53 protein-coding genes, 1 tRNA gene and 2 pseudogenes (2 of these 56 only partly in view) are annotated in these 56,016 nt (G+C 70.5%); 26 read left to right on the top strand and 30 right to left on the bottom strand.

The window, feature by feature from the left end:
* On the bottom strand, positions 1–260 hold the 5' end (the start) of the coding sequence (locus ABZ396_RS08810) for an SMI1/KNR4 family protein (RefSeq protein ID WP_358924784.1). It extends 757 nt beyond the left edge of the window; only the first 260 of its 1,017 coding nucleotides appear in the window; its start codon is at positions 258–260; its stop codon lies off the left edge, out of view.
* 298 nt (positions 261–558) lie between these two features.
* Here ABZ396_RS08810 and ABZ396_RS08805 point away from each other — a divergent pair, with 298 nt between their 5' ends.
* Complete coding sequence (locus tag ABZ396_RS08805) at positions 559–1,098, top strand: YwqJ-related putative deaminase (RefSeq protein ID WP_358924782.1); 540 nt, start codon at positions 559–561, stop codon at positions 1,096–1,098.
* Positions 1,099–1,266: 168 nt separating this feature from the next.
* The gene (locus ABZ396_RS08800; RefSeq protein ID WP_358924780.1) at positions 1,267–1,764 is read left to right on the top strand and encodes an SUKH-3 domain-containing protein; all 498 of its coding nucleotides are present in this window, start codon (positions 1,267–1,269) and stop codon (positions 1,762–1,764) included.
* A gap of 70 nt (positions 1,765–1,834) precedes the next feature.
* Here ABZ396_RS08800 and ABZ396_RS08795 read toward each other — a convergent pair whose 3' ends face one another.
* Complete coding sequence (locus tag ABZ396_RS08795; RefSeq protein WP_358924779.1) at positions 1,835–3,142, bottom strand: histidine kinase; 1,308 nt, start codon at positions 3,140–3,142, stop codon at positions 1,835–1,837.
* Between the two features lie 166 nt (positions 3,143–3,308).
* Here ABZ396_RS08795 and ABZ396_RS08790 point away from each other — a divergent pair.
* The 7 genes and pseudogenes from ABZ396_RS08790 to ABZ396_RS08760 all read left to right on the top strand — a co-directional run bounded on the left by ABZ396_RS08790 (position 3,309) and on the right by ABZ396_RS08760 (position 9,026).
* A pseudogene (locus tag ABZ396_RS08790) lies at positions 3,309–4,168 on the top strand (hypothetical protein).
* Between the two features lie 22 nt (positions 4,169–4,190).
* Positions 4,191–4,265 (top strand) — tRNA-Gln (locus tag ABZ396_RS08785).
* 121 nt (positions 4,266–4,386) lie between these two features.
* Positions 4,387–5,835 (top strand): bifunctional UDP-N-acetylglucosamine diphosphorylase/glucosamine-1-phosphate N-acetyltransferase GlmU, encoded by a 1,449-nt coding sequence (glmU, locus tag ABZ396_RS08780; protein ID WP_358924778.1) that lies wholly within the window; start codon positions 4,387–4,389, stop codon positions 5,833–5,835.
* 145 nt (positions 5,836–5,980) lie between these two features.
* On the top strand, positions 5,981–6,961 hold the full coding sequence (locus ABZ396_RS08775; protein WP_358924777.1) for a ribose-phosphate diphosphokinase: 981 nt from the start codon (positions 5,981–5,983) through the stop codon (positions 6,959–6,961).
* A gap of 221 nt (positions 6,962–7,182) precedes the next feature.
* Positions 7,183–7,782 carry a 50S ribosomal protein L25/general stress protein Ctc gene (locus ABZ396_RS08770; protein ID WP_358924776.1) on the top strand — a complete coding sequence of 200 codons (600 nt, stop codon included), beginning with the start codon at positions 7,183–7,185 and terminating at the stop codon, positions 7,780–7,782.
* Between the two features lie 74 nt (positions 7,783–7,856).
* Entirely contained in the window at positions 7,857–8,474 is a 618-nt protein-coding gene (gene pth, locus ABZ396_RS08765) for an aminoacyl-tRNA hydrolase (protein ID WP_358924775.1), read from the top strand.
* Between the two features lie 42 nt (positions 8,475–8,516).
* Positions 8,517–9,026 carry a hypothetical protein gene (locus tag ABZ396_RS08760; protein WP_358924774.1) on the top strand — a complete coding sequence of 170 codons (510 nt, stop codon included), beginning with the start codon at positions 8,517–8,519 and terminating at the stop codon, positions 9,024–9,026.
* A gap of 78 nt (positions 9,027–9,104) precedes the next feature.
* Here ABZ396_RS08760 and ppc read toward each other — a convergent pair whose 3' ends face one another.
* Entirely contained in the window at positions 9,105–11,837 is a 2,733-nt protein-coding gene (gene ppc, locus ABZ396_RS08755; RefSeq protein WP_358924773.1) for a phosphoenolpyruvate carboxylase, read from the bottom strand.
* 308 nt (positions 11,838–12,145) lie between these two features.
* Between ppc and ABZ396_RS08750 the strand changes: the two genes are divergently transcribed.
* Positions 12,146–13,156 (top strand): fatty acid desaturase, encoded by a 1,011-nt coding sequence (locus tag ABZ396_RS08750; RefSeq protein ID WP_358924772.1) that lies wholly within the window; start codon positions 12,146–12,148, stop codon positions 13,154–13,156.
* Entirely contained in the window at positions 13,153–13,827 is a 675-nt protein-coding gene (locus ABZ396_RS08745) for a TetR/AcrR family transcriptional regulator (protein ID WP_358924770.1), read from the top strand. The genes ABZ396_RS08750 and ABZ396_RS08745 overlap by 4 nt, the downstream gene beginning before the upstream one ends.
* Positions 13,828–13,891: 64 nt before the next feature.
* Here ABZ396_RS08745 and ABZ396_RS08740 read toward each other — a convergent pair whose 3' ends face one another.
* The 3 genes from ABZ396_RS08740 to ABZ396_RS08730 form a co-directional block, all read right to left on the bottom strand.
* The gene (locus tag ABZ396_RS08740) at positions 13,892–14,065 is read right to left on the bottom strand and encodes a CsbD family protein (protein ID WP_358924769.1); all 174 of its coding nucleotides are present in this window, start codon (positions 14,063–14,065) and stop codon (positions 13,892–13,894) included.
* A 78-nt stretch (positions 14,066–14,143) separates the two neighbouring features.
* A complete protein-coding gene (locus ABZ396_RS08735) occupies positions 14,144–14,506 on the bottom strand; it encodes a VOC family protein (protein WP_358924767.1) in 363 nt (120 codons plus the stop codon).
* Positions 14,506–15,321: a trans-aconitate 2-methyltransferase gene (locus ABZ396_RS08730; RefSeq protein WP_358924765.1), complete on the bottom strand. Its 816-nt coding sequence runs from the start codon at positions 15,319–15,321 to the stop codon at positions 14,506–14,508. The genes ABZ396_RS08735 and ABZ396_RS08730 overlap by 1 nt, the downstream gene beginning before the upstream one ends.
* A gap of 89 nt (positions 15,322–15,410) precedes the next feature.
* Between ABZ396_RS08730 and tamR the strand changes: the two genes are divergently transcribed.
* Positions 15,411–15,908 carry a MarR family transcriptional regulator TamR gene (gene tamR, locus ABZ396_RS08725; protein ID WP_358924763.1) on the top strand — a complete coding sequence of 166 codons (498 nt, stop codon included), beginning with the start codon at positions 15,411–15,413 and terminating at the stop codon, positions 15,906–15,908.
* 50 nt (positions 15,909–15,958) lie between these two features.
* Here the strand turns inward: tamR and ABZ396_RS08720 are convergent, their stop codons facing one another.
* On the bottom strand, positions 15,959–16,732 hold the full coding sequence (locus ABZ396_RS08720) for a response regulator transcription factor (protein WP_358924761.1): 774 nt from the start codon (positions 16,730–16,732) through the stop codon (positions 15,959–15,961).
* Between the two features lie 272 nt (positions 16,733–17,004).
* On the opposite strand from ABZ396_RS08720, the gene ABZ396_RS08715 reads away from it, so the two are divergent.
* Positions 17,005–17,451: an N-acetyltransferase gene (locus tag ABZ396_RS08715; RefSeq protein ID WP_358924760.1), complete on the top strand. Its 447-nt coding sequence runs from the start codon at positions 17,005–17,007 to the stop codon at positions 17,449–17,451.
* Positions 17,452–17,454: 3 nt separating this feature from the next.
* Here the strand turns inward: ABZ396_RS08715 and galK are convergent, their stop codons facing one another.
* From galK to galT, 3 genes are read right to left on the bottom strand one after another with little or no spacing between them, the layout of a single operon-like run.
* Positions 17,455–18,612 (bottom strand): galactokinase, encoded by a 1,158-nt coding sequence (gene galK, locus ABZ396_RS08710; protein WP_358924758.1) that lies wholly within the window; start codon positions 18,610–18,612, stop codon positions 17,455–17,457.
* Positions 18,612–19,574 (bottom strand): UDP-glucose 4-epimerase GalE, encoded by a 963-nt coding sequence (gene galE, locus ABZ396_RS08705; protein WP_358924756.1) that lies wholly within the window; start codon positions 19,572–19,574, stop codon positions 18,612–18,614. Before galE ends, galK begins: the two co-directional genes overlap by 1 nt.
* Positions 19,574–20,632: a galactose-1-phosphate uridylyltransferase gene (gene galT / locus ABZ396_RS08700; RefSeq protein ID WP_358924755.1), complete on the bottom strand. Its 1,059-nt coding sequence runs from the start codon at positions 20,630–20,632 to the stop codon at positions 19,574–19,576. Before galT ends, galE begins: the two co-directional genes overlap by 1 nt.
* Positions 20,633–20,745: 113 nt before the next feature.
* Between galT and ABZ396_RS08695 the strand changes: the two genes are divergently transcribed.
* Positions 20,746–22,458 carry a sodium:solute symporter family protein gene (locus ABZ396_RS08695; RefSeq protein ID WP_358924792.1) on the top strand — a complete coding sequence of 571 codons (1,713 nt, stop codon included), beginning with the start codon at positions 20,746–20,748 and terminating at the stop codon, positions 22,456–22,458.
* Positions 22,459–22,485: 27 nt separating this feature from the next.
* Positions 22,486–22,812 carry a hypothetical protein gene (locus tag ABZ396_RS08690; RefSeq protein WP_358924753.1) on the top strand — a complete coding sequence of 109 codons (327 nt, stop codon included), beginning with the start codon at positions 22,486–22,488 and terminating at the stop codon, positions 22,810–22,812.
* Positions 22,813–22,898: 86 nt separating this feature from the next.
* Here ABZ396_RS08690 and ABZ396_RS08685 read toward each other — a convergent pair whose 3' ends face one another.
* The 4 genes from ABZ396_RS08685 to ABZ396_RS08670 all read right to left on the bottom strand — a co-directional run bounded on the left by ABZ396_RS08685 (position 22,899) and on the right by ABZ396_RS08670 (position 28,446).
* Positions 22,899–23,588 (bottom strand): LuxR C-terminal-related transcriptional regulator, encoded by a 690-nt coding sequence (locus ABZ396_RS08685; protein WP_358924751.1) that lies wholly within the window; start codon positions 23,586–23,588, stop codon positions 22,899–22,901.
* Positions 23,589–23,879: 291 nt separating this feature from the next.
* The gene (locus ABZ396_RS08680) at positions 23,880–25,640 is read right to left on the bottom strand and encodes a PQQ-binding-like beta-propeller repeat protein (RefSeq protein WP_358924749.1); all 1,761 of its coding nucleotides are present in this window, start codon (positions 25,638–25,640) and stop codon (positions 23,880–23,882) included.
* A 208-nt stretch (positions 25,641–25,848) separates the two neighbouring features.
* Positions 25,849–27,684, bottom strand: coding sequence for a PQQ-binding-like beta-propeller repeat protein (locus ABZ396_RS08675; protein ID WP_358924747.1), 1,836 nt, complete (start codon positions 27,682–27,684; stop codon positions 25,849–25,851).
* Positions 27,685–27,966: 282 nt separating this feature from the next.
* A complete protein-coding gene (locus ABZ396_RS08670; protein WP_358924745.1) occupies positions 27,967–28,446 on the bottom strand; it encodes a MarR family winged helix-turn-helix transcriptional regulator in 480 nt (159 codons plus the stop codon).
* Positions 28,447–28,549: 103 nt separating this feature from the next.
* On the opposite strand from ABZ396_RS08670, the gene ABZ396_RS08665 reads away from it, so the two are divergent.
* Positions 28,550–28,933: a hypothetical protein gene (locus ABZ396_RS08665; RefSeq protein WP_358924743.1), complete on the top strand. Its 384-nt coding sequence runs from the start codon at positions 28,550–28,552 to the stop codon at positions 28,931–28,933.
* 106 nt (positions 28,934–29,039) lie between these two features.
* Here ABZ396_RS08665 and ABZ396_RS08660 read toward each other — a convergent pair whose 3' ends face one another.
* From ABZ396_RS08660 to rsmI, 9 genes are all read right to left on the bottom strand, one after another.
* Positions 29,040–30,842: an ABC-F family ATP-binding cassette domain-containing protein gene (locus ABZ396_RS08660; RefSeq protein WP_358924741.1), complete on the bottom strand. Its 1,803-nt coding sequence runs from the start codon at positions 30,840–30,842 to the stop codon at positions 29,040–29,042.
* A 69-nt stretch (positions 30,843–30,911) separates the two neighbouring features.
* Entirely contained in the window at positions 30,912–31,298 is a 387-nt protein-coding gene (locus ABZ396_RS08655; RefSeq protein WP_358924790.1) for a peptidoglycan recognition family protein, read from the bottom strand.
* Between the two features lie 20 nt (positions 31,299–31,318).
* A complete protein-coding gene (locus ABZ396_RS08650; RefSeq protein ID WP_358924739.1) occupies positions 31,319–31,729 on the bottom strand; it encodes a transposase in 411 nt (136 codons plus the stop codon).
* A 104-nt stretch (positions 31,730–31,833) separates the two neighbouring features.
* Complete coding sequence (locus tag ABZ396_RS08645) at positions 31,834–32,763, bottom strand: 4-(cytidine 5'-diphospho)-2-C-methyl-D-erythritol kinase (protein ID WP_358924737.1); 930 nt, start codon at positions 32,761–32,763, stop codon at positions 31,834–31,836.
* The gene (rsmA, locus tag ABZ396_RS08640; RefSeq protein WP_358924735.1) at positions 32,760–33,689 is read right to left on the bottom strand and encodes a 16S rRNA (adenine(1518)-N(6)/adenine(1519)-N(6))-dimethyltransferase RsmA; all 930 of its coding nucleotides are present in this window, start codon (positions 33,687–33,689) and stop codon (positions 32,760–32,762) included. The genes ABZ396_RS08645 and rsmA overlap by 4 nt, the downstream gene beginning before the upstream one ends.
* A 38-nt stretch (positions 33,690–33,727) precedes the next feature.
* Complete coding sequence (locus tag ABZ396_RS08635; protein WP_358924788.1) at positions 33,728–35,116, bottom strand: ubiquitin-like domain-containing protein; 1,389 nt, start codon at positions 35,114–35,116, stop codon at positions 33,728–33,730.
* A 246-nt stretch (positions 35,117–35,362) separates the two neighbouring features.
* Entirely contained in the window at positions 35,363–36,277 is a 915-nt protein-coding gene (locus ABZ396_RS08630) for a TatD family hydrolase (protein WP_358924734.1), read from the bottom strand.
* Between the two features lie 47 nt (positions 36,278–36,324).
* Positions 36,325–36,771: a hypothetical protein gene (locus tag ABZ396_RS08625; protein ID WP_358924732.1), complete on the bottom strand. Its 447-nt coding sequence runs from the start codon at positions 36,769–36,771 to the stop codon at positions 36,325–36,327.
* Positions 36,772–37,190: 419 nt separating this feature from the next.
* A complete protein-coding gene (gene rsmI, locus ABZ396_RS08620) occupies positions 37,191–38,039 on the bottom strand; it encodes a 16S rRNA (cytidine(1402)-2'-O)-methyltransferase (protein WP_358924730.1) in 849 nt (282 codons plus the stop codon).
* A 128-nt stretch (positions 38,040–38,167) separates the two neighbouring features.
* Here rsmI and ABZ396_RS08615 point away from each other — a divergent pair, with 128 nt between their 5' ends.
* The 3 genes from ABZ396_RS08615 (at position 38,168) to ABZ396_RS08605 (ending at position 43,494) form a co-directional block, all read left to right on the top strand.
* A complete protein-coding gene (locus ABZ396_RS08615) occupies positions 38,168–39,958 on the top strand; it encodes a phospholipid carrier-dependent glycosyltransferase (RefSeq protein ID WP_358924728.1) in 1,791 nt (596 codons plus the stop codon).
* Between the two features lie 145 nt (positions 39,959–40,103).
* A complete protein-coding gene (locus tag ABZ396_RS08610) occupies positions 40,104–41,720 on the top strand; it encodes a penicillin-binding transpeptidase domain-containing protein (RefSeq protein ID WP_358924727.1) in 1,617 nt (538 codons plus the stop codon).
* 103 nt (positions 41,721–41,823) lie between these two features.
* Positions 41,824–43,494 (top strand): penicillin-binding transpeptidase domain-containing protein, encoded by a 1,671-nt coding sequence (locus tag ABZ396_RS08605; RefSeq protein ID WP_358924725.1) that lies wholly within the window; start codon positions 41,824–41,826, stop codon positions 43,492–43,494.
* A gap of 10 nt (positions 43,495–43,504) precedes the next feature.
* On the opposite strand, the gene ABZ396_RS08600 is transcribed toward ABZ396_RS08605, so the two are convergent.
* Positions 43,505–43,852, bottom strand: coding sequence for an SsgA family sporulation/cell division regulator (locus tag ABZ396_RS08600; protein WP_358924723.1), 348 nt, complete (start codon positions 43,850–43,852; stop codon positions 43,505–43,507).
* 181 nt (positions 43,853–44,033) lie between these two features.
* Here ABZ396_RS08600 and ABZ396_RS08595 point away from each other — a divergent pair, with 181 nt between their 5' ends.
* From ABZ396_RS08595 to ABZ396_RS08570, 6 genes are all read left to right on the top strand, one after another.
* Positions 44,034–45,071 carry an energy-coupling factor ABC transporter permease gene (locus tag ABZ396_RS08595; protein ID WP_358924721.1) on the top strand — a complete coding sequence of 346 codons (1,038 nt, stop codon included), beginning with the start codon at positions 44,034–44,036 and terminating at the stop codon, positions 45,069–45,071.
* A 1-nt stretch (position 45,072) separates the two neighbouring features.
* On the top strand, positions 45,073–45,834 hold the full coding sequence (gene cbiQ, locus ABZ396_RS08590) for a cobalt ECF transporter T component CbiQ (RefSeq protein WP_358924719.1): 762 nt from the start codon (positions 45,073–45,075) through the stop codon (positions 45,832–45,834).
* Positions 45,822–46,595, top strand: a complete 774-nt coding sequence (locus ABZ396_RS08585; RefSeq protein WP_358924718.1) for an ABC transporter ATP-binding protein — start codon at positions 45,822–45,824, stop codon at positions 46,593–46,595. Before cbiQ ends, ABZ396_RS08585 begins: the two co-directional genes overlap by 13 nt.
* A 53-nt stretch (positions 46,596–46,648) precedes the next feature.
* Entirely contained in the window at positions 46,649–47,110 is a 462-nt protein-coding gene (locus ABZ396_RS08580; RefSeq protein ID WP_358924716.1) for a MarR family transcriptional regulator, read from the top strand.
* A 168-nt stretch (positions 47,111–47,278) separates the two neighbouring features.
* A complete protein-coding gene (locus tag ABZ396_RS08575) occupies positions 47,279–47,725 on the top strand; it encodes an organic hydroperoxide resistance protein (RefSeq protein WP_358924714.1) in 447 nt (148 codons plus the stop codon).
* Positions 47,726–47,850: 125 nt separating this feature from the next.
* Positions 47,851–49,011 (top strand): serine hydrolase domain-containing protein, encoded by a 1,161-nt coding sequence (locus tag ABZ396_RS08570; RefSeq protein ID WP_358924786.1) that lies wholly within the window; start codon positions 47,851–47,853, stop codon positions 49,009–49,011.
* Positions 49,012–49,169: 158 nt separating this feature from the next.
* Here ABZ396_RS08570 and ABZ396_RS08565 read toward each other — a convergent pair whose 3' ends face one another.
* From ABZ396_RS08565 to ABZ396_RS08540, 6 genes and pseudogenes are all read right to left on the bottom strand, one after another.
* On the bottom strand, positions 49,170–49,445 hold the full coding sequence (locus tag ABZ396_RS08565; protein ID WP_358924713.1) for a DUF1876 domain-containing protein: 276 nt from the start codon (positions 49,443–49,445) through the stop codon (positions 49,170–49,172).
* Positions 49,446–49,525: 80 nt separating this feature from the next.
* On the bottom strand, positions 49,526–50,407 hold the full coding sequence (locus tag ABZ396_RS08560) for an NAD(P)-dependent oxidoreductase (RefSeq protein ID WP_359184151.1): 882 nt from the start codon (positions 50,405–50,407) through the stop codon (positions 49,526–49,528).
* Between the two features lie 147 nt (positions 50,408–50,554).
* Positions 50,555–53,305: an alkaline phosphatase family protein gene (locus tag ABZ396_RS08555; protein WP_358926484.1), complete on the bottom strand. Its 2,751-nt coding sequence runs from the start codon at positions 53,303–53,305 to the stop codon at positions 50,555–50,557.
* 4 nt (positions 53,306–53,309) lie between these two features.
* Positions 53,310–54,668, bottom strand: a complete 1,359-nt coding sequence (locus ABZ396_RS08550; RefSeq protein WP_358926485.1) for an ABC transporter permease — start codon at positions 54,666–54,668, stop codon at positions 53,310–53,312.
* A complete protein-coding gene (locus ABZ396_RS08545; RefSeq protein WP_358926486.1) occupies positions 54,665–55,606 on the bottom strand; it encodes an ABC transporter ATP-binding protein in 942 nt (313 codons plus the stop codon). The genes ABZ396_RS08550 and ABZ396_RS08545 overlap by 4 nt, the downstream gene beginning before the upstream one ends.
* Positions 55,607–55,808: 202 nt before the next feature.
* A pseudogene (locus ABZ396_RS08540) lies at positions 55,809–55,992 on the bottom strand (hypothetical protein); the annotation flags it as partial.
* Between ABZ396_RS08540 and ABZ396_RS08535 the strand changes: the two are divergent.
* Positions 55,937–56,016, top strand: partial view of a hypothetical protein gene (locus ABZ396_RS08535; protein ID WP_358926487.1) — the beginning only. Its footprint extends 433 nt past the window's final position; only the first 80 of its 513 coding nucleotides appear in the window; the start codon lies at positions 55,937–55,939; the stop codon falls past the right edge of the window. The pseudogene ABZ396_RS08540 and the gene ABZ396_RS08535 overlap by 56 nt on opposite strands.

The following is a 56,016-nucleotide window of genomic DNA, read 5'->3' as shown; positions in this document are numbered from 1 at the left end:
GCCGACACATAGTCCGTCAGCCGCAACTCGTCGACGCCGAAACCCTCCGGCGGATCCGCGATCTCCGCCGCCGCGCGCGCATAGGGCGAGAACTCAGGGTAACCACGCTCGTCGACACGTACCCCTCTCGGGTGACGTGCCGACCGGACCGGATCCGGGAAGTGCACGACCTGCCCGGCATAGGCCGCGTTCGGCGGCGCGGCTTCTCCCCCGGCCTGGCGGCTGGGCGGTGCCCCCAGCCCGAGCCGACCTGTCGTCATGACGGTTGCCCCCCTGCGGCACTCAGTACGAACCGCAACCACACCCCAAAGGCGTGCCATGGCCCGTATCCGGCTGTCTCTCCCACGTCGCAGACGCGTCGACCGCGCCCATCGCGGTGCCGACAGCCTATGCGGTACGCGAACCCCGGTCACCGGCCCTCCGCTTCCGTGACCAGCCGTCACCCTGCCGTGACAGCCTGCCCAAACCCGGGCGTGTCGCACCGCTCCAGCTTCCGCACCAGCCACGGGATTTGGCAGTCTGTGACTTTCGGGGGATGCCCGGGAGGGGAAGACGATCATGAACGCCACACAGACGGGACCGCACACCGCCATGTCCGGCGCCGCCCACGGCGCCACCAGCGGCGACCCCCGCATCGGCTGGAGCAGCACCGAAATATCTCCCGCTCCCACCCTCCGGCACCGCCGCGACGGGATCCTGCCCACCGTCGCCGCCGCCCTCTCCGTCCGCGGCGCCACACTCACCGGCACCGCCGCCCGCGGCGACCAGCCGCCCCCGCTGCACCCGCTGGTCCAGGAGTTCCTCGACACCCTCCCCAGCGGGCAACGCGACCGCTTCACCGGCCGCTGCGCCGAAGCCATCCTCATCTCGCGGCACATCAGCGCCGCCGACAGCGCCCGCAGCAAACGCGCCGCCCGCAAACCCATGACCAACGGTGAAGCCCGAAAAGCCCTCAAGCAGGCCAAACTCACCGCCCGCCGCATACGCGAGGACGGCGACCCCCTGCACGGCAGCTTCGCCGCCCCCTGCCGGGCCTGCGCCGCCCTCACCGCCCACTTCGGCGTCCGCATCGTCGACCCCACCGCCACCGACGACTGACGCGCACCCCGACCCCCGCACCACCCTCCGCAGCACGCGGCACGCGGCACGCAACACACCACAGCCGCACCCGCACCGCCACCGCCACCGCCACCGGCACCCGCACCCGCACCCGCACCCGCACCCGCACCCGCACCCGCACCCGCACCACACACGAACGAAGGGCAGATGCACCCCGACCGCACCTCCACCACCCGCTTCTCCGTGCCCGTCGACGCAGCCCTGCGCGCCGCCGGCTGGCAACCCGGACGCTGGGACATAAGACAGGCCGAGGTCTGGGCCGACGCCCTCCGCGCGCACACCTCACCCGCCGGACACCGGCACACCGTCTTCCCCGCGGCCGTAGAGGCCTGGGCCGAATTCGGCGGCCTGCACGTCAACCCCACCGGACCCGGCCGCCAGATCGCCCCCGCCACCCTCCACCTCGACCCCCTCCACGGCCTCCACCTCGCCCGCACCCTCGGCGACCTCGGCCGCGCCCTCGACACCGAGGTCTGCCCCCTGGGCGAGGAGACCGAGACCCGCTCCCTCCTGGCCATCGACACCGAAGGCCGCGTCTACACCCTCGACCACACGGGCGACTGGTACGTAGGCCCCGACATCGACCACGCCCTCACCACCCTCATCGCAGGCGTAGAACCCCAGCGCCTCACCGCCCAGGCCTGACCGAAACCCACACCCCCAGGCCCCGCACCCAGGCACCCACACCCCCCAGGCACCCACACCCAGCAACCGCTCACGCCGCCGGAATCACCGCCGACACGCGAAACCCGCCCGCGTCCGTCGGCCCCGACACAAACACCCCGCCCAGCCCCAGCACCCGCTCACGCATCCCCACCAGACCGTTCCCACCCGACGGCAAGCCCGCCGACGCCGCCGACGCCGGCTCCGGCGGTGGCTCGTTCTCCACCTGCATCGCGATCTCCGCCACCCGATGCGCCAGCCGCACATACGTCTTGGCGCCCGCCGCATGCTTGTGGACGTTCGTCAACGCCTCCTGCACCACCCGGTACGCCGTCTGCTCCACCTCCACCGCATACGACCGCACATCCCCCTCCACCGACAGATCCACCACCATCCCCGCCGCCGCCGACTGCCCGATCAACTCCTCCAGCTCCGACAGATACGGCCCCTCCTCCTCGGCCACCCGCGAAGCCGCCGCCGCGGCCGCCACCCTCACCGCGGCCAACGGCACGGACGCCGACCCCGTACGACGCCGAACGCCGTCCCCGGAGCGCAGCACCCCCAGCATCTCCCGCAGCTCCGTCAACGCCTGGCGCCCCATGTCCCCCACCAGCGCCGCGTTCCTCACCGCCTTCTCCGGATCCTTCCGCGCCACCGCCTGCAACGCCGCCGCATGCACCACCATCAGGCTCACCCGATGCGCGACCACGTCATGCATCTCCCGCGCGATCCGCGTCCGCTCCTCACCGCGCGCCCACTCGGCACGCTCCTCCGCCCGCTCCGCCAGCAGCTGAAGCTCCCGCTCCAGGCTGTCCGCCCGCTCCCGCAGGCTCTCCATCAGCCGCCGCCGCGCACCCACGTACAAGCCCAGCAGCACCGGGGGCGCGGTCAGCCCGAGCGAGGTCGCCAGCGCAGCGAACGGAACGAACCAGTTCCCCAGCGTCAGATCCCCGCGCGCCATGCCCTGCCGCACCCGCACGAACGTCACGATCAACGTCCCCACCAGCGTCATCCCCGACAACGCCACGATGATTCGCCGCGGCACCTCGGCCGCGGCGAGGGTGTACAGGCCGACGATGCCCATCAGGAAGCCCATCTGGGCGGGCGTGATCGCGATCGACACGAGTACGACGGCGATCGGCCACTTTCTCCGCAGCAACAGCACCGAACCGGCCAGCAGACCGAACACGATCCCGGCCGACGCCGGAACCCCCGCGTCCCGCGCGAACGGGATCCCCTCGGCGCCGCACTCCAGCGCCGACACCAGGGCGAGCGCCCCGTCCATAACCGCACTACGCCACCGCGACCACCACCACGGCCCTGCCAAGGCCCTCGTGCGGTCTGCCCCCGTCGTGGTCATGCGTCCAGCCTACGGGCGCGGGGGTGGGCTTTTCCGGTGAGTTTCGTCTACTGACCCACACCACCGTCCGTAACCGAACAACACCGAAACCCACCGGTATCCCTCGAACTGCTGAACCATGCCCGTTCGACCGCGGAACCGACCATTCCACCCGGACGGTATGCCCATGGCACAGCCACACGGCAAATACCAGGACTTCGACGGGCTGCGGGAGCAGGCGGTGGCATTACGGCGGACGGGACTCAGCCGACGCCAGATCCGCGACCGACTGCACATCGACAACAACGACATCCTCAACCGTCTCCTGGAGGGCGAGCACCCCCGGAGTGGACGAAGCGCCCGAACGCGAAGGACGACCGGAGGGACAGGGCACGGGAGCTACGGCTCAAGGGGTGGACGTACGACCAGATCCAGGTGGAACTGGGGTGCTCGAAGAGCTCGATCTCACTGTGGGTCCGGGATCTGCCGACGCCGGAGCGCAAACGCATGCCCGAGGAGGCTTCGGTGATCGCCAGGCGAGGCTGGGAGGCCACCCTGCAACGCCGTGAGAAGGAACGCCGGCACACCAAGGCGACCGCTGAACAGGCAGTCGGCGAGCTGTCCGACCGTGAGGTGTTTCTGGCAGGGGTGGTCCTCTACTGGGCAGAGGGCGCCAAGGACAAGTCGTACAACCGTCGCGAGAGACTGCAGTTCATCAACAGCGACCCGAACGTGATCAGCTTCTACCTACGCTGGCTGAGCATGCTCGGCGTGGAGCGAGAGCGTCTGCGCTTCCGGGTGAGCATCCACGAGTCTGCCAACGTGTCGGCCGCCGAAGAGTTCTGGGCCGGTCTGGCGGGCGTGAAGCCTTCAGAATTCCAGAAGGTCACTCTCAAGAAGCACAACCCGACGACAAGCCGCAAGAACACCTCGGAGGCGTATCGAGGCTGCCTGACCGTCTATCTCCTCAAGAGCGCCGACTTGTATCGTCGCGTGGAAGGCACCTGGTACGGCATAGTAGGAGGCGCCATTCGACGGCCTGACTAAATGTCCGGTTTAGTCGATATAGTCCCCCGTGGTGTAATTGGCAGCACTGTGGCTTTTGGTGCCATCTGTCCGGGTTCGAGTCCTGGCGGGGGAGCCACACCGATTCGGGCCCTGACCGGTGAACCCCCTCAGGGCCCGCTCCCATCTCCCCCACGAAACGCCCCGGTATCCTGCGGATGTCACCCCCCACTCATCCCAAAAAGCCGAAGGGCAACTCCGTGAGCGCCATTCGCCCGGCAGCCGTCGTCGTTCTCGCAGCGGGTGAGGGCACCCGTATGAAGTCGGCCACACCCAAGGTCCTGCACGAGATCTGTGGCCGTTCCCTGGTGGGCCATGTGCTCGCCGCCTCCCGGGAGTTGGACCCCGAGAACCTGGTCGTCGTCGTCGGGCACGCCCGTGAGCAGGTCAGCGCGCATCTCGGTGAGGTCGACCCCACCGTCCGTACGGCCGTGCAGGAGCAGCAGAACGGCACCGGGCACGCCGTGCGGATGGCGCTGGAGGAGTTGGGCGGCGCGGTCGACGGGACCGTCGTGGTCGTGTGCGGGGACACCCCGCTGCTCACCGGTGGGACCCTCGCACGGCTTGCCGAGACGCATCACGCCGACGGCAACGCCGTGACCGTGCTGACCGCCGAGGTCCCGGACGCGGCCGGTTACGGCCGTATCGTGCGCGACGGCGCGTCCGGCGCCGTCACGGCCATCGTCGAGCACAAGGACGCCTCCGACTCGCAGCGGGCGATCCGGGAGATCAACTCGGGTGTGTTCGCGTTCGACGGGCAGTTGCTCGCGGACGCGCTGGGGAAGGTGCGGACGGACAACAGTCAGGGCGAGGAGTACCTGACGGATGTGCTGGGGATCCTGCGTGGGGCCGGGCACCGGGTCGGTGCGTCGGTGGCCGCCGATCACCGGGAGATCGCCGGGATCAACAACCGGGTGCAGCTGGCGGAGGCCCGCCGGATCCTCAACGACCGCTTGCTGGAGCGGGCGATGCTGGAGGGTGTGACGGTGGTGGATCCGGCGACCACGTGGGTCGACGTGACGGTCACCTTCGAGCGGGATGTCGTCGTCCACCCGGGGACGCAGTTGCAGGGGGCCACGCATCTCGGTGAGGGTGCCGAGGTCGGGCCGAACTGCCGGCTGAAGGACACCCGGGTCGGCGCCGGGGCGCGCCTGGACAACACGGTGTCCGATTCGGCTCGTGTCGGTGCGAACGCGACGGTGGGACCGTATGCCTATCTGCGGCCGGGGACGCGGCTGGGGGCGAAGGGCAAGATCGGCACGTATGTGGAGACCAAGAACGCCTCCATCGGGGAGGGGACCAAGGTCCCGCATCTGTCCTATGTCGGCGACGCGACGATCGGTGAGTACACGAACATCGGTGCGGCGAGTGTGTTCGTGAACTACGACGGCGAGAACAAGCACCACACGACGGTGGGGTCGCACTGCAAGACGGGTTCGGACAACATGTTTGTGGCGCCTGTCACGGTCGGGGACGGTGCGTACACCGCTGCCGGGTCTGTGATCACGAAGGATGTTCCGCCCGGTTCGCTGGCTGTGGCCCGGGGTCAGCAGCGGAATATCGAGGGCTGGGTGGCCCGGAAGCGTCCGGGGAGTGCGGCGGCGAAGGCCGCGGAGGCGGCTTCCCGGCAGGGCGTGAGCGAGGACTGACCGGAAACGGGTGCGCCGAAGACGTCGTACCGTGATAAGTGCACACCCGCACCTAACCAGCTGTTTCGGCCTCCGGCGCCCGGCGCAGAGGTCGCTGGACATCCAGCCAGCTGTACGGCTGAGACACCTCTGAGGAGACAGTGCTGTGACCGGGATCAAGACGACCGGCGAGAAGAAGTTGATGTTCTTCTCCGGGCGCGCCCACCCCGAGCTTGCCGAGGAGGTCGCCCACGAGCTGGGTGTCGGGGTTGTCCCGACGAAGGCCTTCGACTTCGCGAACGGTGAGATCTACGTCCGTTACCAGGAGTCGGCGCGTGGTGCTGACTGCTTCGTGATCCAGAGCCACACGGCTCCGATCAATCAGTGGATCATGGAGCAGTTGATCATGATCGACGCGCTGAAGCGCGCGTCGGCGCGTTCCATCACGGTGATTGTGCCGTTCTACGGTTACGCGCGGCAGGACAAGAAGCACCGGGGTCGTGAACCCATTTCGGCGCGGCTGATCGCCGATCTGATGAAGACGGCGGGTGCGGACCGGATTCTGACCATGGATCTGCACACGGACCAGATCCAGGGGTTCTTCGACGGTCCGGTGGATCATCTGTTCGCGCTGCCGATGCTGGCTGACTACGTGGGGCGGAAGGTGGACCGGAACAAGCTGACGGTGGTGTCTCCGGACGCCGGTCGGGTGCGGGTGGCGGACCGCTGGTGCGACCGACTCGGTGCGCCGTTGGCCATCGTGCACAAGCGCCGGGACAAGGACGTGGCGAACCAGGTGACCGTCCATGAGGTCGTGGGTGAGGTCAAGGGCCGGGTGTGTGTGCTGGTCGACGACATGATCGACACGGGTGGCACGATCTGTGCGGCGGCGGACGCGTTGTTCGCGCATGGTGCGGAGGACGTGATCGTGACGGCGACGCACGGTGTGCTGTCGGGTCCGGCGGCGGATCGGTTGAAGAACTCTCGGGTGAGTGAGTTCGTGCTGACGAACACGCTGCCGACGCCGGGCGAGCTGAGCCGGGATCTGGACAAGATCACGGTGTTGTCGGTCGCGCCGACGATCGCGAGTGCGGTGCGTGAGGTATTCGAGGACGGTTCGGTGACGAGTCTCTTCGACGAGCAGTGAGCGGCGCACCATAAGGATCATGCAGTGAGGTTTCTGCACAGCCGCTGAAGATCCTTTTGGTGCGGCCTCCCCCTCCGAGTAGACTGCTCAAGTTGCTCGGCGAGGGAGGCCGTGCCTGTCCAGTGCAGGTGCCGGCGCTCCGTTATCGACGCGCTCTTCGTAGCAGGCCGTTCGTGGCCGGGTGACCACGTCCGTATCTACCTCTACGAGGAGTGATCACCATGTCCGAGGTGAAGATCGCCGCGCAGTCGCGCACCGAGTTCGGCAAGGGTGCCGCGCGCCGTATCCGTCGCGAGAGCAAGGTCCCCGGTGTCCTGTACGGCCACGGTTCGGACCCGATCCACCTGACCCTGCCGGGCCACGAGCTGCTGCTGGCGCTGCGCACGCCGAACGTCCTGATCTCCCTGGACATCGACGGCAAGTCCAACGAGCTGGCGATCCCGAAGTCCGTGGTGCGCGACCCGATCAAGGGCTTCCTGGAGCACGTCGACCTGCTGCTGGTCACGCGCGGCGAGAAGGTCACGGTCGAGATCCCGGTGCACACCGAGGGCGAGCTGGCCCCGGGCGGCAACCTGCTGGAGCACGTGCTGAACGCGCTGCCGGTCGAGGCCGAGGCCACCCACATCCCCGAGTCCGTCACCGTCTCCGTGGAGGGCCTGGAGGCCGGCGCCTCCATCCTCGCCAAGGACATCCCCCTGCCGTCCGGCACGACCCTGGCCGTCGAGGACGACACGGTCGTCCTGCAGGTCCTGGCCGCGCAGGCCGAGGAGGCCGCGGAGGGTGAAGAGGGCGAGGCGGCCGACGAAGTCGCCGAGGCCTGATCCTCACCTTCGTTTCATCGTTCGTCAGCCGCTGCTTCCTCCCGGGAGCGGCGGCTGGCGCGTATCAAGGAGACATGGACGTGACGACCCCCGCAGGCGCCTCCCCTGCCAACGCCCCCTGGCTGATCGTCGGCCTCGGCAACCCCGGACCGGAGTACGCGATGAACCGGCACAACGTCGGTTTCATGGTCGTGGAGCTGCTCGCCGGGCGGATCGGGGGGAAGTTCAAGCGGGCCGGCAAGGCGCAGGCGCAGGTCGTGGAGGGGCGGATCGGGGCGCCGGGTCCGGCGAGCCGGCGGGTGATCCTGGCCAAGCCGATGTCGTTCATGAACCTGTCCGGGGGCCCGGTGAACGCGCTGCGCGACTTCTACAAGGTGCCGGTGGCGAACATCGTCGCGATCCACGACGAACTGGACATCGACTACGGCGTCCTGCGTCTCAAGCTCGGCGGCGGCGACAACGGCCACAACGGGCTGAAGTCGATGACGAAGGCCATGGGCGCCGACTACCACCGGGTGCGGTTCGGGATCGGGCGTCCTCCGGGCCGTATGCAGGTCGCGGACTTCGTGTTGAAGGACTTCTCCTCCGCCGAGCGCAAGGAACTGGACTACTTCGTGGACCGGGCCGCCGACGCCGTGGAGGCGCTGGTCACCGAGGGGCTGGAGCGGGCGCAAAGCACGTACAACTCCTGACTTGTCCCACACGGCAGTTGACCGGCCGTGGGGACATGGCCAATGATCCCGGCCATGCCTGCTGCCTCGGTCACCTCCTCCCGTACGCCTCCGGATGCCGCGCTGCGGTTCGGCCGGGTCGTGTCGATGGGCGCGGTCGCCGTGCTGATCCTGGTCGCCGGAGTGTGGGGCTCCTGGGGCACGGCGCAGCACGTGATGCTGACGAAGGGCAAGGAGCGGGGCACGGTCGAGGTGACCGCGTGCGGTGCGGACACCTGCACGGGAGCGTTCACCCCGGTCTCGTCCGGTGCGTCTGCGCGCTCCCGTGTGGTCATCGACAAGTCGGTCGCGGTGCGCAAGGGCCGGTCGTACGACGTGATCGTGAGGCCCGGCACCGATGCCGTGGTCCGGTCCGGTCCGGCCGGGGTCCTGCTGGCCTGGGTGCCGCTGGGCGGCGCGCTGCTGCTGGCGTCGGTGGTGGTGGCCGGGGGGCTCCGGCTGACGCGGGTGGCGTGGTTGCTGGGCGGTTCGGGGGTCGCGCTGCTGACGGCGGCCTTCTTGGCGTTGCAGTGAGCGCATATGGGTGAGCGCATATGGCTGTGCCCCCGGGGTGTACGACCCCGGGGGCACCGCCGTGTGCGGTGGTGACGGTCAGCCGGTGTTGCGCAGGCCGGCCGCCACGCCGTTGACGGTCAGGAGCAGGGCGCGGGCAAGGAGCGGGTCGGGTTCGGCGCCCGCGGCGGCCGCGTCGCGCTGGCGCTTGAGCAGGGTGACCTGGAGGTAGGAGATCGGGTCCAGGTAGGCGTCGCGGATACCGAAGGTCTGCTTGAGCACCGGGGTGGCGTCCAGCAGTTCGCTCTCACCCGTCACACGCAGCACCTCGGCGACGGTCAGTTCGTGCTCGGCGCGGATGGTGTCGAAGACGTGCTTGAGCTCGTCGGGGACGAGGGTGTCGACGTAGTGCTGGGCGATCCGCAGGTCGGTCTTGGCCAGGGTCATCTCGACGTTGGAGATGAAGTTGCGGAAGAAGTGCCACTGCTGGTGCATCTCGTCCAGCACGGTGTCCAGACCGGCCTCGCGCAGGGCCTTCAGCCCGGAGCCGACGCCGAACCAGCCGGGGACGATCTGCCGGGACTGGGTCCAGCCGAACACCCAGGGGATGGCGCGCAGGCCGTCCAGGCCTGCGCCGGAGTCCGGGCGCCGGGAGGGACGTGAACCCAGGTGCAGGTCGGCGAGCTGGTCCACCGGGGTGGAGGCGAAGAAGTAGGCGGGCAGGTCGGGGTCCTCGACCAGGCGCCGGTAGGCGGAGTGGGCGGCGTCGGAGACCACGTCCATCGCCGCGTCCCAGCGGGCCAGGGCCTCCCCGGACTGGCGGGGCGCGGTGTGCAGCGCGGAGGCCTGCAGGGTCGCGGCGACCGTGAGTTCCAGGTTCTCGCGGGCGAGGGAGGGGATGAGGTACTTGTCGGAGATGACCTCGCCCTGTTCGGTGACCTTGATCTCGCCTTCCAGGGTGCCCCAGGGCTGGGCGAGGATGGCGTCGTGGGAGGGGCCGCCGCCGCGGCCGACGGTGCCGCCGCGGCCGTGGAAGAGGCGCAGGCGTACGCCGTAGCGGTGGGCGACGTCGCGCAGCCGGCGCTGGGCGCGGTGGATCTCCCACTGGCTGGTGGTGATGCCGCCGAACTTGGAGGAGTCGGAGTAGCCGAGCATGACCTCCTGGACGTCTCCGCGCAGCGCGACCAGGCGCCGGTAGGAGGGGTCGGAGAGCATGTCCTCCAGGATGGTGTCGGCGGCCTTGAGCTCGTCGGTGGTCTCCAGGAGCGGGACGATGCCGATCTTCGCCCAGCCGGCGTGCAGATCGACCAGCCCGGCCTCGCGGGCGAGGACCGCGGCGGCGAAGACGTCATCGGCGCCCTGGCACATGGAGATGATGTACGACTCGACGACCTCGGGCCCGAAGATCTCCAGAGCCTTCTTCACCGTCTGGAAGACACCGAGGGTCTTCTCCCCGGCCGCGTCGACGGGCGCCGGGGTGGGCGCGAGCGGCCTGCGGGAGCGGAGTTCCCTGGCGAGGAGCTTGGCTCGGTACTCGCGGGGCATGTCGGCGTAGCGCCAGGACTCCTCGCCGAGGCGGTCGAAGAGCTGGCCGAGGGCGTGGTGATGGGCGTCGGCGTGCTCGCGGACGTCCATGGTGGCGAGCTGGAGGCCGAACGCGGCCAGGGTGCGGATCGTACGGGCCAGACGGCCGTCGGCGAACAGGCCGCCGCGGTGCTCGCGCAGGGAGGCCTGGATCAGCCGCAGGTCGCTGAGGAGTTCGGCGGTGCCGAGGTAGTCACGGCCGGGCTGGTGCGGGGTGCCGGTGGCGAGGCGCCGCTTGGTGTTGACCAGCTTCTGCCGGATGCAGGTGGCCTTGAGTCGGTAGGGCTCCTCGGCGTTCAGGCGCTTGTAGCGGGGGCTGATCTCCGGGAGCCGTTCCAGATCGGCGCGAAGGGATTCCAGCAGTTCCTCCGTCGCACCCGTGTAGCGGATGGAGTTGGAGAGGAAGCCGCGGAGTTCGTCGATCGTCTCCAGGGCGTCGTTGATGCCGTGCTCGTGCTGGAGGATGAGCACGTCCCAGGTCACCTGGGGGGTGACATTGGGGTTTCCGTCGCGGTCGCCGCCGATCCAGGTGCCGAAGGTCAGGGGCCGGGTGTCGTCGGGGAGCTTCACCCCGACCCGCTCCAGCTCCGCCGTCAGGTCCTCCAGGACGTCACCCACCGCCTCGGCGTGCAGCTCGTCCAGGTAGTAGATGGCGTTGCGGGCCTCGTCGGCCGGCTCCGGGCGCACCACCCGGAGCTCGTCGGTCTGCCAGACCAGGTCGATGTTCTCGGCGAGCCGGATGTCGTGGCGCCGCCGGTCGGACTCGATGACGGGGGTGTCCAGGAGCGCGGCGATACGCCGGAGCTTGTTCAGGACCGAGCGGCGCGCCGCCTCGGTGGGGTGCGCCGTGAACACCGGGCGGACGTTGAGGTTCTGGACGGTCTGGCGCAGGTGGTCGGGGTCGGCGTCCTTGAGCCGGTCCGCGGTGCGGGCGAGGAGGCCGCCCTCGGCGGCGCGGCGGGCGCGCAGCTCCCGGCCGCGGTGGACCTGCTCGGTGATGTTGGCGAGGTGGAAGTAGGTGGAGAAGGCCCGGACCAGCTTGGCGGCGGTCTCCAGTTCGGTGCCGCGCAGCAGTTCGGCGGCGGCCTCGCCGTCCTCGCGGGTGAGGCGGCGGACCCTCTCGACGAGTTCCAGCAGCTCGGGGCCCTCCTGCCGGACGAGGGTCTCACCGAGAAGGTCACCCAGCCGGCGGATGTCGGCACGCAGCTCACTGCTGGTCGTGGTGGTCTGGTCGTCGGCACTGCTCACAGGTGCGGCTCCTTGCAGTGTTGAAGCTCGTCTGGAGGGGACCCGTCCATCGGCCGGGCGGCAGGCGGGGCCTGTCCGCATACGGGCCGGACATCCGGGAAGGAAACAGAGCGGACCGCGCTGTCCGACCGACTCCAAGGATAGGTGGCCATGAGGACGCGCAGGCTCTCGGGCTCTTGCCGCGGGACGTCTCGCTGCCATACTTACGTCGCCGTAGGTTACGGAACCGTAGGGAAGAACCCTTATCGTCCCGTGCGGTCGCCGCGGAACGGCACCTGTCTCAACCCTCGACCCCCCAGGGGACGCGCATGACCTCGTCTAGTTCCGATGTGATCGAAGACGCCCACCAGCCGGCCGACGCAGCGATTCCGTCCGCCACGCTGGGCGGCGAGAAGAAGGGGTCGATCGAGCAGATCGCCCTGCTGCTGTTCATCGTCGTGCCGTTCCTCGCGCTGCTGGCGGCGGTGCCGCTGGCATGGGGCTGGGGCGTGAGCTGGCTCGACCTGGGCCTGATGGTGTTCTTCTACTACCTGGGCTGCCACGGCGTGACGATCGGTTTCCACCGTTACTTCACCCATGGCTCGTTCAAGGCGAAGCGGCCGCTCAGGATCGCGCTGGCGATCGCGGGTTCGATGGCGGTGGAGGGGCCCCTGGTGCGCTGGGTGGCCGACCACCGCAAGCACCACAAGTTCTCCGACGCGGAGGGCGACCCGCACTCGCCGTGGCGGTTCGGCGAGACCATGCCGGCGCTGATGAAGGGCCTGTGGTGGGCGCACATCGGCTGGCTGTTCGACGAGGAGCAGACTCCGCAGGACAAGTACGCGCCGGATCTGATCAAGGACCCGGCGATCAGGACGATCTCCCGGCAGTTCGTCTACTGGACGGTGCTGTCGCTGGCGCTGCCGCCGCTGATCGGCGGTCTGGTGACGATGTCCTGGTGGGGTGCGTTCACCGCGTTGTTCTGGGGTTCACTCGTCCGGGTCGCGCTGCTGCACCACGTGACCTGGTCGATCAACTCGATCTGCCACGCGGTGGGCAAGCGGCCGTTCAGGTCGCGGGACAGGTCGGGCAACGTGTGGTGGCTGGCGATCCTGTCCTGCGGCGAGTCCTGGCACAACCTGCACCACGCCGACCCCACCTCGGCGCGGCACGGGGTGGAGCGGGGCCAGCTGGACTCGTCGGCGCGGATCATCCGCTGGTGCGAGCAGCTGGGCTGGGCGTACGACGTGCGGTGGCCGTCACGCTCGCGTATCGATTCGCGCCGTAACAGCGGGGAAGACGGCTCCCAGCGAGGGGCGGAGACCGTCGAGGCGGCATGATTGACGCCGTGGCGACCGACTCCAGCACTCCCAGTCCCGACAAGCCGCGGCGGGCACGTCGCACCCGTATGACCGGTGCGGAGCGCCGCCAGCAGCTGTTGGAGATCGGTCGCACCCTCTTCGCGGCGAAGGGTTTCGAGGGCACCTCGGTGGAGGAGATCGCGGCGAAGGCCGGGGTCTCCAAACCGGTGGTGTACGAGCACTTCGGCGGCAAGGAGGGGCTGTACGCGGTGGTGGTCGACCGCGAGATGCGGCGCCTGCTGGACATGGTGACCAGCTCCCTGACGGCGGGCCATCCGCGAGAGCTGTGCGAGCAGGCCGCGTTCGCCCTGCTCGACTACATCGAGGAGTACACGGACGGGTTCCGGATCCTGGTCCGTGACTCCCCCATCCCGCAGTCCACGGGTTCCTTCGCGTCCCTCATCTCGGACATCGCCACCCAGGTGGAGGACATCCTGGGCCGCGAGTTCAAGAGCCGCGGCTTCGACCCGAAGCTGGCGCCGCTGTACGCACAGGCGCTGGTCGGCATGGTCGCGCTGACCGGCCAGTGGTGGCTGGACGTGCGCCGCCCGAAGAAGGCGGAGGTCGCCGCGCACCTGGTCAACCTGGCCTGGCACGGCCTGGACGGCCTGGAGCAGAAGCCGCGGCTGATAGGGCACCGCAAGGCGTGAGAGCGCCCGTCGGTGCTTGAACTGCTCCCAGATACTGAAGATGCCTCCAGTACTGAAGATGTCATCAGTGCTTGAAGATGTCCTTGGCCTTCTCCTTCGCCTGGCGGGCGTCGCCCTTGGACTGTTCGAGGCGTCCTTCCGCCTCCATCGGCACATCGCGTACCGCGCGCCCGCCGACCTGCTTGGCTTTGCCCTTGATCTGTTCCTTCTTGGCCTTGGCCTTCTGCTCTCGTGCCACCGTCGATCACTCCTGACGGGTTCGTAGTCGGTTGCTGCCCCACCGGGTAACCGTGACCGGGCCGGCGCAAACGGCGGCTCAGCGCAGCGGTTCCAGGAACTCCAGGCGGTTGCCGACGGGGTCCTCGCAGTAGAAGCGGCGGTGGCCGGGGAGGTCCTGGTCCCAGGTGACGGGCGTGCCGTGGGCGGTGAGCCGGGCCGCGTACGCCTCGATGCCCGTCACCCGCAGGCCCGGGTGGGCCTTCTTCGCCGGCCGGAAGGCCTCCTCGGTCCCCAGGTGCAGCCGCACCTCGCCCGCCTGGAACCAGCAGCCGCCGCGTGCCGCGAGCGCGGGCGGTTTGGGGATCTCCGTCATGCCGAGGGTGTCCGCGTAGAACGCCCGCAGCCGGTCCTCGGAGCCGGGCGGGGCGGCGAGCTGCACGTGGTCGAGGGCGGCGAGCATCAGCCTTCCTCCTTGCGGGCGACGGCGAAGACGCGCCGGAACGGGAACGGGGTGCCGTGCGGGCCGGCCGGGTACGCCTCGCGCAGTGCGGCCCGGTATTCGGCGAGGAAGGCGTCGCGGGCGTCGGGATCGTCGGCGAGGGCGGTGAGGACGGGGCGCAGTCCGGTGCCCTTCACCCAGTCGAGGACCGGGTCCTCACCGGTCAGCAGATGGATGTACGTCGTCTCCCAGACGTCGGCGGCACAGCCGAGTCCGGTCAGCCGCTCCAGGTAGGCCTCGGGCGTGTGGACGGCGTCGTCGTGGCGGAGGGTCCCGGCGAGGCGGTCCCGCCAGCGGGCGGAGTGGGCGAGGGTGCGCATCAGCCGGTGGCTGGGGGCGGTGAAGTTGCCGGGGACCTGGAAGGCGAAGGTGCCGCCGGGGGCGAGGGCGGCGATCCAGTCGGCGAAGCGCCCGGCGTGCCCGGGGACCCACTGGAGCGTGGCATTGCTGACGATCAGGTCGTACGGCCGCTCGGGCGCCCAGGTGCGGACGTCGGCGTGGGCGAAGTCCAGGCGGCCACCGCCGGCCGTGGGCCCCCCGTACTCCACGAGCGCCTTGTCGAGCATCTCGGGCGAGTTGTCGTAGCCGGTGATGTGCGCGGTGGGCCAGCGTTCGGCGAGCAGCGCGGTCATGTTGCCGGGTCCGCAGCCGAGGTCGGCGACGGCCGGGGGCTCCCCGCGGAGTGCGGGGATCCGTGCGAGCAGGTCGGTGAAGGGGCGGGCGCGGTGGCCGGCGTGACGGAGGTACTGGGCGGGGTCCCAGGCGGGAGTCGTCATGTTCTCCACCTTCCCCGCCTCGATATCTCGATGTCAAGAAGCTCGACATCAAGAGACTTCATGTCGACAGAACCACTACACTGATCGCCATGGAGGACGAGGTCGATCGGCTGGTGGCTGCCTGGCGCCGGGAGCGCCCGGACCTCGACGTGGAGCCGCTCGAGGTGCTCAGCCGGGTGAGCCGGCTGGCCCGGCACCTGGACCGGGCGCGTCGGCTGGCCTTCGCGGAGCACAGCCTGGAGCCCTGGGAGTTCGACGTGCTGACCGCGCTCCGGCGCGCGGGGACGCCGTACCAGCTCTCCCCCGGCCAGCTGCTGACCCAGACCCTGGTCACCTCGGGGACGATGACCAACCGGATCGACCGGCTGGCCAAGAAGGGCCTGGTGGAGCGGCTGCCGGACCCGAGCGACCGGCGGGGTGTGCTGGTGCGGCTGACCCATGAGGGCCAGGACCGCGCGGACCAGGCCCTGGCCGGACTCCTCGACCAGGAACGGGCCATCCTCGCCGAACTCTCCCGCGCCCAGCGCGTCGAACTGGCCGGCCTGCTGCGCCAGTTGACCGCCCCGTTCGACAACATCCCCGGCTGAGCGTCCTGCCGGGGCGGACCCTGCCGGGGACGCGGGCTCACCGGCGTCGGTCAGGCACTGCTGCTTTCCTCCGGCAGGATCCGCCCGGCGGCCCCCAGGTCCACCGGCCCGACCCCGGCCCGGCGGGCGAGCGCTACGGCGGCAAGGGTGGAGTGGACGCCGAGCTTGCCGAGCACGTTCTGCATATGGGTGCGGACGGTGTGCGGGGACAGGAACAGGCGCTCGGCGACCGCCTTGCGCCCCAGGCCCGCCACCATGCACCGGAGCACTTCCCGCTCCCTCGGCGTGAGGGACTCCACCAGCCGTTCGCTCTCGGTGCGGTGCTTGCGCGCTGCCGTCAGCTCCCGCAGGACCCCGGTCAGCAGGGCGGGCTGCAGATGGGTCTCGTCGCGCAGCACCCCCCGGATGACGTTCAGCAGCCGGGACAGCGAGCAGTCCTTGGCGACCCAGCCGCAGGCGCCGGCCTGCAAAGCCAGAGCCGCGCGCCGCGGGTCGTCCTTCTCGGCGAGGACGACGACACGGACGGCGGGCTGGGCCGAACGGACCCCGGCGACCAGGGATATCCCGTCGACCAGACCCTCCTCGTTGCCCTCCCGCACCGGTACGGCCGGGCGGCCGCCGGGCAGTTGGCCGCCCAGGTCGGCATCGACGAGCAGCACGTCGTAGCGGCGGCCCTCGGCGACCGCGCGGTCCAGGCAGCGCAGCGCCGCCGGACCACTGCCGGCCGCGGACACGTCGACGTCGGGCTCGGCGGCCAGTGCGGCGGCGAGCGACTCGGCGAAGATACGGTGGTCATCGACGACCAGAACTCGGATACGAACCACGAAACCCCCTTCCCCAGGCTCTTCACGAGCAGGGGATACCCCAAGGTGCTCAGAACGACGGATCACGCGGGCACGGCACCCCGGGGAGGACGGAACCGCACGGCCGCCGCCGTGCCTGAACTGCTACCCCCACCGCGGGTGTCGTACCCGACTTGTCTCGCCCCCTGAGCAGCACCGGCCCCCACCGGTGCTGCTCATCAGGGTACGGAAGGGGGGCGGCAGCGGAAGGCAATTTGCAGAACTGCTCGTCCTACGCGTTTATGGTGTGCCGCATGTTTCGTATTGAGGCGGAAGTCGACAAGGAACGGCGTGAACTGCTCCACGTGCGGCTGCGGGACACCAACATGGCGGCCTCCCCCGTCCTCGCGGCCCTGCGCGGCACCCCCGGCGAACGCCAAGTACCGCTGCACGTCTGGGCGATGGACGGCGGTTCGGGCGAACTGGCGGGCGGCCTGGTGGGGCACACCTGGGCTGCCTGGCTGCACGTCACCTACCTGTGGGTGGACGCCCGCCATCGCGGCGCGGGCCTGGGCGGCCGGCTGCTGTCCGCGGCGGAGCGCATCGCCGGCAAGGACCGCGCCTGCACAGCAGCCCGTCTGGAGACCTGGGACTTCCAGGCGCCGGAGTTCTACCGGAAGCAGGGTTACGAGGTGGTGTGCGTGATCCCCGACTATCCGCCGGGGATCACGGAGTACACACTGACGAAGCGGCTGGGCTGAGCCTCAGCCCTCTTGGCGGGCTCCCGCCGACGGCACCGCCTCGAACGTCCGGGGCGCGGTGAAACCGGCCGCCGCGAAGGCCTCTTCGACGGCCTTGGTGATCGTGTCGACGTCGGACGCCTCCGCGAGGACGATCGCCGAGCCGCCGAAGCCGCCGCCGGTCATCCGGGCGCCCAGGGCGCCGGTGGCGAGGGCGGTGTCGACGACCAGGTCCAGCTCCGGGCAGGAGATGCGGAAGTCGTCGCGCAGCGAGGCGTGGCCCTCGGTGAGGACCGGGCCGATGGCGCGGGTGTCGCCGGCCTTCAGAAGGGCGACGACGCGTTCGACGCGGTGGTCCTCGGTGACCACGTGGCGGACCAGGCGGCGCACCTCCTCCTCGTCGCCCAGGCGGTCCAGTGCCGCGTCGAGCTCCTCGTAGGCGATGTCCCGCAGCGCGTCCACGCCCAGCAGGGCCGCGCCCTTCTCGCAGCCGGCGCGGCGCTTGCCGTACTCGCCGCCGCTGTGGGCGTGCTTGACCTGGGTGTCGACGACCAGCAGGCGCATGCCCTCGGCCGCGAGGTCGAAGGGGATCTGCTTCTGCGAGAGGTCGCGGGTGTCCAGGAACAGGGCGTGCCCCGCCTCGCAGCACGCGGACGCCGTCTGGTCCATGATGCCGGTGGGCGCCCCGACGTAGACGTTCTCCGCGCGCTGGCACAGGCGGGCCAGCTGCCAGCGCGCGAGGCCGAGTCCGTGGAGGTCGTTGAGGGCGAGGGCGATCACCACCTCCAGGGCCGCGGAGGAGGAAAGGCCGGCGCCCGTGGGGACCGTGGAGGACAGGTGCACGTCGGCGCCGGTGACCGGGTGCCCGGCCTCGCGCAGCGCCCAGACCACGCCCGCCGGGTACGCCGTCCACTCGCGGTCGGTGCCGGGTTCCAGGGCGTCGACGGAGAGCTCGACGACCCCGCCCTCGATGTCCGAGGAGTGCAGGCGCAGCACGCCGTCGGTGCGGCGGGACACCGCGGCCGTCGTCTGGTGCGGCAGCGCGAACGGCATCACGAAGCCGTCGTTGTAGTCGGTGTGCTCACCGATCAGGTTGACCCGGCCCGGCGCCGCCCAGACGCCGTCGGGAGCCGTGCCGTACAGCTCCTCGAAGGCGTCTCTGACCTGCTGTGCTGCCCCCACTACTGCTCCCTTGCGATGTGCTGTGCGAACTCCCAGGCGTCCGCGACGATCCCCGCGAGGTCCGCGCGGGTCGGGTTCCAGCCCAGCTTCTCGCGGGCGGTGGCCGCCGAGGCGACCAGGACGGCCGGGTCGCCGCCCCGGCGCGGGGCCACGACCTCGGGGATCGGGTGGCCGGTGACCTGCCGGACGGTCTCGATGACCTCGCGGACCGAGAACCCCTCGCCGTTGCCCAGGTTGCAGATCAGGTGCTCGCCGGGCCGCGCGGCGGTCAGGGCCAGCAGATGGGCGTCGGCCAGGTCGGCGACGTGGATGTAGTCGCGGACGCAGGTGCCGTCGGGCGTCGGGTAGTCGTCGCCGAAGACGGAGATGGCCTCGCGGCGGCCCTGGGCGACCTGGAGGACCAGCGGGATCAGGTGCGACTCGGGGGCGTGGCGCTCGCCCTGCGCGCCGTAGGCGCCGGCCACGTTGAAGTAGCGCAGGGAGACCGCGCCCAGGCCGTGGGCGGCGGCCTCGCCGGTGATCATGTGGTCGACGGCGAGCTTGGTGGCGCCGTACGGGCTGGTGGGCTTCGTCGGGGCGGTCTCGAGGATCGGGACCTGCTCCGGCTCGCCGTAGGTGGCCGCCGTGGAGGAGAACACGAGCTTGCGCACGCCGGCCTCGCGCATCGCGGCGAGCAGCGCCATGGTGCCGCCGACGTTGTTGTCCCAGTACTTCTCGGGCTTCACGACCGACTCGCCGACCTGGGAGAACGCGGCGAAGTGCAGCACCGCCTCGTAGGAGGCGTCGAGCCACTTCGCGGCGTCGCGGATGTCGCCCTCGACGAAGGCCGCGCCCGCCGGGACGGCCTCACGGAAGCCCGTGGAGAGGTTGTCGAGGACGGTGACCTCGTGGCCCGCCTCCAGCAGGTGCTGGGCCACCACACTGCCGATGTATCCCGCCCCGCCCGTCACCAGGTACTTCATCAACTCGCTACCTCTCGCAGTCGCTCGGCCGCGCGCTCCGGCGGCACGTCGTTGATGAACACACTCATGCCGGACTCGGAACCCGCGAGAAACTTCAGCTTGCCGGACGTTCGGCGGATGGTGAAAAGCTCGAGGTGGAGCGCGAAGTCGTCGCGCGTGACACCGTCGAACTCCTCCAGCGTCCCGAACGGCGCCTGGTGCCAGGCGGCGATGTAGGGCGTGGGAGGTTCCCCCTCGCCGAAGATACGGTCGAAGCGCCTCAAGAGTTCCAGATAGACCTGGGGGAACTCCGAGCGGGCCGCCTCGTCGAGACCGAGCAGGTCGGGGACGCGGCGCTTCGGGTACAGGTGGACCTCGTAGGGCCAGTGCGCCGCGTACGGCACGAAGGCGACCCAGTGTTCACCCTCAAGGACGACCCGCTCGTCGGCGAGCTCACGCTCCAGGACGGCGCCGAAGAGGTTCTCTCCGCCGGTCGCTTCCTTATGAGTTGCAAGTGAACGCAGCATCAGGGCGGTGCGCGGGGTGGTGAAGGGGTAGGCGTAGATCTGGCCGTGCGGGTGCCCGAGCGTCACGCCGATCTCCTCGCCGCGGTTCTCGAAGCAGAACACCTGCTGGACGGAGGGGAGATGGGACAGTTCCGAGGTCCGGTCGGTCCACGCGTCGAGGACCAGGCGGGCCTGTTCCTCGGTGAGGGAGGCGAAGGACGCGTCGTGGTCCGAGGTGAAGCAGACCACCTCACAGCGCCCGGAGTCGCCGGCCAGCGAAGGGAAGCGATTCTCGAAGACCACCACGTCGTACGACGAGTCCGGGATCTCGCTCAGCCGGTCGCCCGTGGTCGGGCACAGCGGGCACTGGTCGGCCGGCGGGTGGTAGGTGCGGCCCTGCCGGTGCGAGGCGATGGCCACCTGGTCGCCGAGCAGCGGGTCACGGCGGATCTCGGAGGTGGTGTGCGTCCGCCCCAGCGGCCGGCGGTCCACCGCGTCCCGCACGGTGTCGTCGCGCAGGTCGTAGTAGATGAGCTCACGACCGTCGGCCAGCCGGGTCGAGGTCTTCTTCACTGCGGACTCCCGTTGATCGAGTCAGCCAACCATCCAACAGAACCGAACACACCAAAACACAACTCACCACGTCAGTCAACATCACAATCAATCAAGGTGAGACAACGAAAGTGTTGAATTACTGGGTCCAAAACCCCTCTTATGCTCCCGCATCCCCCACATACCTCGCGCAGGGGCTGCGGCTGCCCACCAACGGCCTCGACTACGCGATCCTCGCGATCTACTTCGTCGTCGTCCTGGGCATCGGCTTCGCCGCCCGCCGCTCGGTGAAGACGAGCCTCGACTTCTTCCTCTCCGGACGCTCGCTGCCCGCCTGGATCACCGGGCTCGCGTTCATCTCGGCGAACCTGGCCGCCACCGAGATCCTCGGCATGGCCGCCAACAGCGCCCAGTACGGCGCGTACACCGTCCACTGGTACTGGATCGGCGCCATCCCGGCCATGGTCTTCCTCGGCCTGGTGATGATGCCCTTCTACTACGGCAGCAAGGTCCGCTCGGTCCCCGAGATGCTGCTGCTGCGCTTCGACAGAGGCGCACACCTGCTGAGTTCGATCCTGTTCGCCTTCGCCGCCATCCTCATCGCGGGTGTCAACCTGTACGCCCTCGCGATCGTCGTGGAGGCGCTGCTGGGCTGGCCGCAGTGGGTGGCGATCGTGGTGGCGGGCGCGTTCGTGCTGGCGTACATCACCCTCGGCGGCCTCTCCTCGGCCATCTACAACGAGGTGCTCCAGTTCTTTGTGATCCTGGCCGCCCTCATCCCGCTGTCCGTGCTCGGCCTGAAGAAGGTCGGCGGCTGGAACGGCCTGGTCGACAAGCTCACCGCCACCCACGGCCACAACTTCACCACCGCCTGGGGCGGCACCGGCATCGGCTCCGTCAACCCGCTCGGCGCCAACTGGCTGACCATCGTCCTCGGCCTCGGCTTCGTCCTCTCCTTCGGCTACTGGACGACGAACTTCGCCGAGGTCCAGCGCGCCCTGTCGGCGAAGAACCTCTCCGCCGCCCAGCGCACCCCGCTCATCGCCGCCTATCCGAAGATCTTCATCGTCTTCCTGGTGATGATCCCGGGCCTGGTCGCCGCCGCGCTGGTGCCGAACATCGGCACCTCCGGATCCGACCTCCAGTACAACGACGCGATCCCGTACCTGATGTCCCAGTTGCTGCCCAACGGCGTCCTCGGCATCGCGGTCACCGGTCTGCTCGCCGCGTTCATGGCAGGCATGGCCGCCAATGTGTCGTCCTTCAACACCGTCTTCACGACGGACATCTGGGCGAAGTACGTGGTGCGCGGCCGCGAGGACGCCTACTACGTGCGCTTCGGACGCCTCATCACGGCGATCGGCGTGTGCGCCTCCGTCGGTACGGCGTTCCTGGCGTCGTCGTTCTCGAACATCATGAGCTACCTCCAGACGCTGTTCTCCTTCTTCAACGTGCCGATGTTCGTCGTCTTCATCGTCGGTATGTTCTGGAAGCGCGCCTCGGCGAAATCCGGCTTCTGGGGGCTCCTCGCGGGGACGGTGACCGCCATGGTCAACTACTTCGTCCTCTACAAGAAGGACATCATCAGCATCCCCTCCGACCAGGGCGCCAACTTCGTCTCCGCGCTCGCCGGCTTCGTCGCCGGCGCGGTGGTGATGGTGATCGTGTCTCTGTTCACCGCGCCCAAGCCGGAGGCGGAACTCGCCGGCCTCGTCTACGGCACCCGCTCCCCCGGTATGACCGAGGCACCCGCGCCCGGCGACGAGGCCTGGTACCGGCGGCCCGCGCTGCTGGGCTGGGGTGCGGTGGTCCTCGCCGCCCTCTGCTACATCCCGTTCTCGTTCTGACCCCGGTCCCGGGAGAATGGAGACACCATGACCGACAACTCCGGGCAGTCCGGGTTCCACTACTCCGAGCAGGACGTCCACCGGGAAGTCACCGAGCTGGAGAGCAAGTCCACGACCGCCGCCCGCATCTTCGATCTGCGGCGCATCATCGGCGGCCTGTTCGTCCTGTACGGGATCATCATCACGATCACCGGGATCACGGACTCCCAGGCCGAGATCGACAAGGCACAGGGGATCAACATCAACCTGTGGACGGGGATCGGGATGTTGTTGCTGGGGGTGTTCTTCCTGGTGTGGTTGTGGCTGCGGCCCACGCCGCCGCCGGTACCTCCCGTGGAGGAGGCCGAGGAGTAACCGCTGGTTGTGTTTCCGCTGCGGGGGCGTGGGGGCTGAGCGCGCACACGCGGCGACAGCCGCGGACCGACACAGCCCCGCGCCCCTCAGGGGGTTTCGCGGCCGCCGCTGAGTGGTCCCGCCCTGTCCAGCAGGCCCGTGCGGGCAGCCAGCGCCGCCGCCTCCAGCCTCGACCCCACCCCCAGTTTCATCAGCACCCTCTGCACATGGGTGCGCGCCGTGCTCGGGGCGATGCCCATGCCCGCCGCGATCAGGCGGGTGTCCTCGCCGTCCGCCACCCGGACCAGGACCTCCACCTCCCTAGGGGTGAGCATCTGGAGGAGGCGCTGGCCCTCGTCGTCGGGCTGGGCGGCGGGGTTGAGCAGTTCACCGAACGCGCCCTGCAGCAGGGCCGGGGCCACGGCCGCCTCCCCGGCCCGCGCCTTCATGATCGCCCGCTCGACGCCCTCTATCCGCTCGTCGTGCCGAACGTACCCGCAGGCGCCCGCGGCGAAGGCCGCCGCGATGCCCCGCGGGGACGGCACCGGGCCCAGCACCACGACGGCGACCTGCGGGCGCTCCCGCTTGATCTTCACCACCGGGTCGAAGATCCCCGGCTCGGCGGGGGCTGCCGTACCCAGCAGGCACACCTCGGGCGCGCGGGTGATCACCAGCTCCGCCGCGCCCGCCGCCGGCGCGGCCGCCGCCAGCACCCGGTGGCCACGCAGTTTCAGCGCCGAGGCCAGCGCCTCGGCGAGCAGCCGGTGGTCGTCGACCACCATGAGCCGCACTCCCATAGAGCAACCCCCAGTCCCCCCAATGGATGCCCCACTATGGATGCCCACTGGTCCGCGTGGACAGAGGGCCCCCCGGCACCTCGTCCTTCATGCCCCCGGAAGCTACACGCTTGTTCGACGTTGCGCTGCCCCTACTGATGAGAAGTGCCCCGGATCGGAGGAATCTCTGGCTTTTCTCGTATTCGCAGGTGAAGAGCGGGTGTGGTGCGGTACGCGCCCGGTCCCGCCCCTGACCAGGGACGGGACCGGACTGCGAGCCGGGTGATACCGGCGCCTGCGCTTGACGAACCGTCAGCCGCCCGCACCGAACGCGGTGACCAGGTACTCCTTGCCCGACGACGAGGAACTCGCGGCGTGGGCGTACACAGCGGACAGATACAGGCGCCCCTGGGAGTAGCGGACCTCCGCGTACTCCGGCGACATACTGGTCTCCACGGCCTTCACCGCCGCGGTCACCGGGTTCTCCAGCAGCCTGGTCTCCTCGAACGAGCCGCCGTCGACACTGACGACCTGACCGCCCTTGTCGTACGGCGGGTTCTTGTACGCGAGCACATCCGGACCGTCCATGCGCAGCGGTGTGATCGTGTAACCGTCGCCGGCGTCGGCACGCTGGCCGGTCTGCTTGCCGGTGGCCAGGTCGAAGGCGACGATCTCGTTGGTCTTCGTGTGGTCCCCGCTACCGTCGTGCTCCTCGGTCGCCAGGTACAGCCGGTCGTTGCCGACCACCACTCCCCGGCACTTCTCCAGCTCGTAGATGCCGTCGCAGCGGGCCGCGTACGAGCTGCCCGGCGTGGAGATACGGGTGCGCAGCCGCCCGGTTTTGTTGTCGATGGAGAAGACGTCCGAGAAGCCGCTGCCGTCGCCCGCGCTGTCGTTGACGTCGGCGGCCACCACCAGCGGGTCGGTCGACACGACGCTGGCGTAGTCGATGCCCGAGGTCATCTCGTACTCGGAGACCACCTTGCCGGAGACCGGGTCGATGGTCTGGATGTGCAGCTGAGCGGTGCCGCCGCTGCCGCACCTGCGGACCGCGACCAGCTTGGCGCCGCCGCCGTAACCGGCGTCGTAGCAGGTGTCGGTGGGCTTCGGCCGCCAGCGGACCTTGCCGGAGGCGAGGTCGAAGGCGGCGCCACCGCTGGTGCCGCCGACCGCGACCGTCTGCTGGGCGACCGTCACATTGTTGAAGTTGACCGGTACGTCACCGGACTTGACCGTCTGCGTCCACAGTTTTTTACCGGCGGTCAGGTCGATCGCGGCGACCTGGGTGCAGCCCGCCGTGGAGCCCTTGGGCGGCATTCTCGGCTGGAAGACGACCGCCGTCCTGCCGTCCGCGTTGACCTGCCCGGTGGCGTAGCAGACCGGGCCGGGCAACGGGACCGTCCACAGCTTGGCGCCCGAGCCGGGGTCGTAGCCGACGATCCGGGCGACGCCGGTCTTCGCGTACACCTTCTCGGTGAGCCAGGAACCGGCGGTGACCGTCGTGTCGTTCGTCGGGGGCAGCGGGACCTGGAAGAGAACCCTGGAGGTCGGGTCCGCGGGCACCTTCTCGCTGCCCTTGCCGCCGCTGCCGCCGGCGCTGGAGCCTGCGGTGTCGTCCTTCTTGCCGTCGGAGCCGGAGGACTTGGCGTACCAGATGCCACCGCCGACGATCAGCGCGATCGCGACGACCGCGGCGACGATGATGAGCAGCGTGGAGTTGTTCCTGCCGGGGGCGGGGCCGGGGCTGGAAGCGGGACCGCCTGGCGGGCCCGGCTGGCCGCCCGGGTAGCCGTAACCGGGTTGCTGGGCGTAGGGGTTGGCGGCGGCGGGGGGCTGCTGGGTGTACGGGTTCGCGGCCGGGGCCGGGGGCTGGGCGGGATAGCCGTAGCCGGGCTGGGGTGGCTGGTGCGGGTAGCCGTAACCGGGCTGCGCGGCCGGGGGCTGCCGCGGGTAGCCGTAACCCGGCTGCGGGGCCGGGGGTCCTGGCGGCTGCGGCGGGCCGGCGGGGGCGCCGAGACCGGGCTGGTTCGGGGGCTGGTTGGGCGGTGGCGGAGGCGGAGGCGGCTGGGTCATGACGGGGTACCTCTGGGGGACGGCGCGTGAGCGGCTGGGTTCCGGTTCGGCGCATGAGCGGCTGGGTTCCGGTTCGGCGCATGAGCGGCTGGGTTCCGGTTCGGCGCGTGAGACTGCTGGCGGCCGGGCGTGAGACTGCTGGCGGCCGGGCGGGAGACGGCTGGGCGGCCGGGCGGGAGACGGCTGGGCGGCGCGGTGCGGGTCCCGCTCAGTTGCCGAAGGCCATCATCAGCTTCTCCTTCGCGTCGTCGCTGCCGGACAGCCGTGTGGAGGAGAGGTAGAAGCGCCCGTCGACCCAGTCGACCGCGCCGTCGTAGAAGCCGCCCTCGATGTCGGCGGTGTGCTGCGGGTTCTGCAGCACCCTGGTGGTGGGGTGGGCGGAGCCGGTGGTCGGGATCGACACGACCTGGCCGCCCTTGTCGTACGACGGCCGTACGTACGCGACGAGTTTGCCGCCCTCGGCCTTGACCGGGTACATCGACTCGTCCGTCGGGGACTTCGTACGCCACTTCGCCTTGCCGTCGGCGAGGTTGATCGCCACGATCTCGTTGGTGCCGCCGTTGGTGTCCGTCGGCAGGTAGAGGGTGTCCGCGTCGACGGCGACGCCCTGGCAGCCCTGGAGGTCACGGGCGAGGATCGCCCAGCCGCACTCGGGGGCGAACTTCTCGTCGACCTTCACCTCGGAACGGAACGTGCCCTTGGCGTCCAGGATCGAGATGTTCCAGGCCTTCTTCTCCTCGTTGGTCAGATAGACCACGAGCGGGTCGACGGAGTAGGTCCGCTTGACCGACCAGCCCTTCTTGACCGGCTGGGTCCACCTGACGTTACCGGTGGCCGGGTCGAGTTCCGAGATCTCGTCGTGCTCGTTGCCGCCGCCGACACCGCAGGAGGCCACCTCGATCAGCCGGTTCGTGCCGCCCGCGAACGCCGTCGGGAAGCAGGACGCGCCGTACTTCTTCTTGTCGTACAGCTTGTCGCCGCTGCCTAGGTCGTACGCCGTACCCGACTGGGAACGGCCAACCACCAGCGTCTTTCCGCTGATCGTCAGCTCGATGCTGATCGCGCTGTCGAACAGGCCGCCGTCGGCGACGGTCGCGGTCCAGCCCTTGCGGCCCGTGTCGAGATCGACCTCCTGCAACTGGTTGCACTTGGCCCGGTCGCTGGTGCCGTTCATGTACGCCACGACGACCTTGCCGTCGCCCGACCGGTCCGGGGTGACCGCGCAGATCTTCTGCGGGAAGGTGATCGGGTCCCAGGCCGGGTCGCCGTTGCCGACGTCGTAGGCGAAGACCTGCTTGTACGCCGCCTTCACCGCCGTCTTCCCGGTGATCCACATGCCGGGCGCGTCGGCGCCGGACGCGGGGGCGTCGGGCGCCGACTTGTACCAGAGCACCTTGGCCTCGCCGGACTTGCGGCCCTGGTTGAGGTTCTCCGGGTCGGCACCGCCGTCGCCGCTGCCGTCACCCGGGTTGGCCGGGGCGCCGGTGCCGGAGGCCTTGGGGTCGTCGGACTGCTGGGCGACCGGCTTCTTGCCGTCGTCCCCGCCGCTGGTCACGGCGTACACGGTGCCCCCGACGACCAGCAGCCCCGCCACGGCCGCCGCGGTGATCAGCGCGGGCTTCCCCTTGAACGGCCCGCCGCCCCCGCCGCCGGGCGGCGGAGTGACGCCGGGTGCGCCCGGGTACTGCGGCGGCTGCTGCTGATAGCCGTAGCCGTAACCGGGCTGCGGGGCCTGGGGCTGCTGCGGATACCCGTACGGACCCGCGGCGGCGTACGGGCCGGCCGGCTGGGCGTAGGGGCCGGGCTGCTGCGGATAGCCGTAGCCCGGCTGCGGAGGTTGGGGCGGCGGGGGCTGATGGGGCGGCTGGGCGGGGCGCGGAGGCATGCCGGGGGCGCCAGGAGCGCCAGGGGGCGTGCCCTGGGGCGCGCCGAAACCTCCCTGCGCTGCCGGCTGTTGTGGGGCGCCGAAGCCACCGCCCGGCTGTGGCTGGTCCTGTGGTGCTCCGAAGCCGCCCTGCGGCGGCTGGTTCGGCGGCTGAGTCATCAGCGCTCTTCCCCCGTTCACTGATTTTTAGCCACCCCGAGACCCGTCACGGGCTCAGGGCGTTCTCAGACTGCTCTCAGACGGACCTTTCTATCATTCGGCACCGACAGGCCACGGGCCCACATCTGCCGCTGTTCCCAAGGGAGAACCGCCCCGTGATGCCGCCGTTACGGGCCTCCACGGGCCCTTCACGGGGCGCACGCAAGGGGGTTGTGCGCGGGGGTGCGGTGGGCAGGGTGCGGTGGGCGGGGTGCGGGTGGACGGGGGCGTGTGGGGCGGCCCTCAGTGCTCGCGTTCCTCCGCCACCGCCGCCTCGTACGCGCGCAGGATCTCGACGAACAGGCCCCTCTGCGCCGGAGTCAGCGGGGTGAGCACACGGCGCCAGGCGGCGGCGCCGGGGGCCAGCCAGCCTGCGATCGCCTCGTGCTGGTCGGGAACGATGGCCACGATCCGGCGCCGCCGGTCGGAGGCGTCCTCACGACGGTCCAGGACGCCCTTCCCGCTCAGTTCCCCCACCATCAGGCTGACCGTGGTGGGCGCCACTTCCAGACGCGCGGCCAGTTCGTTGACGGTCATGGGTCCGTCGAGCAGCAGACAGGCCAGCAAGGAGAGATGACGGGGCGCCAGCGAAAGCGACTCCAGCGCCTCGGGAACGGGGATGCGCTTCACCCGGCTCACCATCCGGGGCATGAGCAACAGCAACTCGCGCACCGCGGCGTCCACATCATCCGCCCCGGCCTCGTGCCGCGCGGAACCGGCCATCACGCACCCCTCAGCATTTACCTTTGATGGCAAAGGTGTTTTGCTGTCAAAGGTACTAGGAACCGACCTGCCCGAAGTCGCGGGCACGAACGGAGATTCCACCATGCCCCACTTCACCGTGCACATCAGCGAGACGGCCCTCGACGGGAAAGCCGAGGAGGGCCTGATCCGCGGCCTCACGGACGCGGTCGGCTCCGTCTACGGCGAGCCGTTCGCCCCGCTTGTCTCGGTCGACCTCATCGGCATCCCCGCGCACCGGCACGGCACGGGCGGGGTCGTGACCGACCGTATCGCCCCGAACATCACGCTCACCCTGCGCGAGGCGGCCTACCGGCATCCGCAGGTGCCGGACGCACCCGCGCGCCTGATCGCGGCGATCACCGACGCCGTGGCCGGCGTCCTCGGCGAGCAGGTCCGCGAGCAGACGGCGGTCGGCCTGCTGTCCGTACCCGAGGGACGATCGGGCATGGGCGGCCGGGTCGCCTGAACCGGGGTCCACGCGCCCGTTGAGAGGGGGCACCCCCGTCCACCGCGCGCACGCCCCGTCCGCGCGCCCCTTCATCACGGCGCACGCCACCCCGGTGCGCGCCTCGCTACGCGTCCTCCGCCAGCTCCAGCCAGCGCATCTCCAGTTCCTCGCGCTCCCCGGCCAAGTCGCGTAGCTGGGCGTCGAGTTCGGCCACCTTGGCGAAGTCCGTGGCGTTCGCGGCGATCTGGTCGTGCAGCTTGGTCTCCTTCTCGGAGAGGCGGTCCAGCTGACGTTCGATCTTCTGGAGCTCCTTCTTGGCCGCGCGCTGGTCGGCGGCGCTCCGCTCGGCCGTGGGGGCCTTGGGGGCCACGGCGGTGGCGGCGGCCGCCTCCTCCATGCGCTGCCGCCGCTCCAGGTACTCGTCGATACCGCGCGGCAGCATCCGCAGGGTGGCGTCGCCGAGGAGGGCGAAGACGCGGTCCGTGGTGCGCTCCACGAAGAACCGGTCGTGGGAGATGACGATCATCGAACCGGGCCAGCCGTCGAGGACGTCCTCCAACTGGGTGAGGGTCTCGATGTCGAGGTCGTTGGTGGGCTCGTCGAGGAAGAGGACGTTGGGCTCGTCCATGAGCAGCCGGAGGAGCTGGAGTCGGCGGCGCTCACCGCCGGAGAGGTCGCCGACCGGCGTCCACTGCTTCTCCTTGTTGAAGCCGAACGTCTCGCACAGCTGCCCGGCGGTCATCTCGCGCCCCTTGCCGAGATCGACGCGCTCGCGCACCCGCTGGACGGCCTCCAGGACCCGCAGGTCCGGGTCGAGTTCGGCGACCTCCTGGGAGAGGTAGGCGAGCTTGACGGTCCTGCCGACGGCGACCCGGCCACCCGCCGGCTGCGCCTCGCCCTCGGTGCGCGCGGCCTCGGCCATGGCGCGCAGCAGCGAGGTCTTGCCGGCGCCGTTGACACCGACCAGGCCGATACGGTCGCCGGGCCCGAGCTGCCAGGTGACGTGCTTGAGCAGCACCTTGGGACCGGCCTGGACGGTCACGTCCTCCAGGTCGAAGACGGTCTTGCCGAGCCGCGAGGAAGCGAACTTCATCAGCTCGCTGGTGTCGCGCGGCGGCGGCACGTCGGCGATCAGCTCGTTGGCGGCCTCGACCCGGAAGCGCGGCTTGGACGTCCGCGCGGGCGCCCCGCGCCGCAGCCAGGCCAGTTCCTTGCGGACGAGGTTCTGCCGCTTGGTCTCCTCGGTGGCCGCGATCCGCTCGCGTTCCGCGCGGGCGAAGACGTAGTCGGTGTAGCCGCCCTCGTACTCGTAGACGGCGCCGCGCTGCACGTCCCACATGCGGGTGCAGACCTGGTCGAGGAACCAGCGGTCGTGGGTGACGCACACCAGCGCGGAGCGGCGCTCCCGCAGATGCCGGGCGAGCCAGGCGATGCCCTCGACGTCGAGGTGGTTGGTGGGCTCGTCGAGGACGAGCAGGTCCTGCTCCTCGATGAGCAGCTTGGCGAGCGCGATACGGCGGCGCTCACCGCCGGACAGCGGTCCGATGACGGTGTCCAGGCCCTTGGGGAACCCGGGCAGGTCCAGGCCGCCGAAGAGGCCGGTGAGGACGTCCCTGACCTTCGCGTTGCCCGCCCACTCGTGGTCGGCCATGTCGCCGATGACCTCGTGCCGGACGGTGGCGGCCGGGTCGAGGGAGTCGTGCTGGGTGAGGACTCCGAGGCGCAGTCCGCCGGAGTGCGTGACGCGCCCGGTGTCGGCCTCCTCCAGCTTGGCGAGCATCCGGATGAGGGTGGTCTTGCCGTCGCCGTTGCGGCCGACCACGCCGATGCGGTCGCCCTCCGACACGCCGAGCGAGACGCCGTCCAGCAGGGCACGGGTGCCGTAGACCTTGCTGACGTTCTCGACATTGACCAGGTTGACGGCCATTTCACTCCTGCGCAGGGGGACGGTCAGCCTCCCAGCGTAATGCGCGCCGGGAGGCCGCCTTGCCGGGAGCTACTTTCCGCCCGCCTGCGCGCGTACCTCGTCGAGGAGGTCGTACATCGTCTGGCCCGGGCAGTCGGTCTGCAGCCAGTCGCGGTGGCCGGAGACGCTGGTGACGTCCTTGGTGACGCCGTTGACCGGGTTGACGAAGGTGACCTTCGCCTGCGCGTCGAGGCCCTTGAACCGGGCGACCACCTTGATCAGCCGGGTCAGGGAGGTCTTGGCCGCGTCGGTGGGGCCCTGGTCGACGAGGGTGCCGATGAGGGCGATACCGAGGTTGCCGGAGTTGTAGCCGGAGGTGTGGAAGGCGGTGACCATGTCGCCGGCCGTGTCGAAGGCGGGGATGCCGTCGTCGCCGGAGTAGCGGCCCTCGTAGACGTTGCCGGCCTCGTCGATCAGGAATTGACATCCTCCCCCTGTTAATTGCAGAGGGAAATTCCAACCCAGGTGGGTTGAGGTTCACGGGCGCTCGAACGGCCGGTGGCCGTTGTCACCCCTCCGGCACCGACTGTGCGCCGGGGGCGGGGGATCCCGCCCTGTCCTGCCGCGACGTTGATGCTTGCGTTCTCATCCGTGTTGCAGGTGAACCCGCAGGACACACAGACGAAGTCGGCTTGGCTCTTGCGCGACTTCTTCTCGATCCACCCGCAGGCGGAGCACCGCAGACTCGTATAGGGCGCGGGAACATCCTCGACCCGACCGGGGGCCTTGTCCTCGGTACGCCGGCGCAGCAGGCCCCAGCCCTGGGCGAGGATGCCCCGGTTGAGCCCGGCCTTCTGACGGACGTTCCTGCCGGGCTGCTCCACCGTTCCCTTCGCGGAACGGGTCATGTTCTTGATGCTCAGCTTCTCGAACCGATTCACCCCGGCCCTGAGGGACCCCGACCCGGCACTCTGCGTGAAAGGGCGAGGGTCGGGAGCGCGGTGCAAGCGGTTTACGCGAGGCGTGAGTCGGTCGGCGTGTCCGCGGGGCGCTGCACCCGTGCCCCCGGCGCTGGTGCCGTCGCCGTGCGCACCGTGCGGCAGGTGCCGGAGGCGAGGAGCGCCTCGGACACCTTCTCCGCCGACGCGGTGTCGCGGACCAGGAACGCCGTCGTGGGTCCGGAGCCGGAGACCAGCGCGGCGAGGGCGCCGGCCGCGCGTCCCGCGTCGAGCGTGTCCGCGAGTTCCGGGAAGAGGGAGAGCGCGGCGGGCTGGAGGTCGTTGGAGACGGCGGCGGCGAGTGCGTCCGGGTCGCCCTTGGCGAGCGCGTCGAGGAGGGCGCGGGAGGCGATGGGCTCGGGGATGTCGAGGCCCTCGGCGAGCCGGTCGAACTCGCCGAAGACGGACGGGGTGGACAGCCCGCGCCCGGCCATAGCGAACACCCAGTGGAATGTGCCGCCGACTTCCAGGGCGGTGAGCCGTTCGCCGCGCCCGGTGCCGAGGGCGGCACCGCCGGCCAGGCTGAAGGGCACGTCGCTGCCCAGGTCGGCGCAGATGGCGAGGAGTTCGGCGCGCGAGGCGCCCGCGCGCCAGAGCTCGTTGCAGGCGAGCAGCGCACCCGCCCCGTCCGCGCTCCCCCCGGCCATGCCGCCGGCGACCGGGATGTCCTTGGTGATGTGGATGTGTACGGCAGGGTCGATGCCCCGGCGCTCGGCGAGCGCGAGCGCGGCGCGCGCGGCGAGGTTGGTGCGGTCCAGCGGCACCTGGTCGGCGTCCGGGCCCTCGCAGGTGACGCTCAGCTCGTCCGCGGGCGTGACGGTGACCTCGTCGTACAGACCGACGGCGAGGAAGACGTTGGCGAGGTCGTGGAACCCGTCGGGGCGGGCGGCGCCCACCGCGAGCTGGACGTTGACTTTGGCGGGAACGCGTACCGTGACGCTCACTTTCCGGACTCCTCTGTCGGGGATGCGGCCCGCCGCACAGCCGCCGTCTGCTGCTGTGTCCCGCGCGGGGACGCGGCCTCGGCGATCCGTGCGAACTCCTCCACCGTCAGCGACTCACCGCGCGCCTGCGGCGAGACCCCGGCGGCGACGAGGGCCGCCTCGGCGGCAGCCGCGGACCCGGCCCATCCGGCGAGCGCCGCCCGCAGGGTCTTGCGCCGCTGCGCGAACGCCGCGTCGACGACCGCGAAGACCGCGCTCTTCGACGCGGTCGTCTTCAGCGGCTCCGCGCGCCGGACGAGGGAGACGAGCCCGCTGTCGACGTTCGGCGCGGGCCAGAAGACGTTGCGCCCGATGGCGCCGGCGCGCTTCACCTCGGCGTACCAGTTGGCCTTGACGGACGGCACGCCGTACACCTTCGAGCCGGGCGGGGCGGCGAGCCGGTCGGCGACCTCGGACTGCACCATCACCAGCGTCCGTTCGATGCTCGGGAAGGTGTCGAGCATATGGAGGAGGACGGGGACGGCGACGTTGTAGGGGAGATTCGCGACGAGCGCGGTGGGCGGGGGCCCGGGCAGTTCGGTGACGTGCATCGCGTCGGAGTGGACCAGCGCGAACCGGTCCGCGCGCGCCGGCATGCGCGCCGTGACCGTGGCGGGCAGCGCGCCCGCCAGGACGTCGTCGATCTCGACGGCGGTGACCCGGTCGGCGGCCTCAAGGAGCGCGAGGGTGAGGGATCCGAGCCCCGGGCCGACCTCGACGACGACGTCGTCCGGGCGGACCTCGGCGGTGCGGACGATACGGCGGACCGTGTTGGCGTCGATCACGAAGTTCTGGCCGCGCTGCTTGGTGGGGCGTACACCGAGCGCCGCCGCGAGTTCACGGATGTCGGCCGGGCCGAGGAGGGCGTCGGGGATGGGGCTGCTCACGGGACTAGGGTACGGGCCGCCCGGATCCCTCCCGCCCGTCACCCGTGCAGCCGTGCCCCGCAGTGTGGCCAGGGGGTGGATCCGCGTTTCGTGTAGAGCTTCTTCGCACGGTACGTCTGCTCCTCGGCCGACGCGTCCTGCGGGCGCCCGCTGCCGCCGAGGCTGTGCCAGGTGCGGGTGTCGAACTGGTACAGGCCGCCGTACGTCCCGGAGGGGTCCACCGCGCCCGGGCGGCCGCCGGACTCGCAGACGGCGAGGCCGTGCCAGTTCAGGCCGTCGGCGCCCTTCACGGAGTCCGGGTGCGGCTTGGTGCCCACCTGCACGAGCTGCGCGCGCGGCTCGCGGACCACCTCGGAGCGCTGGCGGCGCGGCTTCTGCCGGACCCCGTTGACGGTCCGCAGGTAGTAGGTGACCCGGCGCAGCCCGGGCCGCCCGGCCCGCTCCACCACCTCGGTGCCCTTGAACACCGTGGGGTCCGCCGTCCGCCGCACCTCGAACGGGATGGTCTCCTCGCGCACCTCTTTGCCGTCCGTGACACGCAGCACGGTCACCGTCTGCCCGTCGCGCGGGAAGCCGGCCTGCGGCACGGAGGTGGTGTCCTGGCCGTGGAGGGTGACCCCGGCCTCCTCGACGGCCTCGCGGACGGTCGCGGCATTGGTGCGGATGGTGCGGGTCCGGCCGTCCGCCAGGATCGTGACCGTGCGCTCGGTGCGTACGTCGAGCGCGAGCCCGGCGCGTCCGATGCTCTGGGAGCGCGAGGCCGACAGGTACGCGCCCTCGGCACGCACCCCCAGCTGGGTGAGCGCTCCCTCGACGGTGTGCGCCGTCGTCCACACCTCGCGCCGCTGGCCGTCCAGGGTGAGCCGTACGGGGCGGCCGTAGCGCACCGCGACCTCGTCACCGCTGGCCAGTGCCGCGTCGGGGGCGGGTGCCACCACGTCGTGCGCTCCCACCCGCACGCCTTCTTCGGCCAGCAGTTCGGTCACGTCGTCCGCGAACGTGTGCAGGACGCGCGGCCTGCCGTCGACGGTCAGCTCGATCGCCTTGTCCTTGGCGAGGAACGCGGTGGTGCCGCCGGCGAGAAACGCGACGACCAGCGCCTGCGGAAGCAGACGGCGTACGGCGGATTCCGGGCGCCGGGCGTATCGCGCCTTCCGCCGGCGCGTGGCACGCCGCCCGACCACCACGGCCCGCACTTCCGACTCACGCGCCCCGCTCTCCGGCACACGCCCGCTCTGTCGCGGAAGCACCGGCTCACTCGGCTCAGCCGCATACGTCCGCGCCTGCGTCTGCCCCGTCGGCGAGACCCGCGCCCCCGTCTGCGCCGAGACCTCGTACGCGGGCCGGTACGTGTCACCGCCGTAGGCCACGCCGTATCCCTGCGTCTCGGCGTCATGCACGCCGGGCACCGGGCGCGCGCCGCGCACGCCTCGCTCCCCGTGCGCGCCGCCCCCGCCGCGCGCTTCCGGCGCGCCGTAGGGGTCGTACGCCTCAAACGTCTCGTTCTGCGAAGTGCTCACGCCGACACGCTCCAGAGGGCCAGGGGGCCGGATCGGGCCCCCAGAACCTAGCGGAGCGTCGGTCACTCTCCAAAGTGGCACGACTACGCACGGTCGCGACGAGGCCCAAGGCGCCCGGGTGAGCGTTATGCGCCAGTTATGATCGATGTACTCTCAGTAACCGAAGGCGCGGGCCGTGTTCGCGCCCAGGGCCCTCGCCAGCGCGTCCTCGTCGACACCTCGCACGGCGGCCATCGCACGCACCGTGACCGGAATGAGATACGGGGCGTTGGGCCGTCCGCGGTACGGCGCCGGGGTCAGGAAGGGCGCGTCGGTCTCCACGAGGACCAGTTCCAGCGGGGCGACGGCGAGCGCGTCCCGCAGGTTCTGGGCGTTCTTGAAGGTGACGTTGCCGGCGAAGGACACGAAGTAGCCCTCGCGGGCGCACTCCTCGGCCATCTCGGCGTCCCCGGAGTAGCAGTGGAACACCGTCCGCTGGGGGGCGCCTTCCTCCTTGAGGACGCGCAGCACGTCCGCGTGGGCGTCGCGGTCGTGGATGACGAGGGTCTTGCCGTGCCGCTTGGCGATCTCGATGTGGGCGCGGAAGGAACGCTCCTGGGCCGCCTTGCCCTCGGGACCGGTGCGGAAGTAGTCGAGGCCGGTCTCGCCGACGCCCTTCACCTGGGGCAGCCCGGCGAGCCGGTCGATCTCGGCGAGGGCCTCGTCCAGGGCGGCGTCCCCGCCCGCCGTGCGGGCACCTTGCCGGGACCACCCGTCGGGGTCGCCGTGGACGATGCGCGGGGCCTCGTTCGGGTGCAGGGCGACCGTCGCGTGGACGTTCGTGTGCGCGGCCGCCGTCTCGGCCGCCCAGCGCGAGCCCTTGAGGTCGCAGCCGACCTGGACGACGGTCGTCACTCCCACCGAGGCGGCCTTCGCGAGGCCCTCCTCGACCGTGCCGGACTGCATGTCGAGGTGGGTGTGGGAGTCGGCGACCGGGACCCGGAGGGGTTCCGGGAGCGGCGGCGCCGCGTTCTTGTCGGCCGCGGCGGGGGCGTTCGCGGAGACGTTCGCGGAGACGTTCGAAGACATGCCCCGATCCTACGAAAGGAGCACGCTCCGCCGGACCGGCGCCCGGGTCAGGTCGCCCTGCGCTGGAAGGGATGAAGGAGATCGGACAGGTGCCAGTGGTGGACCGCCCTGACCGCCTTGACCTGCGCGGAGGCCTCCGCCGCCGCCGCGGGTCCAGTCTCGGTCTCCTCGGCCGCCTCGGCCCGACCGCCCTGCACCGGCCGCCGGGACGACTGCTGCGCCGCGCTGTGCACCGACGAGACCTGCCCCGCCCGCATGATCCGCAGGACATGGCCGTCGCAGTTCTGGCACGAGGGCCGGCTCAGCGGGGAGGGGACGATCTGACCGTTCGCCACATACATGACGAACTCGTGGTTGTCCGCGTCCGTGTGGTGCTCTATCTCGTACGACTGCTCCCAGCCGTGCCCGCATCGCATGCAGGCGAAGGCATACGACTCGTGAACGACGGCTGTGGCCGCACCGCGGAGTCCGGTCTGCCCTGCGATCTCACTCATGCCAGCTCCTCTTGTCCGCCGGACAAGCACCCCCGGCTCTCGGGATTCCCCCCGGAATCCCATGGGGGTGAGGGACGGTTGCGTCCCCGCTGACCAGTGGACGCCTTCACCGGCGCGAGCGCGACGGACCTGCCGAGTGTTGGATGCGATTTGGATTCTGCTTGCCAAATCGGCCTCGTGGCATAGGGCTGGGCTTTGCGTTTCCCGCCCTGGCTTTACCCTCCCGTGGGGCGCGCGCTCAGGAGATACGCGCCCTGCTCAGAGGACACCTTTCCGCAGGTCAGGGGGCGCACGCTGAGGAGAGACGCGGCGCACTCAAAGAGCGGAGTGCGCCCACGTCCGAACGCCCCCCCACGAGCGCTCCCACGCCCGCGGGCGACCGCACAAGAGCGACCACGACGGCGCCGACTCGATCGGCCTCACCCATCAGCACGCTTGGCCGCGACCACCGCGTCGAAGACGACGCGCTTGGGAATCCCCGCCGCCACCGCCACCGCCGCGATCGCCTCCTTGCGGCGCTCACCGGCCTCCTCGCGCACCCGCACCCGCCGCACGAGTTCCTCCGCGTCGAGTTCCTCGGGCCCGCGCTCGGGGGCGCCCTCGACGACGACGGTGATCTCGCCGCGCACCCCGTCGGCGGCCCACACCGCGAGCTCGGCCAGCGGACCGCGCCGTACCTCCTCGTACGTCTTGGTCAGCTCGCGGCAGACGGCGGCCCGCCGCTCGGCGCCGAAGACCTCTGCCATGGCGGCGAGGGTGTCGTCGAGGCGGTGCGGGGCCTCGAAGTAGACGAGGGTGCGGCGTTCGCCGGCGGCCTCCTGGAGCCGGGAGCGCCGTTCGCCCGCCTTGCGCGGCAGGAACCCCTCGAAGCAGAACCGGTCGACGGGCAGCCCGGACAGCGCGAGCGCGGTGAGCACCGCGGACGGCCCCGGGACCGCGGTGACGCGGATCTCCTTCTCCACGGCGGCCGCGACCAGCCGGTAGCCGGGGTCGGAGACGGAGGGCATCCCGGCGTCGGTCACGAGCAGCACGCGCGCGCCGCCGACGAGTTCCTCGACCAGTTCGGGCGTGCGGGCGGCCTCGTTGCCCTCGAAGTACGACACCACGCGTCCCTTGGGCGTCACACCGAGCGCCTGCGTGAGCCACCGCAGCCGCCGCGTGTCCTCGGCCGCGATCACATCGGCGCCGGTCAGCTCCGCCGCGAGCCGGGGCGGCGCGTCCGCGACGTCGCCGATGGGGGTGCCTGCGAGGACAAGGGTTCCAGTCACGCGTCCATCCTCGCAGCAGCCACCGACAGCGCCGTCCCCCGGGAACCGTGGCCGCCCGATCGCAAAGGAACCCACCACTAAGCCCCATTGGACGGGACTCACACAGAACGGTTCCCTACGATGGCGCGGTGACCAGTACCGCGTCCTCCACGGACACCCGGCAGGGCCAGGCAGAGCTCGACGAGCGGCCCACGTGGCAGCAGCGGCTGCGCCGGTTCGGCTACATGCCGAGCCCGGCGCACACGGCGCACCCCACCGGCGGCAGAAGTGCCGCGGGCGCCGGCGCGCACGCCGATGTCGTCGACCGCCTGGTCCCGCCGTACGCCGAGCCGAGTTCCCGGCTGTGGCACGCCCTGGGCGTGCCCCCGGCGCTCGCCGAACGGATCAGGCGCTGGTCCGGCTGGGGAGGCCCGCTCCTTGTGACGCTGATGGCGGGCGTGCTGCGGTTCTGGAACCTGGGCAGCCCGAAGGCGGTGATATTCGACGAGACGTACTACGCGAAGGACGCGTGGGCGCTCGTCCACCACGGTTTCGAGGTGAACTGGGACAAGAACGCCAACGATCTGATCCTGCATGCGAACGGCCATGTCTCGATCCCGACGGACGCGGCGTACGTCGTGCACCCGCCGGTCGGCAAGTACGTCATCGGGCTCGGGGAGCTGATCTTCGGCTTCAACCCGTTCGGCTGGCGCTTCATGACGGCACTGCTGGGCACGCTGAGCGTACTGCTGCTGTGCCGGATCGGACGCCGGATGTTCCGTTCCACCTTCCTGGGCTGCCTGGCGGGCGGCCTGATGGCGGTGGACGGACTGCACTTCGTGATGAGCCGCACCTCGCTGCTCGACGGCGTGCTGATGTTCTTCGTACTGGCCGCGTTCGGCTGCCTGGTCATCGACCGGGACAGGTCACGGGAGAGACTCGCGGCCGCGCTGCCTCCGGACGCGGACGGCTGGATCCGCCCCGACGCGCGCGTGGCCGACGCTTTCCGGTTCGGCCGGCGCCCCTGGCGCTGGGCAGCGGGCGTGCTGCTGGGCCTGGCGATCGGCACCAAGTGGAACGGCCTCTACATCCTGGCCGCCTTCTGTCTCATGGCGCTGTTGTGGGACGTCGGCGCCCGCAAGGTGGCCGGTGCCCTGCACCCGTACAAGGCGGTCCTGAAGTACGACACGGGGATCACCTTCCTGGCGACGGTCCCGGTGGCGATCGCCGTCTACCTGATGTCCTGGACGGGCTGGATCCTGTCGCCGACCGACGGCAGCGGCGGCTACTTCCGCAACTGGGCGGCCACCGCCGGCAAGGGCGGCGACTGGGCGTTCCTGCCGGACTGGCTGCGCAGCCTGTGGCACTACGAGCACGAGGTGTACCTGTTCCACGTCGGCCTGTCGTCGCCGCACACCTACATGTCCAACCCGTGGTCCTGGCTCGTGCTGGGCCGCCCGGTGTCGTACTTCTACGAGTCGCCCTCCCCGGGTGCGGACGGCTGCCCGTCGAACGCCGGGGAGAAGTGCGCGCGTGAGGTGCTGGCGATCGGCACACCGCTGCTGTGGTGGGCGGCCTGCTTCGCGATCCTGTACGTCCTGTGGCGGTGGGCCTTCCGCCGTGACTGGCGGGCGGGTGCCATCGCGTGTGGCATCGCGGCCGGTTACCTGCCCTGGTTCATGTACCAGGAGCGCACGATCTTCCTCTTCTACGCGGTCGTCTTCGTGCCGTTCCTGTGTCTGGCGGTGGCGATGATGATCGGCGCGATCATCGGTCCGCCGGGCTCCAGCGACACCCGCCGGCTGGTCGGCGCGTCGGGTGCCGGCGTACTAGTCCTGCTGATCGCCTGGAACTTCATCTACTTCTGGCCCCTGTACACCGGTACGGCGATTCCGATCGATTCATGGCGTTCACGTATGTGGCTTGATACCTGGGTGTGAGTCACATCTCTGACTTCCGTTCAGGCAACAATTGGCCAACATCCGCCACAGGCGCCCCCGCAACCGCCTACAGTTACGCGTCACAAGTAGCTTTTGAACGCGTTCACAAAATGCGGCGAAAGCGCACGGGGAGGGGATTCGCGCCATGCGCAAGGGGGTCAAGGCGGCCATTGTCGGCAGCGTCTGCACCGTGATGGTGGGCGGAGCCGGATACGGCGCCTACAACGTGCTGTCGGCGGTGCGAGGCGACGGCGGCAGCGCACCGGCCGTACGGACCGGGCCGCCCACCACGGACGAGATCAAGGACACCACGCGGAATTTCTTCGCGGCCTGGGAGAAGGGCGAGTCGGTGACCGCGGCGTCGTACACGAACAACTCCGCCGACGCCGAACCGGTGCTCACCTCCTTCAGCGCCACCGCGCACATCAAGGACGTGCACATCACGCCCGGCAAGGCGACCGGCGCCACCGTGCCGTTCAGCGTGAAGGGGACGGTGTCCTACGACGGGAAGTCGAAGACGCTCGCCTACCGGAGCACGTTGAGGATCGTGCGCGGGCAGACCACACATCGCGCGCTCGTCGACTGGCAGCCGTCCGTGGTCCATCCGCGGCTCAGACGCGGCGACACCCTGGCCACCGGCGAGGCGGCGAGCCCGCCGATCGAGGCCGTCGACCGGAGCGGCACCGTCCTCAGCACGGACAAGTACCCGTCCCTGGGCCCGATCATGGACGAGCTGCGCAGCCGCTACGGCGACCGCGCGGGCGGCACCCCGGGCGTGGAACTGGTGGTCCACCACGCGTCCGCGGAGTCAGCCGACACCACCCTGCTGACTCTCGCGGAGGGTAAGGCCGGCAAGCTGCGCACGACGCTCGACGCGCGCGTGCAGGCCGCCGCCGAGTCGGCGGTGACGAAGTACGCCGAGTCGTCGGTGGTGGCCGTCAAGCCCAGCACCGGCGAGGTGCTCGCGGTCGCCAACCACCGTGAGGACGGCTTCAACGCGGCCTTCCTCGGCGAGCTGGCGCCCGGTTCCACCATGAAGATCATCAGTGCGGCCACCCTCATCGACACCGGGCTCACCACGATGAACGGCCCGGCGCCCTGCCCGCCGACCGCGACCTGGCAGAGCCAGACCTTCAGCAACCTCAAGGGACTTCAGCCGGATCTGAGCGCCACCCTCTCGGACAGCTTCGCGCGGTCCTGCAACACGGCGTTCGTGAAGTACGCGGACTCGGTCCAGGTCGACTCGCTCACCAAGGAGGTCGAGGACCACTTCGGGCTCGGGCGCAACGACTGGAAGGTCGGCATCCCGAGTTTCGACGGGCGTGTCCCCGCCTCCGGGGGTCCGGACACCGCGGCCAACCTCATCGGCCAGGGTCAGGTGCAGATGAGCCCGCTGAACATGGCGTCGGTGACGGCGACCGCGATGACGGGAACCTTCCGGCAGCCCGTGGTCGTTTCACAGAAACTGGACGGCCGTGAACTGGCCACCGCCAAGGGTCTGTCGGCCAACACGGTCGGCCAACTGCGCACCATGATGAACCGCACCGCGACCAGCGGCACCGCGGCCGGTGTGATGAGCGGGCTGAGCGGCAGCATCGGCGCCAAGACGGGCTCGGCGGAGGTCGACGGGCAGTCCAGGTCGAACAGCTGGTTCGCCGGTTACCGCAATGACATCGCGGCCGCGGCCATGACCCAGGACGGCGGTCACGGTATTGACGCGGCCGGTCCGATTGTCGCGAGTGTGCTACGGATCGGTGGCTGAAGTCACTCCCACAGGCCGGGACTCTAGGCTGTTGTCGTCGTTGGGGTGCGTGAGGGCTACGGGGCGACGGAGACCCTGGGGAAGTGCGCGGAGGAACTGAGCTGTGGGCAACAGAAGACGCGTCGTCGAACGACGGAACAACAGACCCGCCGTCATCGGCGGGTTGATCGCCGTCGTGGTCGTCGGCGCCGGCTTCGGCGTCTACGCGCTGTACGGCGGCGGCGCGGCCGACGCGGCGTCGACGAAGGCGGCCGACAGCAAGCCCGTCAAGACCGGCCCGTTGTCGGCGACCGAGGTGCAGACGACGGCCAGGACGTTCCTGGCGGCCTGGCAGCAGGGCAAGGTCGCGCAGGCCGCCGCCGCCACGGACGACACCAGCGCCGCGACCGCGCTGCTCACCGGTTACACCAAGGACGCTCACATCAAGGGCGTCACCGTCACCGAGGGCACGCGCACCGGCGCCAAGGTGCCGTTCGCCGTGAAGGCGACGGTGTCGTACAAGGGCGTCAGCAAGCCGCTGGCGTACGACTCCTCGTTCACCGTCGTCCGGCGGGCCAGCGACGGCAAGCCGCTGGTCGACTGGCACGCCTCGGTCGTCCACCCGGAACTCAAGGACGGCGACACCCTGGTCACCGGCGCCTCCGGCACTCCGCCCGTGAAGGCCCTGGACCGCGACGGCGGCGAGATCACCACCGCCAAGTACCCGTCGCTGGGCTCGGTCCTGGACGGACTGCGGGAGAAGTTCGGCAAGAAGGCCGGCGGCAAGGCGGGCGTCGAACTGCGTGTGGTGCGCGGCCCCGCGTCCCAGAAGGCGCAGCTGTCCGACAAGACGCTCCTGGAGCTCAGCAAGGGCACGCCGGGCACGGTGAAGACGACGCTCAGCCCGACCCTCCAGGCGGCCGCCGAGAAGCAGGTCAGCACGCAGAAGAACGCCTCGGTCGTCCTGATGCGCCCGTCGACCGGCGAGATCTACGCCGTGGCCAACTCCAGCCACGGCTTCAACGTCGCCTTCCAGGGCTCACTGGCCCCCGGCTCCACGATGAAGATCGTCACCTCGACGATGCTGTTCGAGAAGAACCTCATCACCCCGGACGCCTCGCACCCCTGCCCGAAGACGTACAAGCTCGCCGGGTGGACCTTCCACAACGACGCCGACACCGAGATCAAGCAGGGCACGTTCAAGCTGAGCTTCGGGGCCTCCTGCAACAACGCCTTCATCAACTTCGCGCCGAAGCTGTCCAACAGCGACCTGACGACCGAGGCCCAGCAGGTCTACGGCCTCGGCATGAACAACTGGGCCATCGGCGTCCCGACCTTCGACGGCTCGATCCCGGTGCAGAGCGGCGCGCAGATGGGCGCCTCGCTGATCGGGCAGGGCGGGGTGCGGATGAACCCGCTGAACATGGCGTCGGTGGCGGCCACCGTCGAGACGGGCGCCTTCCACCAGCCGTACCTGGTCTCCCCCTCGGTCGACAACCGGACGGTCGCGAAGGCCTCGCGCACGATGTCCGCGAAGACGCAGTCCGAGCTGAAGGACGTCATGCAGTACACCGCGGCGTACGGCACGGCCGCCAAGGCGATGGCCGGTCTCGGCCCGGACTACGGCGCCAAGACGGGCTCGGCGGAAGTCGACGGGCAGAAGAAGCCGAACGGCTGGTTCACGGCGTACAAGGGCGATCTGGCGGCCGCGGGCGTGGTCCAGGCGGGCGGCCACGGCGGCGACACGGCCGGGCCGATCGTGGCAGCGCTGCTGAAGCTGGGGTCGTCGCTGTAGGACAGCGGCGCTAGCCGGCCACGGGGGTGGCCATGTAGGTGCGCCTGAGGAAGCGCAGCAGCGCCTTCGACTCGAACTGCACCACCGACGTGCCGTGGGCGGAGTGGAACTCCACCACGGCCTGCACCCGCCCCAGCGGCCACACCCGTACGTCACCGCTCTCCGCCGGTGCCCTGAGTCCCTGCTCCAGCAGGGAGCGCGAGAACGTCCACTCGTCCGTCCCGGGCAGGCCCACCCGCACCGATCGCGGGTCGGCTTCGGGGTCGTAGCGCAGGACGACGGGAACCGCACCCGGGTCCTCCCGCGCGTCCTCGTCCGTGAGGATGTGGGCTCGCGCGTACTGCTCGACTACAGACATCGGACTGCCCTTTACACTCCGTGACCTCTGCGAAAGCTGTGCATCCACTTCTTCTCCAATGTCGCACATTTTCCGGATTGCGCTTGCCGAGACCGTCACATTTCATGCACGTGCCTGGATGTGCGATACACGACCCTCTCGCTCTTGCAAAAGGTTCGCAACAACGCTTTAAAATCGTACGGTGCATGTACCTGACGGATTCATCGACGCCCCCACCTCAGCGGTCACCGCGGTGGTCGCGGCCGGCGCCCTCGCCGTGAGCCTGCGCGGCGCCCGCCGTGAACTCGACGAACGCACGGCGCCGCTGGCCGGTCTGGTGGCGGCGTTCATCTTCGCCGTACAGATGCTCAACTTCCCCGTCGCGGCCGGAACAAGCGGCCATCTGCTGGGCGGAGCGCTGGCCGCGATACTCGTCGGCCCCTATACCGGCATCCTGTGCGTGTCCGTGGTCCTGCTGATGCAGGGCATCCTGTTCGCGGACGGCGGCCTGACCGTGCTCGGCGTCAACATCACCGACATGGCGATCGTGACGACCGTCGTCGCCTACGCCGTCTTCCGGGGCCTGCTGAAGGTCCTGCCGCGCACCCGGCGATCGGTGACCGCCGCCTCCTTCGTCGCCGCCCTGCTCTCCGTCCCGGCCGCCTCCGTCGCCTTCACGCTCCTCTACGCGATCGGCGGCACCACCGACGTGTCCATCGGCAAGGTGGCCACGGCCATGATCGGTGTGCACGTCCTCATCGGCGTCGGCGAGGCCGCGATCACCGCGCTGACGGTCGGCGCCGTCATCGCCGTACGCCCTGACCTCGTGCACGGGGCGCGCGAGCTGCGGCAGGGGCTGAAGTTGCGCGTGAACGGCGTGCTGGTGGACGCGCCGGAGCCCACGGCGCCCGTGGCGGCGCGCACCTCCCGGCGCGCGCTGTGGATCACGGGGCTCGTCACCTCCCTGGTCCTCGCCGGGTTCGTCAGCTTCTACGCCTCCGCCAACCCCGACGGCCTGGAGAAGGTCGCCCACGACAAGGGCATCGACGCGAAGACGCAGGAGCACGCCGCCGCCGGCTCCCCGCTCGCCGACTACGGCGTCAAGGACGTCACCGACGCCCGCCTCTCCGGCGGCCTCGCGGGCGTGATCGGCGTCGGGGTGACCGTCGTCGCGGGCAGCACGGTGTTCTGGGCGGTGCGCAGGCGCCGTACCGCCGACGAGCCGTCCGAGGCGCTCTGACATGGGCGCCGGGCACGCCCAGAAGCTCTACCGGCACGCGCACTCCCCCGTGCACGCGCTACCCCCGCACACCAAGCTCGCGGCCGCCTTCGCCTTCGTGGTCGTCGTGGTCTCGACACCGCGCGAGGCGATGTGGGCGTTCGCCCTGTACGCCGCGCTCCTCGCGTGCGTCGCGCACCACGCGCGCGTGCCCGCTTCCTTCGTTCTGCGCCGACTGCTGATCGAGGTGCCGTTCGTCGCCTTCGCGGTGCTGATGCCGTTCGTGGCGGAGGGCGAGCGGGTCGACGTCCTCGGCCTCTCGCTCAGCGTGAACGGCCTGTGGGGCGCCTGGAACGTGCTCGCCAAGGGCACCCTCGGCGTCGCCGCCTCCGTCCTTCTGGCGGCCACCACGGAGCTGCGCGAACTGCTCCTGGGGCTCCAGCGGCTGAGGCTACCGCCGCTGCTCGTCCAGATCGCCTCCTTCATGATCCGCTACGGCGACGTCATCACCGACGAGATGCGCCGGATGCGGATCGCACGGGAGTCGCGTGGGTTCGAGGCGCGGGGCCTGCGCCACTGGGGCGTGCTCGCGAAGTCCGCGGGCGCGCTGTTCATCCGCTCCTACGAGCGCGGGGAGCGCGTCCACCTGGCCATGGTGAGCCGCGGGTACGCCGGTTCGATGCCGGTCATCGACGAGGTGACCGCGTCGCGGGCGCAGTGGACCCACGCCCTGACCCTGCCCTTGTCCGCCCTTGTCGTCTGTGTGTTGGGATGGGCCCTGTGACTGCCACCGCCTCGCTGGAGGTCTCCGGCCTCGCCTTCGCCTACCCCGACGGGCACCAGGCCCTGTTCGGCGTGGACTTCACCGTCACGCGCGGCCAGCGTGTCGCGCTGCTCGGGCCGAACGGCGCCGGCAAGACCACCCTCGTGCTGCACCTCAACGGCATCCTGAGCGGCGGCACGGGCACGGTGACGGTGGCCGGACTGCCGGTCGGCACGCGGCACATGGCGGAGATCCGGCGCCGGGTCGGCATCGTCTTCCAGGATCCGGACGACCAGTTGTTCATGCCGACGGTGCGCGAGGACGTGGCGTTCGGGCCGGCCGCGGCCGGCCTGAAGGGCGCCGAACTCGAAGCACGCGTGCGTGCCGCCCTGGAACGGGTCGGCATGGCGGGCTTCGCCGAACGCCCGCCGCACCACCTCTCCTTCGGCCAGCGCCGCCGGGTCGCCGTCGCCACCGTCCTCGCCATGGAACCGGAGATCCTCGTCCTCGACGAGCCCTCCTCCAACCTCGACCCGGCCTCCCGCCGTGAACTCGCCGACATCCTGCGCTCCTTGGACGTCACGGTCCTCATGGTCACCCACGACCTGCCCTACGCCCTGGAGTTGTGCCCGCGCTCCCTGATCCTGAGCGACGGAACGATCGCGGCCGACGGCCCCACCGGTGAACTTCTTTCCGACGACGCCCTGATGCGCGCGCACCGGCTGGAACTGCCGTTCGGCTTCGACCCGCGCGCGGCGGCGGCTGGACGCGGGGGCGTATGACGCGTTTCCGTGACGGCCGTCCCACACGTCCCCGCTTCCGCGACAATGGGCGGGTGACGCATCACGAGGACACGGGGTCGCTACGGCTGGACGACCAACTGTGCTTCGCGCTGTACGCCGCGCAGCGCGCCGTGACCGCCGCCTACCGACCGCTCCTCGGCGACCTCGGGCTCACCTACCCGCAGTACCTCGTGCTGCTCGTCCTGTGGGAGCGGGGCGAGACCACGGTGAAGGAACTCGCCGACGCGCTCCGTCTCGACTACGGCACGGTGTCGCCGCTGCTGAAGCGGCTGGAGGGGGCGGGTCTGGTGCGCAGGGAGCGCTCGGAGCGGGACGAGCGCTCGGTGCTCGTCGCGTGCACCGGGCGCGCGGAGGAACTGAGGGAGCGCGCGGCGCGCGTACCTGGCGCCCTGCTCACGACGACGGGGCTGGACGGCGCGGAGGTGGCGCGGTTGCGCGAGGAGTTGCGGGTGCTCGCGGACCGGGCGAGCAGCGCGGCCTCACACCCCGGGTAGCAGCGCTCGCGCCCGGCGCGCACTTCGACACCCACGCCCCCACCCTCACCCCCCACCTCTGTTACCCACGGTTTCTACCCCCTGGTAACCCAAGACTTCCTACCGGTCGGTACCTTGTGCACGATGTGCTTGCGCACCACACGTTTCCATCCTGGGAGAGGTCCCGCCGTGACCGAAGGCGCCACCGTCGACACCCGTCCGACGAAGATCATGTATGTCGCCGAGGCGACCGCGCACGGCGGCCGGGACGGGTATGTCACCAGCCAGGACGGCCAGATCGACCTCAAGGTCGCGATGCCTCCGCAGCTGGGCGGGGACGGGAACGGCACCAACCCGGAGCAGCTGTTCGCGGCGGGCTACAGCTCCTGCTTCCACAATGCGCTCATCCTGGTCGGCAACCGCGCGGGCTACGACCTGACCGGCTCCACCGTCGCCGCGAAGGTCGGTATCGGCCCCAACAAGCGGCGCGGCTACGGTCTCGCCGTCGCGCTCAGTGTCTCGCTCCCGGTCCTGGACGCGGACGTCGCGGCGAAGTTGGTGGACGCCGCCCACGAGGTGTGCCCGTACTCGAACGCGACGCGCGACAACATCGACGTGACGATCGTGCTCGGCTGACCGCCTGCCTCCCCACTGAGGCGCAGGTCACGCCCGTACGGCATGGGTACCGAGGAATCGCAGGCCCCGCAGGGGCGTTGCAGCCACTGGCGCAGGCGATCAGGAGGGGCGTGGCGGACGTGGACGTGGACGTGAACGGCACTGTGGCCGAGGGCTTCGAGCCGGTCAGGGACGCGTTCGCGACGAACTTCGAGCTGCTCGGGGACCGGGGCGCGGCGGTGGCCGTGTACCGCGACGGACGCCGGGTCGTCGATCTGTGGGGCGGCACCAAGGACGTCGCCGGCGAGGCGCCCTGGGAGCGGGGCACCGCCCAGATCGTGCGCTCGGCGACCAAGGGCGTGGCAGCGGCCGCACTGCTGCTTCTGCGGCAGCGTGGGGAGCTGGACCTGGACGCTCCGGTGGGTGATTACTGGCCGGAGTTCAAGGCGGCCGGCAAGGAGCGGACGCTGGTGCGGGATCTGCTCGCGCACCGCGCGGGCGTGCCGGTGCTGGACCGGCCGCTCACGCCCGAGGAGGCCGTCGATCCCGATCTGGGTGCGGCCGCGGTGGCGGCGCAGGAGCCGGTGTGGGAGCCGGGCACCGATCACGGCTATCACGCGCAGACGTACAGCTGGCTGACCGGTGAGCTGGTGCGGCAGGTGACCGGGCGGCCGGTCGGCGAGTGGATCGCCGACGAGATCGCCGGGCCGGCCGGCGCCGAGGTCTGGCTCGGGGTGCCGGAGGCGGAGCAGGCGCGCGTGGGGCGGGTCGGGCCCGTCGAGGCCCCGGAGACCGCCGGTGTGCTGCGGACCCGGCCCAAGCGGGCCGTCTCCGAGGCGTATGCCGACCCGGGGTCGCTGACCCGCCGGGCGTTCGGCGCGATCAGCCCGCTCCCGGACGAGAACGACCCCGCCTACCGCGCGGCCGCCCTCCCCGCCTCCAACGGCATCGCCACCGCCGACGGTCTGGCCCGCTTCTACGCCTCCCTCATCGGCGAGGTCGACGGCGGCACCCGGCTGTTCACGCCGGAGACCATGGAGCTGGCCCGAGCCGAGCGGTCGGCGGGGCCGGACCGGGTGCTGGTCGTCTCGACCCGCTTCGGGCTCGGCTACATGCTGCACGGCAGCGCGTCCCCGCTGCTCTCCCCCGCCTCCTTCGGCCACCCGGGCCGCGGCGGCGCGCTCGGCTTCGCCGACCCCGAGTCGGGCATCGCCTTCGGCTATGTCACCAACGGCTTCCGCAAGAGCGTGACGGCGGACGCGCGGGCGCAGGCGCTGGTGCGGGCGGTGCGCACGGCGCTGTCGTAGCGACCGCACGCGCGCCCCAGCGCCCACCACCTCGGCGCACGCGCCCCAGCGCCCGCACCCCAACACCCATATCTGCACCCACGCCCACACCCCGCCGCACGCGCCTCAGCGCCCCGGGCCAGGCCTTGTCCCCGGCGCGTCCGGGCGTCCCGCGCTCCTCACACGTTGATCGGATGCGAGTGCCGCCCGGAGTCCGCGTCGATCTCGCTGTGCGCCTTGGTCAGCAACTGCATGGCCAGTTCGTTCAGGGCACGGGCGCCGGCGATCTCCTCGCCGACTCTGGGCTGATTGTTGTCGGAGTCGTGACGGCTGGCGTGGCCGTGCGCGCGTACCTCGGTGCCGTCGGGCAGACGCAGCATGGCCACCGCGCGCGTGTGCGTGTCGTCCTCCAGGAACTCCATCTCGACGTGCCATCCCACAGCGTTCTGCGTCATGGGGACCACCTCCGCAATCGCTGCTTCCAGGGTGCTCCCTCGAGGCCCTGGCCGTCACGTCGGCACCGGGCCGCCGCGGGTCATTTGTCGTCGAAGCTCGCGAAGTACGCGGCGGCCATGTCCTCGTCGGCGTGCCCCTGCGCGGCGGCGCGGGCGAACCGTTCGGCGGCCGCGCGGGCGACGTCCAGGCGCACGCCGTGGCTCTCGCCGGCGGCGACGATCAGCCGGGCGTCCTTCCCGGCGGTGTCCACCGCGAAGGACGGCGGGGTCAGCTTGCCGTCGAGGATGAGCCCCGCCTTGGCCCGCAGATAGGCCATGTCGAGCGGGCCGCCCGCGATCAGGTCGAAGAAGCTGTGCGGGTCGACGTCGAGGGCCTGGGCCAGGGCCACTACCTCGCCGGCCGCCGCGGTGACCGCGAGGACCCAGCTGTTGGCGACCAGCTTGAGCCGGGTCGCGGCGGCCGAGGACCCGTCGTCGCCGGTCCACACCGTACGGGAGCCGATGGCGTCGAAGACCGGCGTGACCGTCTCCCGGCCCTGTTCGGGTCCGGCGGCCAGGACGGTGAGCTGTCCGGCCTCGGCGGGCTGGCGGGTGCCGAGGACCGGGGAGTCGTAGAAGACCAGGCCGTGCTCGCCGGCGAAGGCGGCCAGTTCAGCGATCTGGTCGAGTCCCGCGGTGGTCGTCTGGGCCCAGACGACCCCGGGCCGCAGCGCGCCGGCGGCCTCGCGGACGACCTGCAGGGCGGTGTCGCCGTCGTACAGCATGGTCAGCACGACGTCGGCGCCCTCGACGGCCTCGGTGGGGGTGTCGGTCACCTGGGCGCCGTCGGCGGCGAGGGGTTCGGCCTTGGCGCGGGTGCGGTTCCACGCGCGGACGGTGAGCCCGGACTTCAGGAGGTTACGGGCCATCGCGGCGCCCATGATGCCGGTGCCCAGCACGGCCACGGTCGGCTTGTCGGTCATGACGTCTCCCTGTCGTTCGTACCTTCCACAGGCCAGCTTGGCGCACCGCGCGCCGTCTCGCGTGCGGCACCGGGCCCGATCGCACGCACAAGGGGCCCGGACCGGCTGTGACGCCGGTCCGGACCCCTTGACGTGACGGAGGCCGGATCAGCCGTCGTTCTCCGACGACGGGAGGTTGGCGCCGGGGACGTCCTGCGGCGCGTAGACCTTCTTGTCACCCGGGTAGGGCTTGTTGAAGTTGTGGGTGTCGTACCAGGTGTAGCGGTCCATCTGCTGGTTGTTGGCGTAGTCCGGCACGGCGTTCGGACCGGTCACACGCTGCTTGGAGAGCCAGCTCTTCCACTCGGCCGCCAGCGGCTGCTGCGCCTCCGGGACCGCCACCGACGTGGGCGCGGCGGCCGCCGCCGCGTTCTGCGCGGCCGGGGTGTCCGTACCGCAGGAGGGCGCCGGGCTCACGCCGAGGGTCAGCGAGGTCCGGTTGGGCACAGCGGTGAACGGCGTGTTGTCCGGCTTGTTCGTGAACGCGCCGTACATCGGGGTGGCCGCGGTGTCCATCTGGTTCATCGGGTGGATCCCGAGGATCTGCTCGATGGTCCGCATCATCGTGACCTGCGAGTAGTAGTGGCTGTCGACCGTGCCGTGCTTGGCGTACGGGCTGATGATCTGGATCGGCGCGCGGTGGCCGTCGACGTGGTCCTTGCCGGCCTGGGAGTCGTCCTCGACGATGAAGATCGCCGAGTCCTTCCAGTACTTGCTGTGCGTGATCGCGTCGACCGTGCGGCCGACCGCGAGGTCGTTGTCGGCGACCTGGGCGGCGGAGTTCGCCGGGCCACCGGTGTGGTCGTTGGAGTACCAGAACATGTTCAGGTTGGCAGGACCGTTCTTCTTGAAGTCCTGCTGCCAGACCTGCTCCTTGTAGACATCCGGCACGCTGGTGTCGAACTTCGGGAAGCCCTGCACCGACACGTCGTTGAGCGAGGGGATCGCCGAGCCCGTCTTGATGGGGTACTTGGACGGCGAGCCGGTCGCGGCCATGTCCTTGCTGTCGCAGTACAGGTTCTGCCAGCTCGAACCCGACGGCTTCTGCTCCAGCGTCTGGAACTCGCCGTAGTCCTTGACGGACTTCCCGGCCGCCTTCGCGCCGGTCCAGATGAAACCGGTCTTCTGGTGGCCGAGGACGTCGTCCTCGGTGTCGTAGGAGCGCGTGTACTCACCGGCAGAGGACTCGGTGTACTCCGGGTTGTCCGACTGCGTGAGCCAGTTGTGGCCCTCGGCGGAGTTCGTGGCCATGTCGTAGAAGTTGTCGTACAGGCCGAACTGCTTGGCCAGCGCGTGCTGGTTGGGCGTGACGTTCTCGCCGAACGTGGTCAGCGAGGGGTCGCCGTTGCCCTGCGGGATGTCGCCGTAGACCTGGTCGTAGGTGCGGTTCTCCTTGACGAGCAGGAAGACGTGCTTGATCGTCGAGGGGGCGCCGAGCCGCGCCGGGACCGGCACCGCGGGCACCGTGCCGTTGTTGTCGGACATCTTGAGCGAGTCGCCGCTCCAGCCGTTCATCTGGAACACCTTGGGCGTGTACGACTTGATGACGTCGTCGCTCGGCAGGGTGAACGTGGTCAGGCTGGACGTGGTGTCGTGGGTGCCGTGCTGAGAGGCGTTACGGCGGGCGTCTATGCCACGGGTGTTGGAGACGACGATCTTCCCACCGACGCTGGCGATCTCCGACGGGAAGTAGTCCGTCGGGAGCAGGCCGACGTATCGGGCGGGCTGCTGCGGGCCGGAGTAGCGGTAGACCGCGACGGCGTTGGCGCGGCCCAGCGTCACCAGCAGACGGCCGTCGTCGGTGAGGGTGACTGCGTTGGGCTGGTAGCCGACCGAGGCCTCCGCCCACGGCTTGGTGGAGATGGTCTGGACGACCTTGTCGCTCTTGGAGTCGATGACCGAGACGCTGTCGTCGGCGGTGTTGGTGACGAACAGCACGCCGTTCTTCGCGTACACGGCGGTCGGGTGCAGACCGACGTCGACGGTGCCCACGGCGGCGGACGCGTCGGCGGTGTTGATCACGCTGACCGTGCCGGTGGTGGAGGCGCCGGTCTCACGGTTCGCCGGCACCTGGGTGCCGTAGGAGTTGATGGTGGTCTCGCCGGCCTTGGCCGGACGGCCGCCCTCGTTTGAGACGTACAGCTTGCCCCCGACCAGGGCCAGGCCGCGCGGGGCGGTGCCGGTGGTCCAGGTCGCCTTGACGGTGCCGGTGGCGGCGTCGATGGCGACGACCTTGTTCTGGCCGTTGACCGCGCCGTACACGGTGGAGCCGTCGGCGGAGAACACCGCGGCGCCCACCAGGGCCTGCTGGCCGCCGACGGTCGGGATGTTCACGGCGACCGGGTTGGCCAGGGTGCCGTCGGCGTTGACGGTGAACTTGGTGTAGCCGGTGGCCTGACCCAGCCACAGCGACTTGCCGTCGGGCGAGTAGGTCGGGCCTTCCTGGCCCACGGAGCTGCTGCTGATGCGCAGGTTGTCGGCCGCGTTGGTGCCGATCTTCTGCGCCACCTTGCCGGTGGCGAGGTCCATGATCACCAGGGCGGCGTCGCCGTCGGTGACCGAGGCGGCGAGGTGGGCGCCGTCCGGGCTGATGGTGGACGACATGATCTTGCCGTCGTTGATGACGGTGCTGTCGCCGTAGGGCTTGATGTACTGGTCGTCGGAGACGACTCGGCCGTTGGCGGTGACCTGGCCGACCTGCTGGGTGCCGAACTGGTGCGTCGAGGCGACTGCCGTGCCGGTGACACCTAGGGCGACCGCGATACCGGCGGTCACCATCATGGTCCGACGGCCGACGAGTCTGCCGAAGAGGTTGACCTGCTCCCTCTGCTGAACTCGGCGCTGTCGTGCAACCTGCATGGAACTATCCCTTCGAGGAGGTTTCGAGCAGCTCGACGTTGCCGTCGAACTGCCAGAGCGGGTTCGGGGCGTCTCCGGTTGAAGTCCGCAGCAGGAAGTAGCCGTTCACTTCCTTGGGACCGTCGCCGTCGGCCACGAACCGCCCGTCTGAGGTGATGTCGATCTGGTAGATCGCCGTCCCCGTGACTGCGACGCCGGGCAGATGCCAGGTAACGGCGCAACGCCAGTCGTTACCGGCGCCCTCCTGGGCACCCTTGCCGGCGCTCTTGGTGCATGCCGCCGTGGAGCGCAGTTGCGCCTCCGTGACGGCAGGGCGATGCAGTTGGTCGGTCTGCATGCGGTAGAGGTGGGCGAAGGCCGTGGCGACTGAGCGCTGGACCTTGCCCTGATCGATCCCGGAACCCATCGAGGGTGTCGACACGGCTATCGCCACAACGCTGAGGGCGGTCAGCCCGATCAGCGGCAGCAGCCCCACGCCGAAGGCGCGGCGCCCGGAACCGTCGTAGGCCGGGTTGGTGAAGTCGCGCCGTACGAACAGCACATAGGCCAGTACGGTCGCGAGTACCGCCCACACCAGGCTGACCGCGACCGCGGTCAGGAGCGGGGCGAGCTGGGAAGGGCTGGTGAACAGGCCGTTCCAGGAGATGAAGGCGTAGGTGGGCAGGGCGAGGCGCACGGCGACGGGCAGCGGCAGCATCTGGGCGACCGACATCGCGAGCGCGACGATCGGGGGCAGCAGCAGTCCCATCGGCGACCGGCCCAGGGCGACCGAGCCGAGCAGTCCGATCGCGGCGAGGGCGAGGGTCGGGGCGAGGGCCACGATCCAGGCGAGCAGGACCCGGCCTGCCGCGTCGCCCGGCGTCAGCAGGTGCCCGTCCAGGCCCACCAGGGGCTGGTTGCCGACCGACGCCAGTCCGCCGACCGCACTGGAGACGGCCAGTCCGGCCACCAGCAGCAGGATGACGGTGAGGCTGGCCAGTGACTTCGCCACGAAGATCCGCGCGGGCGAGCGGACCGCCACCAGCAGGTGGCGCCAGGTGCCGAGCCGGTCCTCGGAGGCGAACACGTCACCGGCGACCATCGACGTCAGCAGCGGCAGCGCCCAGGTGCCCGCGAAGCCCAGCATCACCAGCGGTCCGGCCCAGCCCGTGGCGTGCATCCAGCGGCCGAAGAGCGTGTCGGCGGGGAGCGTGCTCTGCTGGCTCACCCCGGCGACGAAGAGCCCCGGCGCGATCCAGCAGGCGAGCACCAGCAGGCGGATCCGCCACTGCGAGACCAGCTTGACCAGTTCGAAGCGGTAGCCGCGCGACACGGGGACGCGACGGGCGACGGGCGTGGGCGGGGCGACGGTGGTGGCGGTCATCGGCCGGCCTCCTGCTGCTCGGTGAGGGCGAGGAACGCGGCCTCGAGCGGTGATACGACGGGGGCGAGTTCACGCACCGCGACGTCCGACCGCACGACCTTCGCGACGAGTTCGTCGAGGGCGGGTATCAGTGCGCGTACGACGAGCACGTCGGCGTCCTGCCGTATGCCGCTGTCGTCGACGATCCGGATGCCGGTCGTGTCGGCGGCGAGCCGGCGCGCGGCCTCCGGGTCGGAGGTGCGCAGCCGGTAGTCGAGTGCACGGTTCTCGGCGGCCAGCTTGCTCAGCGGGCCGGAGAAGACGACCCGCCCGGCGGCGAGGATGGTGACCTCGGAGCACAGCGCCTCCAGGTCGTCCATACGGTGGCTGGAGAGCACCACGCTGGTTCCGTCGGCGGCGAGCCGGGTGAGAACGCGGTGCACATGTCTCTTGCCGGCCGGGTCGAGGCCGTTGGACGGTTCGTCGAGCACGAGCAGACGGGGCTTGGTCAGCAGGGCGGCGGCGAGTCCGAGCCGCTGGCGCATGCCGAGGGAGAAGCCGCGGGTCTTGTCGTCGGCGACATCGGTGAGCCCGACTTCGCCGAGCACGTCGTCGATGCCCGCCGTCCCCGCGTCGAGGCCGCGGAGCGCGGCCAGTGCGGCAAGGTTCTGCCGGGCGGTGAGCGAGGGGTAGAGACCGGGCGCGTCCACGAAGCCGGCGACACCGTCGGGTGCGGCGAGCGCTCGGTCGACCGGCGTGCCGAGGATCTCGAGCCGGCCACCGTCGGCGACGGCCAGACCCAGCAGCAGGCCGAGCAGTGTCGTCTTGCCGGCGCCGTTCGGTCCGACCAGGCCGTGGATCTGACCTTGCGTCACATCCAGGTCGACGGTGTCGAGTGCGACGACTTCGCCGAAGCACTTGCTGATCCCGCGGGCCCGGACTGCCTGGAGTGTGTCCATGAGTCCCTTGAGTCCCTTCTTTCGCAATCCGCAGGGACTTTATGGAGAACACACAACACAGCCACAGACGCTCGGCTGAACGTTCGGGGAACGGTACGTCAAGGCAACGGCAAGTCGTATGGACGAGCACCCGACTTGGCGCCGATCCCGCGCAACACCAGGAGGTTCGGCGTCCGTTCGCCGTACTGTTGCCCGCCGGACACCCGGCGTGCGGCATCAGCCCGATAAGGACGCCCAGGAGCCCGGCCGCCGCCGGCGCGCGCCGAAGCCCTCCCGCGATCCCGGGCGGGCCGAAGTGCCCCCGCGATCCGGGGCGCGCCGAAACGCTCCTTGAAGAACACCGCGACGATGGCGGCTCCGGCGATGACCGAGGCCTCAACGACCGAAGGGAGCAGGTTCCCCGCGCTCTC

Source organism: Streptomyces sp. NPDC005866 (genome assembly GCF_040629895.1).
In the GTDB taxonomy this organism is placed as follows: Bacteria; Actinomycetota; Actinomycetes; order Streptomycetales; family Streptomycetaceae; genus Streptomyces.
Note: the sequence above shows the minus strand (reverse complement) of the source record. Positions and strands in the feature narration are given on the sequence as shown.

Excerpts from the sequence above, each read along its gene's own strand:
- ABZ396_RS08795 (WP_358924779.1), bottom strand. The coding sequence starts at position 3,142 with ATGACCACGACGGGGGCAGACCGCACGAGGGCCTTGGCAGGGCCGTGG.
- ABZ396_RS08560 (WP_359184151.1), bottom strand. The coding sequence starts at position 50,407 with ATGACCGACAAGCCGACCGTGGCCGTGCTGGGCACCGGCATCATGGGC.
- cbiQ (WP_358924719.1), top strand. The coding sequence starts at position 45,073 with ATGGGCGCCGGGCACGCCCAGAAGCTCTACCGGCACGCGCACTCCCCC.
- ABZ396_RS08565 (WP_358924713.1), bottom strand. The coding sequence starts at position 49,445 with ATGACGCAGAACGCTGTGGGATGGCACGTCGAGATGGAGTTCCTGGAG.
- ABZ396_RS08660 (WP_358924741.1), bottom strand. The coding sequence starts at position 30,842 with ATGGCCGTCAACCTGGTCAATGTCGAGAACGTCAGCAAGGTCTACGGC.
- ABZ396_RS08600 (WP_358924723.1), bottom strand. The coding sequence starts at position 43,852 with ATGTCTGTAGTCGAGCAGTACGCGCGAGCCCACATCCTCACGGACGAG.
- ABZ396_RS08715 (WP_358924760.1), top strand. The coding sequence starts at position 17,005 with ATGTTTCGTATTGAGGCGGAAGTCGACAAGGAACGGCGTGAACTGCTC.
- ABZ396_RS08735 (WP_358924767.1), bottom strand. The coding sequence starts at position 14,506 with ATGCTCGCCGCCCTCGACCACGTGCAGCTCGCCGCCCCGCCCGGCTCC.
- ABZ396_RS08550 (WP_358926485.1), bottom strand. The coding sequence starts at position 54,668 with ATGACCGCCACCACCGTCGCCCCGCCCACGCCCGTCGCCCGTCGCGTC.
- ABZ396_RS08670 (WP_358924745.1), bottom strand. The coding sequence starts at position 28,446 with ATGGCCGGTTCCGCGCGGCACGAGGCCGGGGCGGATGATGTGGACGCC.
- ABZ396_RS08675 (WP_358924747.1), bottom strand. The coding sequence starts at position 27,684 with ATGACTCAGCCGCCGAACCAGCCGCCGCAGGGCGGCTTCGGAGCACCA.
- ABZ396_RS08805 (WP_358924782.1), top strand. The coding sequence starts at position 559 with ATGAACGCCACACAGACGGGACCGCACACCGCCATGTCCGGCGCCGCC.
- pth (WP_358924775.1), top strand. The coding sequence starts at position 7,857 with ATGGACGTGACGACCCCCGCAGGCGCCTCCCCTGCCAACGCCCCCTGG.
- ABZ396_RS08545 (WP_358926486.1), bottom strand. The coding sequence starts at position 55,606 with ATGGACACACTCCAGGCAGTCCGGGCCCGCGGGATCAGCAAGTGCTTC.
- ABZ396_RS08680 (WP_358924749.1), bottom strand. The coding sequence starts at position 25,640 with ATGACCCAGCCGCCTCCGCCTCCGCCACCGCCCAACCAGCCCCCGAAC.
- ABZ396_RS08665 (WP_358924743.1), top strand. The coding sequence starts at position 28,550 with ATGCCCCACTTCACCGTGCACATCAGCGAGACGGCCCTCGACGGGAAA.
- ABZ396_RS08650 (WP_358924739.1), bottom strand. The coding sequence starts at position 31,729 with ATGACCCGTTCCGCGAAGGGAACGGTGGAGCAGCCCGGCAGGAACGTC.
- galE (WP_358924756.1), bottom strand. The coding sequence starts at position 19,574 with ATGAAGTACCTGGTGACGGGCGGGGCGGGATACATCGGCAGTGTGGTG.
- ABZ396_RS08760 (WP_358924774.1), top strand. The coding sequence starts at position 8,517 with ATGATCCCGGCCATGCCTGCTGCCTCGGTCACCTCCTCCCGTACGCCT.
- ABZ396_RS08750 (WP_358924772.1), top strand. The coding sequence starts at position 12,146 with ATGACCTCGTCTAGTTCCGATGTGATCGAAGACGCCCACCAGCCGGCC.
- ABZ396_RS08555 (WP_358926484.1), bottom strand. The coding sequence starts at position 53,305 with ATGCAGGTTGCACGACAGCGCCGAGTTCAGCAGAGGGAGCAGGTCAAC.
- ABZ396_RS08585 (WP_358924718.1), top strand. The coding sequence starts at position 45,822 with ATGGGCCCTGTGACTGCCACCGCCTCGCTGGAGGTCTCCGGCCTCGCC.
- ABZ396_RS08730 (WP_358924765.1), bottom strand. The coding sequence starts at position 15,321 with ATGACGACTCCCGCCTGGGACCCCGCCCAGTACCTCCGTCACGCCGGC.
- tamR (WP_358924763.1), top strand. The coding sequence starts at position 15,411 with ATGGAGGACGAGGTCGATCGGCTGGTGGCTGCCTGGCGCCGGGAGCGC.
- ABZ396_RS08610 (WP_358924727.1), top strand. The coding sequence starts at position 40,104 with ATGCGCAAGGGGGTCAAGGCGGCCATTGTCGGCAGCGTCTGCACCGTG.
- ABZ396_RS08690 (WP_358924753.1), top strand. The coding sequence starts at position 22,486 with ATGACCGACAACTCCGGGCAGTCCGGGTTCCACTACTCCGAGCAGGAC.
- ABZ396_RS08770 (WP_358924776.1), top strand. The coding sequence starts at position 7,183 with ATGTCCGAGGTGAAGATCGCCGCGCAGTCGCGCACCGAGTTCGGCAAG.
- ABZ396_RS08745 (WP_358924770.1), top strand. The coding sequence starts at position 13,153 with ATGATTGACGCCGTGGCGACCGACTCCAGCACTCCCAGTCCCGACAAG.
- ABZ396_RS08685 (WP_358924751.1), bottom strand. The coding sequence starts at position 23,588 with ATGGGAGTGCGGCTCATGGTGGTCGACGACCACCGGCTGCTCGCCGAG.
- ABZ396_RS08625 (WP_358924732.1), bottom strand. The coding sequence starts at position 36,771 with ATGAGTGAGATCGCAGGGCAGACCGGACTCCGCGGTGCGGCCACAGCC.
- ABZ396_RS08800 (WP_358924780.1), top strand. The coding sequence starts at position 1,267 with ATGCACCCCGACCGCACCTCCACCACCCGCTTCTCCGTGCCCGTCGAC.
- ABZ396_RS08630 (WP_358924734.1), bottom strand. The coding sequence starts at position 36,277 with ATGTCTTCGAACGTCTCCGCGAACGTCTCCGCGAACGCCCCCGCCGCG.